Here is a 57,671-nt window from a genome sequence, read left to right as displayed (position 1 = left end):
GCCAGTGAAGGAAACGGCGAATACATTAACGGAGAAAATACCGAAGAAGCAGTTACGTTCATAAAAGAGCAATTGGACAGAATAGATAAAACGGAATTTGAAGCCAAACAATTTGCCGAATACAAAGATCAGTTCCAATGGTTTTTGGGAGCGGGACTTTTATTCTTATTTTTAGACGTTTTTGTATTGGACAGAAAAACAAAGTGGCTGAAAAAATTGAATCTTTTTAATGAGCGATAAATAAAGGGATATGAAGAGGATAATATGCATCATTATGTTGATCGGGTATCTTGGCCATGCCCAAGTGGTAGATAAGAAAACCCAGAAATCTATTAAAAAAGCAACCACTTATACCTGGGAAGGCAATAAGAAATTGGATGAAAATGATTTTGTGAATGCCGAGGCCAGTTATCGAAAGGCAATTTCCGAAAATACCAATAACAGTATTGCCCCTTATAATTTGGGCAATGCTTATTATAAGAACGAAACGTATAGCGAGGCATTTGGCAGGTATAAACAAGCTGCCGAGAACGCCACCGACAAAGCGGACAAACACAGGGCCTACCACAATATGGGAAATGTGTTTATGAAGAACAGGGAATATCAGAAAGCAGTAGATGGATATAAGGAAGCCTTGCGGAACGACCCTACTGATGAAGAGACCCGTTACAACTTAGCGCTGGCCAAGGAAATGCTAAAAAAACAACAGGAAGAGCAGCAAAACGACCAGAATAAAGACGAGCAAGACCAAAAAGACAAGAAGGATCAGGAGGATCAGGAGGATCAAAACCAAGACAAAAAGGAAGGCGAGCAAGACCAAGAGGACAATAAAGATAAAGAAGAAGAAAAAGGCGATCAGGGCGAAGAAGAGAAAGAGGACAATAAGGAAGGGGATGGTGATAAAAAAGACGAAAAGGAAAAACAACCGGAAAAGGGCGACCAACAAGAGCAACAGCAACCAAGGCCAAACCAATTATCCCCACAGCAAGTGAAAAATTTGCTAGACGCCATGCAGAATGAAGAGAAGAAGGTTCAGGAAAAAATAGATGCCCAAAATATAAAAGGCCCAAAAGTTAAAAACGAAAAAGATTGGTAATAACAGTGCAGTTAAAAAGATACATATCGCTTGTAGTAGTATTGTTCATGGCCATTACCCTCAATGCCCAGAACGATGATGAATCGGTGACTTTTGAAATGGAGCTCAGCAAGGACAAACTGGGCATCAACGAAAGACTTCGGGTAGACTTTACCATGAACAAGGATGGTGACAACTTTAATCCCCCTGACTTTAATGGGTTTAGAGTACTTATGGGACCTTCGCAATCCATTAGCTCCTCTTGGATCAATGGCGTGAGAAGCTTTTCCAAAACGTATAGTTATACCTTGGCTCCAACAGCAAGGGGCAAGTTCACGATTTCCCAAGCCACTATAGTCATTAAGGGCACCACCTATAAATCCCTTCCCAAAGAGGTAGAAGTAACCGCTTCAGTAGAGCGACCGGACGGAGAAAGGACGGTGGATGACGTAGCTGATGAAAGTTTACATTTGGTTGCAGAGATCTCCAAAACCAGCCCTTATTTAAATGAGGCTGTTACTGTTGTTTACAAGCTTTATGCCAGCCCAACCATAGATGTCACCAATTTCAGGGCTCTGGACAACCCCAAGTACAACAACTTTTGGAGCCAGGACATTCCGGTAACCAAATACAACATTGAGAACGCCACCTACGACGGAAAACCGTATAGATCGGTAATCCTAAAGCGAGTAGTGTTATATCCACAAAAAACCGGAGAACTGGAGCTAGAACCCCTGTCTTTGGACGTTAGCTTACAGGTACCTACCAACAAACGTGATTTTTTTGGAGGAAGAATATTGGCACAGACCAACAAGACAGTTTCCGCAGGTAAAAAAACCTTAACCGTAAAACCACTCCCTACAGAAGGCAAACCCGCAGATTTTAGTGGTGCCGTGGGGGAATTCGACTTTTTTGTAACACCGAGTAAAACCCATTTGAATGCTTCGGAGTCCCTTCAGGCAGTAGTCAGTATTAATGGAAAAGGAAACCTAAAACTATTTGAAATTCCCAAATTAAACCTCCCGAATTCCTTGGAGGTCTATGATCCAGAATATAGTGAAAGCGTACGCACCAACCTTTCGGGAATGGAGGGAAAAGTAATGAACAGCTATACAGTAGTGCCTACTTTTAGGGGAAAATACCCCATTCCCAGCATATCGTTCAGTTATTTTAATCCCAATACAAAGAAATATCACACCCTTAGTTCCAAGGAAGTTATGATCAACGTATTGGAGGGCCCTACAAGTGGTGCAGTAACCACACAAGGATTAAACAGCAACAACAAACAGCTTGTTGTAACAACAGCAGACCAATTTGTCTTTAATAAATTACATTCCAATTTATCAACTATTAGCACCAATCATTTTTTCGGTTCAACCACCTTTTTTATGTGGTGGCTACTTCCTTTGGCACTGATACCTCTAGCCATCATTTTTGGTAAAAAACGGGAAGCCATCGCCAGTGATGTAGAAGGCAATAAGATTAAAAGGGCCAATAAACTGGCCAAAAAGTATCTTTCAGCGGCCAAAAAGGCTCTTGGGTCCAAAGATTCCTTTTATGTAGCACTGGAGAAGGCACTGCACAATTACTTAAAGGCAAAACTTAAGATAGAGACTTCAGAGTTTAGCAAGGACAAGATCGCTACTATTTTACAAGAAAAAAATGCAGAGGAAACAACGAAAAATGGATTTATCGGACTACTAGAAAATTGCGAAATGGCAAGATACAGTCCGTTTTCCGAGGTACAAATGCAACAAGATTACAATAAGGCCAGTGAGGTTATTTCACAATTGGATAAACAAATTTAAGTTATGGTACGTTTATTAACTGTTCTTTTCTTTACCATAAGTGCTTTGGGATACGCCCAGAACCAACAACTTTTTGAGGAAGCCACCACTTTTTATAATGACGGGGAATATCAGAAGGCGGCGGACAACTATCTTAAAATATTGGATAATGGGGAGCATTCCGCTGCCTTGTATTTTAATCTTGGAAACACTTATTACAAACTAAACGACATTGCACCCAGTATCTATTATTACGAAAAAGCCTTGTTGTTAAAGCCCTACGACCAAGATATTTTAAACAACCTGAACTTTGCCAGGAATATGACCTTGGATGCCATTGAGCCACTCCCCCAATCTGCGGTCACCAAATTGATCAATAAGGTTACCAGCTTCCTTACCTTTGACCAATGGGCCTATATTGCGGTGGTGTTCATGATATTATTTGTGGGTTTCTATATTAGTTTTTACTATTTCAGATTTTCTACCCAAAAGCGTATCGCTTTTATCAGTAGCCTTGTTTTTCTGGTGTTCACGTTATGTGCCGCCGCCCTTGCCTACGTACAGTACGATAAATTCAAAACTGATCGACCTGCTGTCGTATTTGCGGAACAAGCCCCTATTAATTCCGAACCCAACAACAGGAGTCAGCTTATATTTAATTTGCATGCGGGCACTAAAGTCAAGGTAGTTGACCAATTGAACGATTGGAAAAAGATTGAAATAGCAGATGGGAAAACCGGATGGTTATTGGCCAATGATATAAAAGAACTCAAAGATTTCTAAACTCCTTTAGTTCCTGTATACTATCCCTACTCCCTAATTAGCACCTTTAATACTTTATGATAAGGGTATCAACAAACCTTTGTAGATAGTTAAGAAAAGGCGATTCAATAGTCTTTCAGCCACACTATAGCCCAGCATCACCAGTGAAATAGGAATAGATTCTTAATTTTCATCAAAAAAAACCGATGAAAATGCAAAAATTCCTGTTATTTTATAATTATCTTTCCCCGCGGAAATAGTAATCAAAAAAAAACAATTACAGCTATTACTACATCCCACTTAATCATTAAGCAGCGTACTAAATACTACAGATGGATAGCCTAGATAAAGTTTTCAAAAACAACGAACAGTGGATAAAGGATAAAATGGAAGTCAATCCAAACTTTTTTCAGGATCTGGGGAAAGGCCAAAATCCAGAGATACTTTATATTGGATGTTCGGATAGTAGGGTTACCGCCGAGGAACTTATGGGATTTGGTCCCGGGGAGGTCTTTGTGCATCGCAACATTGCCAACATGGTCATCAGTATAGATCTAAACGTCATGTCTGTGGTAAATTATGCGGTAGACCATTTAAAAGTAAAGCACATTGTTGTTTGCGGACACTATTCATGTGGTGGTGTAAAAGCAGCCATGCAATCTGCCGATATGGGAATTTTAAATCCTTGGCTACGTAATATAAGGGATGTTTATAGGCAACACAGAAGCCAATTGAATGCCATTGAGGACGAAAATAAGAAATATGACCGATTGGTAGAGCTCAATGTACAAGAACAGTGTATTAACCTTATAAAGACTGCTGCAGTTCAAAGAGCCGTTAGGGATCGTGAACTAATTGTACATGGTTGGGTTTTCGATATAAACACGGGAAAACTGGTAGACCTTGAAATAGATTTTAAAGGTATTCTAAACAATATCATGGAAATCTATCGCTTGGATTAATTTCCGTCCTATTATTACAAAGTAGGAATTACTTAAAAGCCCATTCTTCACAATAAAACGGACCAACATGTTTATTTCAACAAAATCTGTTCGTCCCTTGGTATAAAAGTTTTAAATTTGCGGCTCAATTTTTGGTGGAAATCCAAGCCATAAAAGTACCATGATAAATCAGATAAGGGAACATATATTGGAAGTAGAGAAATTTACTTCCACCGATAAGGAAGCCATTGAGACTTTCAGAATTAAATATTTGGGAAAAAAGGGATTGTTCAATCATTTTTTTTCAGACTTTAAAAACGTTCCCAACGAACAGAAAAAGGAGTTCGGGCAAATCGTAAATCAACTTAAGACCGTTGCCACCGAGAAGGTAAATACCTTAAAACAAGCTTTGGAAAATGAAAAAGTTCTCCATGGAGTTTACGGCGACCTTACTAGACCTGGAGAACCCCTAAACCTCGGTTCCAGGCATCCAATTTCCATCGTTAAAAATCAGATAATCGAGATCTTTTCCAGAATTGGGTTCAACGTATCTGAAGGTCCTGAAATTGAGGACGATTGGCATAACTTTACGGCCTTGAACCTTCCAGAATACCACCCAGCAAGGGATATGCAGGATACGTTTTTTATTCAGACCGACCCAGATATTTTATTGCGGACCCACACCTCTTCGGTTCAGGTAAGGTATATGGAAAACAACAAGCCGCCGATCAGGACTATATCTCCAGGAAGGGTATATAGGAATGAAGCTATTTCGGCTAGATCTCATTGTTTCTTTCATCAAGTAGAAGGACTCTATATAGACAAAGATGTCTCTTTTGCAGATCTAAAACAGACCTTACAATTCTTTACCACGGAACTTTTCGGAAAATCAAAAATCCGGTTACGCCCCTCCTATTTCCCATTTACTGAACCTAGTGCAGAGGTAGATGTTTATTGGGGCCTAGAAACAGAAACCGATTATAAAATGACCAAAGGTACTGGCTGGTTAGAAATAATGGGATGTGGTATGGTAGATCCCAATGTCCTTACCAATTGCGGGATCGATGCCAATGAGTATTCGGGATTCGCTTTCGGTATGGGGATAGACCGTATTGCATTGCTCTTGCACCAGATTTCGGATATTAGACTCCTGAGTGAAAACGACCTTAGATTCTTGGAGCAATTTAAAAGCGCTCTTTAATTGTATTTCAGTCGGTTTAATGATCCATTATAGCTTCGTGTAAACAAAAAAGTTATCTAAAGTGAAAAAGGATATAGAAATTCCCCTTGTAAAAGACGTACATCTGGCAGCAGTTCATGAGTGGAACGAGGAATTCTTGGAAAAAAATTGGAATACCTATATTATAAATAATAGGGACACTCCTATTGAAACTGTAATTGCAGTATCAACAGGATATAAAGGAGACCAAAAAACCTCTACAATGAGACATGGTCTAGGCGATATACCCGCAAAAAGTTCTAAAAGAATAGAAGTATTACAAGAAGAGATACTAGCTTTTACCAACGAATTTTTTGTGACTTATTTCGCCGATAATAAACTGTATGAAAAACGGTTTGTGTTTGAGAAAAACTCAATCAAAGAAGATAATTTTATAACCCTTCCCGTTATGGAGCTCGATGGCGTCATGGCCAGATAATTCGCAATCGTGAATTAAGATCATCTAATTTATTTAACTTAAAATTAACGCTTCCTTGGTTCGCATTATTCAGAACCAATCCTATGTTTGCTAAACTAATTTATATTTTAAAGATTTGGGATCTGACCTACAAAGAAATCAGCTTATAGAAGAACTAGGGGTATATTTTGAAAATAACAAAATACTATCGCCTCTTGCCGCAAGAATATTCTCTATGATGATTCTTACCGATCAAGAGGGCATATCATTTGATGAATTTGTTGAAGGTCTTGATGCCAGCAAAAGCTCAATTTCCACTAACTTACAGCTACTGCAAGCCTCTGGGCGAATCGTATACTTTACCAAGCCTGGAGAGCGAAAACGCTATTTCAAGGTTTCCCCAAACGACATTCTGGATCAGTTGGAAAAGAAAATAGAGCAGTGGGAAACAGAAAAAAAAATGCACTTGAAGGTCTACGAATTCAAGAAAAATATGCTAAAAAATAGTGAGGTCCATCATGAGGATATGCCGGGACTTCATTACACAAAAACGTATGCCAAGTTCGTAGGTGATTTCATACAGAACCTAAAACAACTCCAAGAAAATTTAAAAAATACTGCTAACCTTAATTCCCTATGAAAAGATTCCTATTAATTCCCGTTGCCCTTACCATTACCCTTTTTATTGGTTGTGGAGAAAAGGCTCCTTCCGGGCAAGCTACATCAGCAACCCCTTACCCAACCATAAAAGTTGAAAAAAGAACTGTGGATAATTTCACCAAATTTCCAGCAAGTATAGAGGGGCTGGTAAATAGTAAGGTCCGCGCAAAGGTAGCTGGATATATCCAAGAGGTATTGGTAGATGCAGGGCAACAAGTAAGAAAAGGACAGTTGCTCTTCACCTTGGAGACCCAATCCTTATCCCAAGATGCAGGTGCCGCTAAGGCACGGATAAATTCCGCGCAGGTAGAAGTAGATAAATTACGCCCCTTGGTAGAAAAAAATATTATCAGCAGCGTACAATTGGCAACGGCAAATGCAAATCTAGAGCAAGCCAAAAGCAATTACCAAAGTATAGTGGCTAACATAGATTACGCCCAAATAAAAAGTCCAGTAAACGGTGTAGTAGGATCAATACCCTTTAGAAAAGGAAATTTGATAAGCGCCCAAGATGCAGTTCCATTGACCACAATATCTAGTATAGAGCAGGTATATGCCTTTTTCTCTATGAACGAAAAGGACCTTTTGGGATTCCTAAGGGAGGTTGAGGGTAATTCTATGAATGAAAAGGCACAAAACATGCCAGAGGTGCAATTGATTCTAGCAGATGGATCGGTTTATGAACATAAAGGAAAAATAGAAACGATTAGTGGCGAGGTTAACCCAAATACAGGCACAGTTAGTTTCAGGGCTACCTTTCCCAATCCAAAAGGCCTATTGCGAAACGGGAGTAGTGGTAGCATTATCCTTCCGAACAAAATGAAGGACGTTCTAGTGGTTCCAACACTATCTACCTACGAACAACAAGGAAATAATTTTGTATATCTGGTTCAAGGGGACACCTTGGTACCGAAATCGATTACAGTAAAGGCGGCCGTAAATGGCCTATCTGTAATTGAGGGATTAGAAGAAGGAGTACAGTTATTGGCTAACGGGCTTGGGAAAGCAAGACCAGGGCTACAAATTATACCACAGCCCACAAGTTTGGATAGTATTTTAAATTCTTACAATTCTGTTTTTAAATAAATCAGCATGCTAAAAACATTTATAGAAAGACCCGTACTTTCCACCGTTATCTCCATAATCCTATTGCTATTGGGTGGTTTGGGACTTGCCACTTTACCGGTGACACAGTACCCAGATATTGCCCCTCCTACCGTACAAGTATCGGCAAGTTACCCTGGGGCAAATGCAGAAACCATATTGGAGAGTGTTATCGTCCCAATAGAAGAACAGATCAATGGGGTTGAGGGCATGACCTATATAACCTCAACTGCCAGTAACACAGGAAGCGCTAGTATTACGGTGTACTTTGAACAAGGTATAGATCCCGATATAGCAGCTGTAAACGTACAGAACCGAGTAGCCCGGGCTAATGCCCTGCTACCCGCCGAAGTTATCCGATCTGGGGTAATCACCCAAAAAAGACAAAGTTCGGCCCTATTGTATGCTGCATTGTACTCTACAAATCCAGATTTTGATGATACGTTTATTCAAAACTACCTCAATATCAATATAAAACCAGAGATACAGCGTGTAAATGGGGTGGGAGATGTAAATGTTTTCGGGTCCAAGGATTACGCCATGAGAATATGGTTGGATCCAGTAAAGCTGACTTCATACAATTTAACCGTAACCGATGTAATACAAGCCATCGGAGAACAAAGCCTAGAAGCTGCCGCAGGGTCGTTAGGTCAAAATTCAGGGGAAGCCTTTGAATATGTCATCAAATACAAAGGGCGATATAAAACCGCCGTAGAGTATCAGGGTATCATTATAAAATCTTTGGGAAATGGCCAGTTTTTAAAACTTAGCGACGTGGCCAAAGTGGAATTGGATGCCTTCTCGTACACGTCCATAGGTCGCGCAAGGGGCTATCCCGGAATCAGTTTTGGAGTTTTTCAGACCCCGGGCTCCAATGCACAGCAAATCATAGAGAAAATCTATGATAAAATGGAGGAATTAAAAGAAGACTTCCCACAAGGGGTGGACTATATGGTGAATTATGACACCAATAAATTCCTAACGGCATCCATGGACAAGGTAAAGGTAACCCTTATAGAGGCCTTTTTATTGGTATTCCTAGTGGTATTCCTTTTCCTTCAAGATTTTAAATCGACCTTAATTCCCGCAATTGCAGTTCCGGTATCTATTGTGGGTACCTTCTTCTTCCTCAATCTTTTAGGGTACTCCTTAAACCTATTAACCCTTTTCGCACTTCTTTTGGCGATCGGAATTGTGGTGGATGATGCCATTGTGGTGGTAGAGGCGGTACATGCAAAATTAGAGGATGGATATACCTCCGCAAGGAAGGCTTCCTTAAGTGCAATGAGCGAAATTAGTGGGGCCATAGTTTCTATTACCTTGGTAATGGCGGCAGTTTTTATCCCCATAACATTTATCCAAGGACCTTCTGGGGTCTTCTATGAACAGTTTGGGGTCACCTTACTGATCGCAATCCTTATATCAGCCGTTAACGCCCTAACCTTAAGTCCGGCGCTATGTGCCATTTTCCTAAAACCGCCAAAAAAGAAAGGGGAAAAGAAAAAACGATTATTGACCGGATTCTATACTGCATTTAACGCAGGTTTTGAGGCCAGCTCCAAAAAATATATTAAATCCCTCAGGTTTCTGGTAAAGAACCGATGGGTAACCGTAGTAATCCTTATAGTTGCCTGTTTGGCAATTTGGTGGGCAGATAGCACCACTCCAAAAGGATTTGTCCCTGCTGAGGATAGGGGCGTTATTTTTGTAAATCTAGAACTTCCACAAGGGGCCTCTTTAGACCGTACCTTCGCTATTACAGAAGAACTTTATAAGACTATTGAATCGGTTGAGGGAATCCGTACAGCCTCTTTACAGAGTGGACGAAATTTCTTTTCAGGAGCAGGAAGTTCCTATGGTCTTGGTTTTATAATATTAGAGGATTTTGATAAGCGGAAAGGCGATGAAACTTCGGCAAATGCCATTATTCAACAACTATTTGCCAAAACGGAACATATTTCCGATGCCAAAATTCTATTCTTTACCCCGCCAAGCATTCCAGGGTTTGGGGCTTCGGACGGATTTGAGGTTCAGATTCTAGACCGTGCTTCAGGGAGTCTAAAGTCGCTAGACACCATAGCGAACAGCTTTGCAGCAGCGCTTACCCAACGTTCAGAGATTGGCTATGCCTCCAATTCTTTTAGCACCGATTTCCCGCAATTACAAATGGATATTAATATTCCAAAAGCCAAAGAAGCGGGGATAGAGATAAGTAGCATCCTAAGAACCTTACAGGGGTATATTGGTGGATTATACACTGCAGATTTCAGTCGTTTTGGCAAACAGTTTAGAGTAATGGTGCAAGCCGAGCCAGATGACCGTAAGGATATAAACAGCCTCAACAGCATGTTTGTCAGGAACAACGAAGGCAAAATGGCCCCAGTTTCGGAATTTGTAACCTTAAGTCGGGTTTATGGACCACAGACTGTAAATAGGTTTAACCTGTTCAATTCGGTAACGATCAATGGATCTGCGGCACCAGGCTTTAGTTCCGGTGATGCCATTGCTGCGGTGAACCAAGTTGCAGCACAGAATTTACCCAATAATTACGAGATTGCCTTTTCAGGAATAACCAGAGAAGAAATAGCCTCTGCTGGACAGTCGGGCCTTATATTTTTACTGAGCATAGTTTTCGTTTATTTCTTTTTATCTGCTCAATACGAAAGTTATTTATTGCCCTTTGCAGTACTACTCTCATTACCCATAGGGGTAGCTGGCGCCTATTTATCCACAAAATTCCTAGGCTTGGAAAACAATATTTATTTCCAGATCGCCTTAATAATGTTGATAGGACTACTGGCCAAAAATGCTATTCTTATTGTGGAGTTCGCAATACAGCGCAGGCGGCATGGGCTGTCTATCACTGAATCTGCAATAGATGCCGCCAGGGCTCGTCTGCGACCCATTTTAATGACTTCCTTTGCCTTTATCCTTGGACTTATGCCCTTAGTATTGGCCACGGGTGTTGGAGCCGCTGGGAACAACGCCATTGGAACCGGTGCTGTAGGAGGCATGTTGGTAGGAACCTTGATCGGAATATTTATTATCCCCGTTCTCTTTATCCTTTTCCAGTGGTTGCAAGAGAAAGTTACCGGAGTACCCACAGTAGAAACCGTTGTAGAAAAATAGTACTATATCATATGCAAAATAAATCTCTGTACAGACTGATCCTTATAGCCATTATCCCGGTAGTGATGCAATCTTGCTTTTCGGCCAAGGAATATGTTAAGCCCTCCTTGGAAAACGAAGCGCTATACCGTACCGATAATGTAATGTCGGACAGTCTTTCCCTAGGCACATTATCTTGGACCGAATTGTTCACCGACCCAATTTTAACCGAATATATCCAAAATGGACTGAACAACAATCTAGATATTAGGGTTGCATTACAAAACATAAATGCGGCCCAGGCGTATTTAAAACAAGGGAAATCTGGATATTACCCAACCTTAGATGCCATGGCAAGCTATGGTCGTTCCTCAAATTCAGAAAACGGTCCGTTTGCCGCGAATGGGAGAACTACTACCGAACAATTTGAACTGTCTGGTTTCCTATCTTGGGAGGCCGATATATGGGGGGAAATTAGAAGCAACGACAGAGCTACCCAGGCTTCTTATTTGCAATCCGTAGCAGCACACCAAGCGGTGAAAACAAATCTCATTGCCGCGATAAGTAGCACCTATTTTAGATTGCTGTCTCTAGATAAGCAGAAGGATATTATCAAAGAAACTATTGAGGCCAGAAAAAGTAGCTTGAGTACTACGGAAGCATTAAAAGATGCAGGCCTAGTTACAGAGGTGGCTGTAAAACAGACGGAGGCACAGTTGTACACTACCGAAATTATATTGATTGACATTGAAAAGAATATAAAACTATTGGAAAATACCTTCTCTATCCTGATGGGTGAGCCGGTAAATGGAGTAGTACGAGGTTCTTTGGATGAACAACAACTACAAGCAGAATTGGCAACAGGTGTCCCATCGGAATTATTGACCAATAGGCCCGATGTTTTAGAGGCGGAATACGGCTTAATCACTGCCTTTGAACTTACCAATGTAGCCAGGAGTAATTTTTTTCCTTCCCTGCGCCTAACCGCCTCGGGAGGATTCCAGAGCTTGGAGTTGGATAATTTGTTCAGTGCTAGTTCCCTATTCTCCACTTTAGCAGGATCTTTAGCCCAACCCATTTTAAACGGAAGAAAAATAAGAACCCAGTACGAGGTATCTCAGGCACAACAAGAACAAGCCTTGCTCAATTATAAGAAAACACTGCTGATCGCGGGAAAAGAAGTTTCAGATGCCCTTTATGACTATGAGGCTGAAACCAAAAAAATTGAGATGCGAAAAAAGGAATTGGCTTCTTATACCTTGGCAGAGACCTATTCTGAAGAGTTGTTGAACAACGGCTTGGCCAATTATTTGGAAGTATTGACGGCCAGACAAAATGCGCTTAGCTCCCAATTAAACTTAATTGATTCCCAATATGGACAATTAAACGCCATAGTGACCCTTTATGAAGCCCTTGGTGGGGGATGGCGATAATTTATATGCCTAGAAAGCTGCTATAGAACGGAACATTTATGAAAATTCAGAAGACGAAAAGCTGGATCACGATTTACGGAGTATTGGCGTTGTTGTTAATTGCCATATACTACTTATTGGACTTGAATGTTTTTGACCCTTGGGAACAATACCTCCCTTTTGTAAAAAAGCTAACTATAAGCTTATTCTTAATTGCGTTAATCTATCTGTTAAGCAAAATCATTGCGAAGATAATCGACACCCAGACCAATTCCGAAGGAGACCGCTATAACCTATTGCGAATTGTCCGGTTTCTTGCCATGGTATTCAGCCTTATTGTGGTAGCTTCATTTTTATTTCAAAACCTTTATGCAGCAGTTGTCAGCTTTGGGTTAATATCCTTGGTTATAGGTTTCGCCTTGCAAGCACCCATAGCTTCCTTTATCGCCTGGATTTATTTAATCTTTCGACGATCGTATTTGGTAGGGGATCGCATTCAGATAAAAGGTTTCCGTGGTGATGTGGTAGAGATAAGTTATCTGGACACTACAATTTTGGAATGCAACGGTGACTATCTCGGCAACGATCGAAAAAGTGGTCGTATAATTAGATTTCCAAATAGTTTGATATTGAAAGAGGAAATCATTAATTATTCTGGCCCCGAAGCTCCCTTTATCTGGAATGAAACTGCGATTCAAGTGGCCTATACCAGCGACCTACAATTTGTGGAAGAATGTTTATTAGAGGCTTCCATCAGAGATTTCAAGGAACGCTATCCACAGCTAGCACCCCATAAGCAAGATCAATGGGAACCTGCTGTGTATTTTAGAATAAATCGCTTTGCTTGGATGGAAGGTGTGGTATCCTATCCTGTTGAACCAGAAGACACCACTGGGCGCCGAAACCGCATACTTAAATATGCACTGCCCTTGCTGAACGAAGCTCCAGATAAAGTTAAATTCCCAGAAGGCGCATTGAGGTAATAAAAACAGTCTAATATGTATAGGCTCTCTTTTAATTAGACTGTATTATGCAATAACTCCTTTTGCTCCTAAGTTTCTATACCGTTCGTTTTTGGAAATCTTTAGAATTTTCTTCACCTGCTCATTACACACTTTTAATTTGCATTTTCAGGTTCATTTAAAAAGTTGCTCATAGGTGGAATGTAATATCCCCTTGTAATTGTAAGCTTAAAGTTTGAAGTGAAATTGCTAGCAATACCGCCAATAGAATTAAAAACTCTGCCCTGATTTTGGTATCTTAGCAAAAGGCATCAAAGAACAATACACCTCCTCAATTTATTTACATGCATGCACCGAAACCCAATCCAAAAATTCAGCAAGAACTCGTAAACAGTATCGTACATGGCTTTGGAATAATTTTCGGCATAGTCAGTATTCCTATTCTAATAGCCTTTGCCATAAAAAGTAATAATACACCAGGTGTTATCGGTGCAGCAATATATGGATTTTGCTTTTTACAACTTTTTACTTTTTCAACACTCTACCACGGATTTCAACATGCTCAGGCAAAACGCATATTCGAAATTCTGGACCACATCAGTATTTATTTCCTAATTGCTGGCACCTACACCCCCTTCCTATTAATTTATTTGAATAATGCTTTTGGCATTACATTATTATCCGTATTGTGGGGCCTAACCGCATTCGGAATTATTTTCAAAATCTTTTTTACTGGTAAATGGAACATTATTTCCACGCTTGTTTACATTGCAATGGGATGCATTATGATAGTAGGCGGGCGTACATTTTTTGAAACGATTCCTGACGGGGTATTGACCATGATCCTAATTGGGGGCGGCCTTTACCTTATGGGTGTTATCTTTTACCTGTGGGAAAAATACCCTTACAACCATGCTGTCTGGCATTTTTTTGTACTGGCAGCTGCTATTTGCCATTATGTAGCCATTTTATTGGCGGTTTAACAACGAGTATGGCTATCGCAAAGGAAGACCCTTGGCTGCCCAGCAAGGATAAATTTCTATGGCAGCCACCCCGCTGCGACCATAGGATCTAAGTAGGCAAGGCTATCTGCCAATCCACATAGTCCAAAATTTGAAATCCCCGCTCTTCCAATTGCTGTTTTGTCTCCAACACGGAAACCTTCTTCTCTTCTATTTCTTCACTAGCCACCTTCGGTTTTTTTGCAGCTTCAATACAAAAGAGCCAAACCAAACAAATAGTTTAAGGTATCCATGTTTTAAAAGGTTTTTTGCTTAATTGGGAGTTGTAATATTTGTTGATCCCAGTTACCTCTTCTCCAAGCCATTGTGGAGTTTCAAAAGCCTCGTCTTCACTTTCCAATTCTATCTCGGCAACTATCAGACCACTGTTATCCCCAAAAAATTCATCTATTTCAAAGAGGTGTTTTCCACAGGGAACCTCATATCTTATTTTCTCTATAACTCCAGGTTCGGCCAATTTCAGTAAGGCCTCAGCCTCTTCTACCGGAACAACGGTCTCCCATTCAAACCGGGTAGTTCCCAAGTCGCTTCCTATTCCCTTCACCGTCAGAAACCCAGTATCACCCTTGATTCTCACCCTTACCGTTCGCAAGGGGTCCGTATTTAAGAAGCCCTGCACAATTCTATTCGTATTGATCGATTCGTCCTTAAACACCTTAGAATTCACCAAAAACTTTCGCTCTATCTCTATCACCCTATATCCTATTATTTGTACTATTAACGCTCACTATCCCGGCCTATTCCTCAACTAATTTCTTTATCTGGTCCGATTCTATATATAGGTGCTCATAATGTGTATTGGCCAACCAGAGCATAGCCAAAGCAATACTCTCTGGTTTTACCGACCTGTATTTTTCCAACGGACCTACCAGCACCAAATTAAGGACTTTCATAAATTGTTTTCCCAACCATTCACCTACCCTTTTCTCCTCTCTTTTACCTCCGATTAACGAAGGTCGTAAAAAATGGGTTTTTGGTATCCCCAATTTTAAAACGGCATTTTCCATCTCTCCTTTTAGTCGGTTATAGGCAACCTTACTTTTAGCATTGGCCCCCAACGCGGAAACCACTAGGTAGCTATTAATTTTATTTGATTTACAGAGCTCCGCTGCAGCAACTGGAATACCGAAATCTATTTTCCGGTACATTTCTGCATCAGGCGTTTTTGCCTTTGTAGTCCCAATACAACAAAAGACCTCATCGGCATAAAAATCATTTTTATAGTTTTCCAATTGGAGTAAATCCCCAAGGTACTCCTCCAATTTTGGGTGCGGAAATCCAACGGAAGTTCTCGAGAAGAGCTTTACTTTAGTATAGCGGTCATCTGCCAATAATTTCCGTATTAAAACCCCACCAGTTAAGCCAGTGGCTCCCAGTATAATCGCAGTTTTTGATTCAGCCTTCATCATCTAATTTTACTAGGGTGTGAGTTTAATAAATAAAAATATGTACTCCCCTTTAGTTGTTATAAATTTACAATATGAAAATGGATTTGCCGCTACGAAAAATAATTCATGTGGATATGGATGCCTTCTACGCCTCCGTAGAACAACTAGATGATCCTACACTTAAAGGTAAACCAATTGCCGTGGGCGGAGCAGAAAAAAGAGGTGTTGTAGCTGCCGCAAGTTATGAAGCCAGAAAATTTGGTGTACGCAGTGCAATGAGCGGTTACCTCGCCAAAAAAAACTGTCCTGATCTAATTTTTGTTTCCCCTAGGTTTGCGAGATACAAGGAGATTTCCCTGCTTATTCGCAACATATTTTTAGAGTATACAGACTTAGTGGAACCACTTTCACTGGATGAGGCCTATTTGGATGTCACCATCAATAAAAAGGGAAATCCCTCTGCCTCCCTAATTGCATCCGAAATAAGAAAGCGAATTTTTGATGAAGTGGGATTAACGGCATCAGCAGGAATTTCCATAAATAAGTTTATTGCCAAAGTGGCCAGTGATTACCATAAACCCAACGGTCAAAAAACAGTAAACCCCGAAGAGGTAGTCCCTTTTGTAGAAGCCTTAGAAATCAGGAAATTCCACGGAGTGGGAAAAGTTACCGCAGACAAAATGTACCAGCTGGGCATATTTACCGGGAAGGACCTAAAGGAGAAATCGTTAGAATTCCTAACGGAACATTTTGGGAAAAATGGGGAATACTACTACCAAGTGGTTAGGGGTGTACACCATAGTTTGGTGAAACCAGACAGGATCCAAAAATCGGTAGGGGCAGAACGGACTTTTAGTGAAAATTTAAGCAGCGAAGTGTTTATGTTGGAACGCTTAAAACATATTGCTATTGAATTGGATCGGCGACTTAAAAAATCACATGTCGCAGGAAAGACTATTACTCTGAAAATAAAATACAGCGATTTTACTTTACATACAAGAAGCAAAACAATGCCGTATTTTATAGCAGATCAACACTTGATCTTGGAATTGGCAAAAGAGCTGCTTTATCAGGAAAAAATGGAGAATTCAGTGCGATTACTCGGAATTTCCTTATCCAATCTCAACACGGGGAAGACTACTGCATTGGTAGAAAAATTGCTTTCCGTACAATTGAAATTCGATTTGTAAAAAGGCAAAAAAAAACCTGCCAGATTTTTAAAATCTGGCAGGTTTAACTTTAAAAGTATATTGAGATTATTTCGTGAAATTTTCACTCCCAATTTCAGATACCCTAAGGGTATTCACCATTCCTTTTGACTTAATAGGCATAGCGGCCAAACTGATCAACATATCGCCAACTTTCAAAAATCCCTTTTCACAGGCAATTTTGTTTACATCCTCAATGGTTTCATCGGTGGATACAAACTTATCATAATAGAAAGCCTTTACTCCCCAAAGTAGGTTAAGCTGCGTAAGGATTCTTTTGTTAGAAGTAAATACCAAGATATGCGCTTTTGGTCTCCAAGCAGAAATTTGGAAAGCGGTATACCCACTATTGGTCAAGGTTGAAATAGCCTTGGCCTTAATTTCATTGGCCATATTAGCCGCATGAAAGCAAATGGATTTAGTAATATATCTATTGGTCCTGATGTGCGGATGTTCATGAGGGACTTTAATAAGGTCCGAGTTTTCAACACTCACAAGGATACTTGCCATTTTTTCAATTACCTGAACTGGGTAGTTACCCACCGAAGTCTCTCCGGAAAGCATCACTGCATCTGCCCCATCCATTACAGAGTTGGCCACGTCATTAACCTCCGCCCTAGTAGGAGTAAGGCTAGTAATCATAGTTTCCATCATCTGTGTGGCAATAATCACAGGGATCCTTGCTTTTTTGGCACGTAGCACCAACTGCTTTTGAATAAGCGGAACTTCCTGAGCAGGAACCTCCACACCCAAATCTCCTCGTGCTACCATCAACCCATCACAATACGCCACAATTTTGTCGATGTTCTCAACTGCTTCGGGCTTTTCTATTTTGGCAATGATCGGAATTTTATATTCGGAGTGCTCCTTGATAATATTCTGCAGGTCTATTAAATCCTGACTAAATCTAACGAAGGAAAGCGCAATCCAATCCACCTTCAGTGAGACAGCGAAAATAGCATCCTTAATATCCTTCTCTGTAAGGGCGGGCAAAGAGATTTTGGTATTTGGCAAGTTTACACCCTTCTTGGATTTTAAAGGCCCACCTTGAATTACCTTGGCTTTTACCTCATCCTTTTTATTGGTGGAAATGACCTCGAACATTAATTTTCCGTCATCCAACAGAATGCGTTCCCCAGCTTTCACATCTTGAGGAAATTGGGCATAGTTCATATATACTCGCTCCGAATTCCCTTCAAAAGGTTTTCCTGTAACAAAGGTAATCTCGTCTCCTGGGGAAACGACAACCTCTTCTGCCATTACACCAACCCTTAACTTAGGGCCTTGTAAATCTGCAAGTATTGAGGTATTAATCCCCAATTCTTCATTTAATTCCCTTATCATTTGTACACGTTCCGTAACGTCGTCGTAATCGGCATGGGAAAAATTTATCCTAAAGACATCCACTCCTGCGACGATCATGTCTCTAAGAACACTCTTCTTACTTGTAGCCGGACCTAAGGTGGCTACTATTTTTGTCTTTTTTAATGTTGGCATTCTATTAAAATATTAAATTGTTCTTTGATTTCAGTTTGTTTGCATCCACGCTATAGGCGGTAATCACTTTTGGGATAGAGAGCACTGACTTTAAGATTGACTCATCTACGTCCATTTCATCATGCTCTACTTTTAAAAAATAATCTACATCCTTGTATTCCGGAATAAGACTATAGGCAGTAAATGAAGGCTGGTCCTGAAAAAGGTTGCCTTCGTTTAACTCCTCCCTCACAATACTATTATTACTAATAAGGGTATAATAGCGATCGTGTATCTCGTCTGTCCAATCAAAAAAGGGAAACGTTCTAATTGATGAAATTTCCAAATCCTTTACGGCCCTTTTCAATTTTATCTTCAAGTAAGAATTAAGTGCGTATACAAGAGAATAATCCTCTATACTAGAGTGTAAAGCGATTAAGGTAAAATGTTCATCATAAATATCTTCCGAAATTTTGTATATCGCTGCCATACTTTCCGTGAAAGTCGTAAATATAGGATTAATAAAGAAACGAGCCTAGTCTAGGGAACCTATAAAAACATCTTGTCCCAACGAAAACGTTGGAGTGCCTTGTATTTTTATCCTAAGATTCCTTCATTTTGTCCTGCAATGCAAAGTAAGCTCTTTTCGAAGCTCTTTCCTCGGCTTTTTTCTTCGAGGTAGCCCTTGCCTTTGCAACAATCTTATCTGCAATGGTCAACTTTACGGCAAAATGCTTTACAGTATCATTGCCAGTATCCTCATAAACATCAAAGTTAAAGGATTTTTTTTGCTTTTGGCACCATTCGATTACTAGACTTTTGTAACTGATTACTTTTCCTTCCAACTGCTCAATATCTACATAAGGCGCAATCACCTTTTCTGAGATAAATTTATCACAATATTTATATCCTCTGTCCAAGTAAATAGCCCCTACCAACGCCTCGAAAACATTTCCGTGGATATTGTCTCCAAAACGCGATTTTGGTATTTTGCTTTCCACGTAATCTATAAGACGTAGATCTTTCCCCAATTCGTTAAGATGCTCCCTACTTACGATCTTGGATCTCATTTTGGTAAGGTAACCCTCATCTCCACCTGGCACTTTATTGTACAAATGTTTAGAAATAATGGCTCCCAACATGGCATCTCCCAAAAATTCCAATCGCTCATAGTTCATGGGATTTCCCTCCTTATCTTTCCTATTGGCAGATCGGTGAACGAAGGCTTTCTGGAATATTTCAAGGTTTTTAGGCTTAAAACCCAAGATTTTCTTCATTCCCAAAAAAAAATCCCCATCCTTTTTAGAATGGGAATTAAATAAATTGGAAGGAAAGTTCATAACTGGATGACTTAACTAATTTTTTTAAAGATCACACAAGCATTATGCCCGCCAAATCCGAAGGTATTGCTCAAAGCAACATTAACCACTCTCTTCTGCGCTTTGTTAAGCGTGAGGTTTAACTTTGGATCTATATTCTCATCTACCGTACTGTGGTTTATTGTTGGTGGCACCAGACTGTGCTCCATCGCCAATATTGAAGCGATGGCCTCTATTGCCCCCGCAGCACCCAACAAATGTCCTGTCATGGATTTTGTTGAATTAATGTTAATATTGGGCGCATGCTCGCCAAAAACCTTTGAGATGGCCTTTAATTCTGCTACATCCCCTAAAGGAGTAGAAGTACCGTGAGTGTTAATGGCATCTACATCCTCCGGCTTTAATCCGGCATCTTTAAGACAATTCTGCATAACGCGAATTACTCCAATTCCCTCAGGATGTGGTGCGGTCATATGATACGCATCACTGGATAATCCTCCACCGGCTACTTCGGCATATATCTTAGCACCCCTTGCTTTGGCGTGTTCGTATTCTTCTAATATTAGCGCACCAGCTCCTTCACCTAAAACAAAACCGTCTCTTGTTGCATCAAAAGGTCTGGATGCTGTTTCGGGATCTTCATTTCTTGTTGAAAGTGCGTGCATTGCTCCAAAACCACCCATGCCCGCAATGGTCACAGCTGCTTCACTACCTCCTGTTACCACTACATCACAATACCCTAAACGTATTGTGTTCAGTGCATCTATAATAGCATTGGCCGAAGAGGCACAGGCAGAGACCGTGGTATAATTAGGCCCCATAAATCCATACTTAATGGAAATATTACCAGGTGCAATATCAGCAATCATTTTTGGGATAAAGAAGGGATTAAACCTTGGCGTTCCGTCACCTGCTGCAAAATTTAAAACTTCATTTTGAAAAGTTTCCAATCCGCCAATTCCGGCTCCCCAGATCACCCCAGTTCTAAATTTATCTATCTTGTCCAGATCAAGACCAGAATCCAAAATAGCCTCATCAGAGGATATAAGGGCATATTGCGCAAATCTGTCCAACTTACGACCCTCTTTTCTGTCAAAATAATCTTCTGAATTATAATTTTTTAGCTCGCAAGCAAATTTTACCTTAAATTTCTCAGTATCGTAATAGGTTATAGGAGCGGAACCACTTTTGCCGCTCTTAAGCCCCTCCCAATACTCTTTTATATTGTTGCCTATGGGCGTTAAAGCTCCAAGGCCAGTAACTACAACTCGCTTTAATTGCATTGAACCAAATTTTTGTTTAACCTAATAAGTTGTGCGTAAATTAAAAAAAATTATCCATGCAGCGTCTTTACCACATGGATAATTTTTAAACTTGTTCAAGAAATCATAAAATTACTTGGCTGCTTCTATATAACTTATAGCTTGACCAACTGTAGCAATGTTTTCCGCTTGATCGTCTGGAATTTGGATATCAAATTCCTTTTCAAATTCCATTATCAACTCAACAGTATCCAATGAATCTGCGCCTAAGTCGTTGGTAAAGCTAGCTTCGGTTACCACTTCGTTCTCGTCAACACCTAACTTATCTACGATGATAGCTTTTACTCTTGATGCAATGTCTGACATAATAATATCGGTTTTAAAAATTTAAATTGTTGGCAAAAATAAAAAACTTTAGTTTAATAACACCATTTGTCGTTAAAATGTGACTAATTTAATAAAATTTAATTCAAGAGTACTATTTTAGCCTAAATTTATTTTCCTATTCAACCCCAAAACATCAAATGAAAAAAATTGTACTATTTGCTTCCGGCTCCGGATCCAATGTTGAAAATATTATTCATTTTTTTAAGGGAAATCCCGAAGTCAGTATTAAGTGCGTACTTTCCAACAACAAGGAAGCCAAAGTTTTTGAACGCTGTAACAGATTAGAGGTTAGCGCACTATACTTTAACAGACATTCGTTTTACCAGTCGGATTGTATCCTGGAACTTCTTAAATCCCTTAACCCAGACCTAATCGTTCTGGCCGGATTTTTATGGAAAATCCCAGATAACCTTATCCAAAATTTTCCTGACAAAATAGTGAATATCCATCCCGCTCTATTGCCAAAATATGGAGGCAAGGGAATGTATGGGATGCACGTCCATAAATCAGTAAAGGAAAACAATGAGCCCGAAACTGGCATTACCATACATTTTGTAAACGAAAATTATGACGAAGGCGCCATTATCGCTCAGAAAAAAGTGACATTGGAATTAGGGGACACTCCAGAAACCATAGCAGAAAAGGTGCATCAGCTAGAATATGAATATTTCCCTAAGGTGATCCAACAAGTATTAATGGGACAGTAATGGCCAAAAACGACAAGTTCTATACGGTATGGAAGGGACTAAAACCCGGAATTCATCAAAACTGGAAGGATTGCAAGGCCGCCATTGCAAATTTTAAGGGAGCTCAATATAAATCGTTTCCCACTTTTGAAGCGGCAAAAAAAGCCTTTAATGGCAATTATGACGATTATAAAGGCAAAAAGAGCAATGCCTCCGTCCTGACCAAAGATCAATTAATTAAAATTGGGACCCCAAATTTCAATTCCATCTCCGTAGATGCAGCATCTAGTGGTAATCCTGGTATTATGGAATACCGCGGGGTAGATACCAAGACCAAAAAGGAACTATTTAGGCAAGGCCCCTTTAAGCAAGGCACCAATAATATAGGGGAATTTTTGGCCCTTGTTCACGGACTAGCCTATCTAAAACAGCATAACAGCAATAGGATTATTTACACCGATTCTAGAACAGCGATGAGCTGGGTGCGCAAAAAGAAATGCAACTCCAAACTAACAGAATCTCCTAAAAACAAAGATGTTTACGACTTGGTAAGGCGGGCAGAAAATTGGCTAAAAACCAACACCTACAGCACCGTCATCGTTAAATGGGAAACCAAAGCCTGGGGAGAGATTCCCGCCGATTTTGGAAGGAAATGAGAATGTACTTAATTTTTAAAATTTGATTTCCTATGCTATGGGATTAGCATTTCAATATCCTATCTTTGCACAAATTTTAAAACTTAATGGGCAAACTATTAATTGTAGGCACGGTAGCCTTTGATGCTATTGAAACCCCTTTTGGGAAAACTGATAAAATTTTGGGAGGAGCAGCAACCTATATTGGACTGGCAGCTTCCCAGTTTAAATTGAAATCGGCTATTGTTTCTGTAGTTGGCGAAGATTTTCCACAAGAATATTTAGACCTACTAACCGATAAGAATATCGACATCTCCGGTCTACAAGTAATAAAAGGCGGAAAAACCTTTTTTTGGAGCGGTAAATATCGCAACGACCTAAATTCTAGGGATACTCTATCTACCGAATTGAACGTTCTTGCCGATTTTGAACCCATAGTTCCCGAACATTTTAAGGACGCAGATGTGGTAATGTTGGGGAATTTACACCCCAGCACCCAGCTAAGTGTAATTAATCAAATGCAAGAACGACCAAAGCTAATAGTATTGGACACTATGAACTTTTGGATGGACAATGCATTGGATGAACTAATGGAAGTAATTAAACACATAGATGTAATTACCATAAACGATGAGGAGGCCAGACAGCTTACCAATGAATATTCTTTGGTAAAGGCTGCTGAAAAAATCCAACAAATGGGGCCAAAATTTGTCGTTATTAAAAAAGGGGAGCACGGCGCCTTGTTATTCCACAAATCCAAGGTATTCTCTGCCCCTGCACTTCCTTTGAAAGAGGTGTTTGACCCTACTGGTGCGGGAGATACATTTGCAGGTGGCTTTGCAGGTTACTTGGCGGAATCCAAAAACATCAGTTTTAGCAACTTAAAACGTGCAGTAATTCACGGTTCCAACTTGGCCTCCTTCTGTGTGGAAAAATTTGGGACCGAACGAATGAAGAAATTAGATAAAAAAGAAGTAAACAACAGGTTACTCCAATTTAGGGAGTTAACCCAGTTTGATATCGAATTACAATAAATATATGCCTTGATTTTTCAGGGCATTTTTAATTTTAGATAAGAAAAATGAGTGACGCCATTAAACACGAATGTGGTATTTCCCTAATTAGGTTGTTAAAGCCATTGGAATATTATAAAGAAAAGTACGGAACTGCCTTTTACGGGGTAAACAAGATGTACTTAATGATGGAAAAGCAACATAACCGAGGACAGGATGGGGCTGGATTTGCCAGTATAAAACTGGACATGGAAGTGGGTGAAAGATACATGAGTAGGGTAAGGTCCATAGACCAACAGCCCATTCAGGATATTTTTGCCCAAATCAACGCCCGTATCAATTCCACTTTAAAGGAACATCCGGAATACGTGGATGATGTGGCCAAACAAAAGAAACACATTCCCTATATAGGCGAATTGCTTTTGGGGCATGTGCGCTACGGTACCTTTGGGAAAAATAGCATAGAGAATGTACATCCGTTCCTAAGACAGAACAATTGGATGCACCGGAATCTTATAGTTGCAGGAAACTTTAACATGACCAACGTTAACGAGCTTTTTGACAACCTGATCCAGATTGGCCAACATCCGAAGGAAAAAGCAGATACTGTTACGGTGATGGAAAAAATAGGTCACTTTTTGGACGATGCAGTAGCAAAACTTTACAAGGAGGTAAAAAAGGAAGGGTTTAATAAAAGAGAAGCTTCACCCCTAATTGCCGAACGGTTAAATGTTGGCAAAATTCTAAAGAGAGCAGCAAAGAACTTTGACGGAGGCTATGCTATGGCAGGATTATTGGGCCACGGGGATTCCTTTGTTCTAAGAGATCCAGCAGGAATTAGGCCCGTTTATTATTATATGGACGATGAAGTAGCCGTGGTAGCCTCTGAGCGACCCGCTATTCAGACCGTTTTTAATGTGAGTTTTGAGGACGTAAAAGAACTAGACCCAGGCCACGCCATTATCATTAAAAAAAATGGTAGCGTTAAGATCAAGAAAATTGTAGAACCTACAGAAAGAAAAGCCTGTTCCTTTGAACGCATTTATTTCTCTAGGGGAAGTGACAAGGAAATATACCAAGAAAGAAAGGAGTTAGGAAAATTACTTTTCCCCTTGATTCTTAAATCTATTGATGAAGATATAAAAAACACGGTATTCTCCTATATTCCCAATACTGCGGAAACCTCCTTCTTTGGGATGGTAATCGCGGCGCAGAACTACATGAACAAAAAGAAAGAGGAGCAAATTCTTTCTATTGGTAGAAAAATTACGGCAGAGGAATTACATTCCATCCTAGAAGTGCGACCACGAATAGAGAAGGTCGCCATTAAAGACGCAAAGTTAAGAACGTTCATCACTCAGGACAGCAGTAGGGACGACCTAGTTGCCCACGTTTATGACATCTCTTATGGTTCAGTAAAGAAGGGCGACAACCTGGTAATCATAGACGATAGTATTGTAAGGGGAACTACCTTAAAAAAGAGCATCCTAGGGATTTTGGACCGTTTATCACCCAAGAAAATTGTTGTAGTCTCTTCTGCACCACAGATCCGCTATCCCGATTGCTATGGTATAGACATGGCTAAATTGGAAGATTTCATTGCATTTAAAGCTGCATTGGCCCTACACGAGGAAAGAAACACCATGCAAGTGGCAGAAGATATCTATCATAAATGTATTAAACAGGTAAATAATGACGATAAAGAGATCATAAATTATGTGACGGAATTTTACTCCCCATTTACAAATGAGGAAATATCGGATAAAATTGGACAATTATTGAGTCCGCCTGAAATCAAAGCCGAAGTGCATATCATTTACCAAACCATAGAAAATCTGCACCAAGCATGTCCCAAGAATTTAGGGGACTGGTATTTTACCGGTGATTACCCAACCCCTGGGGGTAATAGAGTAGTAAACAGGGCGTTCATTAATTTTTACGAAGGTAAAAACGAAAGGGCTTATTAACATAAAATTATCTTAATGCTAACAAAAAAGGTATTTCATCGATAAAAGACACTTTTTGACGTGTTTATAGCTGGAATAGCACTGAGCACCACTAACTTGGCATTGCCATAGCATAAGTAGGTTAAGTTCATGGTAAGATTTGGGGCAAAAAAGGTGGAGATTTCTCCGCCTTTTTTATTGGCCAAAATTTAGCTTCTTTACAGCCAAATTCCATTTGTCGAAAAATTGTACCACTTTATCTGAAATGACGTATTTCAACCTTTTAAAAAGACATTCATCCAATACCTTTTCCCAATCTAAATAGTTACCTTAATTTCGAAGGACCATAGCATAAGTAGGTTAAGTTCATGGTAAGATTTGGGGTAAAAGGCAGAGCTAAGCTCTGCCTTTTTATTTTTAGTACTAGTGCACCACTGCAAGGCCTAATGAAAAGGTATTTCAAATAATACTGCTCTATTTTAACACAAAGCTTAGCAGTTCTCTTAAAACCTGCCTATTACAGAGTCCGAATTCCTATAAAATTTCCCAAAATATTTTTGTTATTTCTCCCAATACCACTATTTTAGTCGCGCCATAGCATAAGTAGGTTAAGTTTATGGTAAGATTTGGGATGAAAAGGGTGGAGTTTCTCCACCCTTTTCTATTATGTAGCCACAAAAAAGTCCCGCCTTAAATGATTAAGACGGGACTTTTAAATCTCTACTCCCCAATATAACATAACTATGTCAGCCTAGGGCAATAGTATTGATTACTTATTTTTTCCGTAAGCAGCGGCAACTTTTTCCCAATTAACTACATTGAAAAAGGCATTTATGTAATCGGGTCTTCTATTCTGATAGTTCAAGTAATAAGCATGCTCCCATACATCCAAGCCCAAAATTGGGAATCCACCACAGCCAGTTTCCGGCATAAGGGGATTGTCTTGGTTTGGTGTAGAACATATTTCCAATTTACCACCTTTGTGAACACACAACCAAGCCCAACCAGATCCAAATCTAGTTCCTGCTGCTTTAGAAAAAGCATCCTTAAAAGACTCGAAAGATCCGAAACTAGATTTTATAGCCTCGCCTAATTCCCCAACAGGCTCGCCGCCTCCGTCTGGGGACATGATATCCCAAAATAATGAATGGTTGTAAAATCCACCACCGTTGTTTCTTACTGCAGCATTGGACATATCCATATTTTTCAATAAATCCAAAATGGATTTATCAGCCATATCTGTACCTTCAATGGCATTGTTCAAATTGGTGGTATACCCATTGTGGTGCTTGGTGTGGTGAATCTCCATTGTTCTAGCATCAATATGTGGTTCTAGTGCGTCATACGCATAAGGTAACTTCGGTAATTCAAAAGCCATAATTGTATTGTTTTTAAGTTAAAAAATGTTCTTTCCCAAAATTAAGGATTTATGTAAGAATTTCAGCTAATTATTTGTTAAGAACTATTGATTATTGCTTAATTTGCGGCTAAAACAACGTGCAAGAGGCTCCTTACAAAATATATAACGCATCTGCCGGCTCCGGAAAGACCTATACCCTTGCCAAAGAATACCTTAAAATCATCCTATCCACCGATTTTAATAAGAGCTACCGAAATATTTTAGCCATAACGTTTACCAACAAAGCGGTAAATGAAATGAAGCAGCGTATTTTGGGAAGTCTTTTTGATTTTGGCAAGAAAAATGAAACTATCGAACCCCCTGCTATGTTGTTGGACATATCTAAAGAGTTAGGAGTTGCAATCCCCACACTACAAAACAGGTCTAGGCAAGCCCTTAAGGAAATTTTGCACAATTATGCCTTTTTTGATGTTTCTACCATCGATAAATTTACCCACCGCCTTATAAGAGCATTTGCCAAGGACTTAAAGTTGCCTCAAAATTTTGAGGTGGTGCTAGACACCGATCTCTTATTGGATGAGGCTATTGCCAAGCTGATTAATAAGGCAGGTAGTAATAGGGAGCTTACCAAGGTTTTGGTGGACTTTGCCCTAGAAAAAATTGACGATGACAAAAGTTGGGATATCGCTATTGACCTTCACAAGGTTGGAAAATTGCTCTTCAATGAAAATCATACCCCCCACCTTATAAAATTGGAGGGAAAAAAGATCGATGATTTTCTCCGCCTAAGATCGACCTTGATCCAAAACACAAAGGCCTTAGAGCAAGTTATCACGGAAGACGCCAACAGTATCCTTAGTATTCTGGATGAAAACGGCTTGGAATTCAACAACTTTAAGTCGAGCTACTTTCCGAAATTCATTCAAAAAATAGCTTCGGGCGATTTAAAAATGGATTTTAATGCGGGATGGAAGCAGAATTTTAGCACAGACCCCTTGTATACCAAAACATGTCTACAAGGAATAAAGGACATATTGGACGGACTCCATTCCCAGTTCAATACCTATTTTCAGCAGATTAAAGAAAACCACAGCGCTATGTCATTGATGCGGAATGCGTACAACAATCTGGTGCCCTTAACCGTATTGAACGCCATTCAACAAGAATTAAAAGATTTAGAACTGGAACGGGACTTGCTACCAATATCCTCTTTTAACAGTCTTATATCCAACGAGATAAAAGATCAACCTGCGCCGTTTATCTATGAACGTATTGGGGAGAAATACAGACATTATTTTATAGATGAATTTCAGGACACTTCCCAAATGCAATGGAACAATCTTACTCCGCTGATAGGAAACGCCTTGGAAAGTGAGGATGATTTGGGGAAAATTGGTTCCCTAATGCTAGTAGGGGATGCCAAACAAGCTATTTACCGCTGGAGGGGAGGAAAGGCCGAACAATTCCTTAATCTCATCAACTTAAATGAAAATCCGTTCGTATTTTCACCTTCAACAACAAACCTTCCTGCCAACTACAGAAGTCATGTAGAGGTCATTAAATTCAATAATGATTTCTTTACGATTACCAGTCCGTTTTTGGAAAACAGCACTTACAATAACTTGTTTTTAGAAGGGAACCAACAAACCTACAACAACAAAAAGGGTGGAATGGTCCAACTTTCCTTTATAGAAGGCGATGATGATCTGGACGAGGGGGAAGTGTATTGCAAAGGCGTATTAAATACCTTGGAGCAAATTCTGGAAAAAAAATATTCCCTAAGAGACATCTGCATCCTTACCCGGAAAAAAAAGCAAGGCATCTTATTGGCAGATTTTTTAATGCAGCGCAATATTCCCATAATTTCATCTGAAACCCTGTTACTGAATAGCAATCCCAAGGTCCGGTTTTTAATAGACCTTCTTCGTTTCAGTCTTCAGCCTATGGATTTGGAAATTTGCTTTGGAATTATAGCCTTTCTTTTTAAGGGAGAAAAGAATTTACACAGTCATATTAACAACCACCTCACGGATGTTGCTAAATTATTATGGGACAATTACGGATTTAATATTGAAACTTTAAAACAATCCTCTGTTTATGATGGCTTTGAACAAGCAATCAAGAAATTTGATCTAGCAGAAGCTTCAGATGCCTATATTACCTACCTGTTAGATGTTGTGCAGGAGGTAGAACAGAATGATGGTGCCAATAGCCAGGTGTTTTTAACTCATTGGGAAAAAAAGAAAAAATCGCTGAGTATCACCGCTCCCGAAAATGTGGATGCCGTGCAAATCATGACCATCCATAAATCTAAAGGTCTAGAGTTTCCCATAGTAATCTTTCCATTTGCCAATTCCTACATTTATGAAGAAATTGATCCCAAGTTGTGGATGCCCGTTCCTGAAGAATCTTTTAATGGCTTCCCAGAACTATTGATCAACAAGAATCAAGAAGTACTTACTTATGGTGGTACGGCAGAAACCATATATAACCAGGAACAGCACAAACTGGAGCTGGACGCCTTTAATCTTTTGTATGTAGCGTTAACCAGAGCCGAAAAAGGCCTCTATATTATCACTAAAAAAGATCTTACCCAGAAAGGAGAGCACAAAACAAAATATTATTCAGGATTGTTTATCCACTACCTTAAGGAAAAGGGACTTTGGGAAGAAAGCAAGTTGCTGTATCAGTTTGGGGATTTGGAAATGGCAGGAAACAACTTAAAATTAACTGATCCCCAAGAAAACATTCCGTACCTATATAGTTGTAAGGACCGTCCAGAATTTCGTATTTTGACTACCTCCGGAGCATTATGGGACACCGACAGGGAAAGCGCCATAAATAAAGGGAATCTCGTGCACTTGGTTATGGGGCTGATAAAAACCAAGGAAGATATCGGGAATGCCATTAGAGGCGCCATAAAAAATGGAGATCTTCCCGAGGGAGACCGAATAGAAATAGTGAAGAAGGTCTCTGCAATAGTAGAACACCCAGACCTGATAAAATACTATAGCGGTGACCAAACAGTCATGAACGAACAGGATATACTTACCAAAAGCGGAAAGATCCTACGCCCAGACCGTATCGTATTGAACAACATTAGGGCCACTATTATAGATTACAAGACTGGGAAGAAAAATACAGCATACCACCAGCAACTATACGCCTATGCAGATGCGTTGGAGGCAATGGGTTATGAAATAGAGAAGAAAATAATTGTTTATATCAACGAGGATATTATATTAGACTTTATTTAATAATAATTATGTACGGAAATATCAAATTACACTTACAGAAAGAATTGGCCGCCATTAAGGAAGCGGGACTTTACAAAGAGGAAAGAATTATTACCTCCCCTCAAGACGCGGTAATCAAAATATCTACTGGGCAGGAGGTAATCAACTTTTGTGCAAACAACTATTTGGGACTTTCGTCCCACCCAGAGGTTATTCAGGCGGCAAAGGACACTTTAGACTCCCATGGATTTGGAATGTCGTCCGTGCGTTTTATTTGTGGTACTCAGGACATCCATAAAACATTGGAAAAAAAGATATCGGAATTCTACGGCACCGAGGACACAATATTATACGCCGCAGCCTTTGATGCCAATGGCGGAGTCTTTGAACCTTTATTAGGCCCAGAGGATGCCATCATTTCGGACTCACTAAACCATGCCTCCATAATAGATGGTGTGCGCTTGTGTAAGGCAAAACGTTACCGATATGCCAACAGTGATATGGCGGATTTGGAAATGCAATTAAAACAGGCCAATGCAGATAATGCCCGATTTAAATTGATCGTGACCGACGGGGTATTTTCTATGGATGGCCTAGTAGCTCCCTTGGATGAAATCTGTGTTCTGGCAGAACAATACGACGCCATGGTAATGATAGATGAATGCCATGCAACAGGCTTTATCGGTCCAACAGGCAAAGGAACTTTGGAAGAAAAGAATGTAATGGGGAGGATAGATATCATTACAGGAACTTTGGGCAAGGCAATGGGAGGAGCTATGGGCGGATACACCACCGGAAAACAAGAGATTATTGATCTATTAAGACAACGCTCTAGGCCTTATTTATTTTCCAACTCCTTGGCCCCTGCAATAGTAGGCGCCTCCATCAAGGTTTTTGAAATGCTGGAAAAAGATACCACCCTAAGGGATAAATTGGAGCAAAATACTAAATACTTTAAGGAAGGGATAAAGAAAGCTGGTTTCGACATCATAGATGGTGACTCTGCAATTGTCCCTGTAATGCTCTACGACGCCAAATTATCTCAACAGATGGCCGAAATGCTGTTGGAAAAAGGGATATATGTAATTGGTTTCTTTTTTCCCGTAGTCCCTAAAGGAAAAGCAAGAATACGTGTGCAACTGTCTGCTGCGCATAGTATTGAGCACCTTAATCATGCGATAAAGGCGTTCACTGAAGTGGGAAAAACCTTAAAAATAATTTAATTGAGGCTATTCTCCTATTAATAGCGTTAAAAATTTTAAGATAATGATTTTGTTAATAATATTTAACAACTTACATTTGTGGTCAATAAACACTTAAATAAACTTAAAAAATCGAACATGAAACATCTTAGCAAATTATTGGTTGTTGCCTTACTTATCGTAGGTACTAACAACGTACAAGCGCAAGACGAGAATAACCCATGGCAAGTAAGTTTCGGAGCAAACGCAATTGACGTTTACCCTACTGAAGATTACAGTAGCTTTGGGAATGAATTCTTTAATGCAACAGACCATTGGAATATGCTTCCGTCTATTTCTTATGTTGGAGTATCAAAGTATGTAGGTAGTGGTTTTTCTATTGGCGCAAGAGGTTCCTTGAACCGTATCGATAAATTAGGAGATACAAGTGTTGACGATTTGTCTCACTACGCTGTTGATGGTACCATAAAATATAACTTCTTAAATAGCACCGTAATTGATCCTTTCGTTGAAATAGGTGGTGGTTATACTTGGATTGATGAAATAGGTGCTGGTACTGTAAATGGTGGTGTTGGAGTTAATGTTTGGTTCACCGAGAACATCGGTTTAACTTTACAAACTTCTTACAAGCACGCTTTCGAAGATTATTTAACTAAGCATTTCCAACATATGGCTGGTATAGCTATTAAATTTGGTGGTACTGACACTGATGGTGACGGTATATACGACAAAGATGATGCTTGTCCTGAGGTTGCTGGTTTAGAAGCATTCAACGGTTGTCCAGATTCTGACGGTGACGGTATTGAGGATAGCAAAGATGCTTGTCCTAACGAAGCTGGTCCAAAAGAATTGAACGGATGTCCTGATTCTGACGGTGACGGTGTTGCTGACAAAGATGATGCTTGTCCAAACGAAGCTGGTCTTGCTGCTTTAGCTGGTTGTCCTGATGCTGATGGTGACGGTGTTGCCGATAAGGATGATGAGTGTCCTAATGAAGCTGGTCCTGCTGCAAACAAAGGTTGTCCATGGGCTGATGCTGACGGAGACGGCGTATTAGACAAAGATGATAAATGTCCAAATGTTGCTGGAACTGTAGCTAACCAAGGTTGTCCTGAGGTTACTGAAGAAGTTCAGAAGCAATTGAACGAATTTGCTAAAACAATCTTATTTGATACTGGGAAATCTTCTATCAAAGCAGAATCTACTTCTGTAATGGTTGACATTATCACTATACTTAAAGAGTACCCTACTGCTAAATTTACAGTAGAAGGCCATACTGACAGTGTAGGTAGCAACTCTTTAAACCAAAAACTTTCTGAGTCTAGAGCGCTTTCAGTTAAAACGTTCTTGGTAGAGAAAGGAATCGAAGAATTCAGATTATCTGCAATCGGTTACGGTGAGGATAAGCCAATAGCTACCAACAATACCTCTAAAGGTAGAGCACAAAACAGAAGAGTTGAAATTAACTTGGTAAAGTAATCACCAGTTATTTTTAATACTATATTTAAAAGCTCCGCAATCGCGGAGCTTTTTTTATGGAATATATTTAAACGCCAATTAGTTCCAAATAGATCTTTACTCAACACAAAGTTTCTCTATAATATTAAGCCAGCTACAACAATGTTAAATGCATACTATACCCTATATTTAACCTGTATATTAATTGCCAAAAAAAACCATTTGTGAAAAGTTTTCTTCAGCAGCTTGTAGACCATCTATTAAGCACTTACCCCTCCTTGGATGAGTTAATATTGGTACTCCCCAGTAAAAGGGCCGGGACTGTTCTGCGGACCACCTTGGCAACAACCTCCAACAAAACTCTTTTTGCACCTAAAATCTATAGTATAGAAAGCTTTGTAGAGCATATCTCCGAGTTGGAAACAGCTAGTAGTCCAGAACAATTATTCACTTTGTACAAGGCTTACTCATCCATTACTACGGAGCAAAAGGATAATTTTTCAACTTTTGCCAAATGGGGCCAGACCTTACTTCAAGATTTTAATGAAATTGATCGCTATTTAATAGATACAAAGGATATTTTCTCTTATTTGGCTGATATACAGGAGATAAACCATTGGTCGCTTCAAAAGGATAAATCAGAAATTATATCCAATTATATTCAGTTTTGGAATCAGTTAAATCCACTGTACAACACCTTTAACCAATTGCTAAAAGCCAAAAACCTAGGTCATCAGGGACTTATATACCGAACGGCCTGTGAGCAATTGCCCCGATACCTCGAGAACAACAGCAATAAAACCCATATTTTTGTTGGTTTTAATGCCCTCAATACAGCTGAATCTTTTATTATACAAGAGATCCTAGCAAAAACTAAGGCAGAGATTTTCTGGGATAGCGACCCCTATTTCATTAACGACCCCATCCATGATGCGGGGTACTTTATAAGGCAACACCAAAAGACCTGGCCTTGGCTAAAGAACAAACCCCTAAAAGGCATTACCAATCACTATTCCGATAAAAAGGATATTAAGATCATTGGGGTACCCAAAAATGTTTCTCAAACCAAATATGTAGGCAACCTATTATTGCAAATACAGCAGGAAAATCCAGATACCCTTAAAAACACTGCCATAATACTGGGAGATGAAAACCTTTTAAACCCACTCTTAAACTCAATTCCCCAAGAAATTGAAACCGTAAATATTACCATGGGTTACCCTTTAACAAGTACGCCCTTGGCAAGCTTGTTCTCCCAATATCTTGACCTTCAAATTAAAAAGGATGCACAAGGTTGGTATTTCCAACAAATATTGGACTTTCTTTCACATCCTTATATTCAAATACTCTTTACGAACAACAAAAAAAACCACGCCACTATACTGATAGATACCATAAAAAATAACAACTGGGCTTTTGTGAACCCCAAAAATCTAAAGTCAGATTCTCCTGAAATAGACACCCTTTTAAAGTTAATTTTCTTGGAAAACAAACCTAATGGGTCCGACTTCCTAGTCAATTGCCAAAAGATTGTACTACAGCTAAAAGATTCGTTTTTATTGTCCAAAGACACCCTTGGCTTAGAATATCTCTACAAATTTTATTCGCTCTTTAACCAACTTCAGGAAATGGTGGAAGAATATGCCTTTATAAATGACCTAAGGTCTATGGAAAGTTTGTACACAGAACTTCTTAGAAAGGAGACCTTGGATTTCCAAGGAGAGCCCTTGGAAGGATTACAGATTATGGGAATGTTAGAAAGTAGGGCGTTAGACTTTGAAACTATTATCTTAACCTCTGTCAATGAAGGCATACTCCCATCGGGAAAATCGAACAATTCTTTTATTCCATTCGACCTAAAAAAGTATTACAAACTTCCCACTTACAAGGAGAAGGACGCTGTATATACCTACCATTTTTATCGACTTTTACAAAGGGCAAAAAATATATACCTAGTGTATAATACCGAACCCGACGTGTTAGAAGGTGGGGAAAAAAGTAGGTTATTGACTCAGCTCCTTACCGACGAAAATAAAATACCTGATATTACAGAGATCATTGCCGCTTCAGAGATACGCCCCACCCTTAAAACCTTACAATCCATCAACAAGGACAGCGCTCTTATGGAGTTGCTTAAGAACCATGCAACTAAAGGCTTTTCCCCCACTTCATTGAGCAACTACATTCGGAATCCGATAGATTTCTATAAAAGGAATCTTCTGGGGATAGACGATGTTATGGAAGTAGAAGAAACTGTTGCCAGCAATACCTTTGGAACCATTGTGCACGATAGCTTGGAAGATCTTTACAAGCCTTATCTGAACCAGATTCTAGATCAAACTATGATCCAGACCATGAAAGGGCAGGTAAAAGCCACCGTCTTACACCATTTTGCAAAAAGTTTTGCTGAAGGCGATATCTCCAGAGGAAAAAATCTAATAGCATATCAAGTCGTACTTAGGTATATCAGCAATTTTTTAACACTAGAATTGGAGGCGATAAAACAACATAAGATCCGAATTTTAGGAATTGAAGAAAAGCTGAGCATACACCTATCCGTCCCCGGTGTGGAATTTCCGGTTAGTTTGAAGGGTAAGCTGGACCGAATTGATGAAAAGGATGGAATACTAAGAATTATAGATTACAAAACTGGGAGAGTGACCCAACCTCAGGTAGAAATAGTGGACTGGGATACCATTGTAGCGGACTATGATTATAGCAAGGCCTTTCAGCTCCTCTGTTACGCACTTATGTATAACGACACTAAGCCGATCCAAATCATAGAGGCAGGTATAATTTCCTTTAAGAATTTAAATTCTGGGGTACTGAGTTTTGCTACAAAGGAAAAAAAGGGCAGCAGAACCAAGGATAACAAAATTACCCAAGAAACTATTGCCCTTTTTACCACTGTATTAAATAAACTGATATCTGAAATCTGTAATCCAGAAATTCCCTTAATAGAAAAAGAGGTATAACCTATTTTTTGTCAGGTCGGGTTGGCCTTACCTCAATTTTACTGGGCAAGGTCCTAGGATTCATGCGCAAGAGATCCAAAACCAGATCACCTATATCCTCAGGTTGAATTTTCCATGCGTCTTTCGCCTCAGGTTCGTTCCCGTTAAAATGGGTCGCCACGGATCCAGGCATAATGGTAGAAACTTTAATATCGTATTGTCTTAAATCTAACATAGCCGCCTGGGTAAACCCTACTACACCAAACTTACTGGCATTGTATCCAGCTCCATTGGCAAAGAAATTGGTTCCTGCCAAACTCGCTAGGGTGATATAGTACCCTTTACTCTGTTTTAAAGCGCTTACGGAAGCTTTTAAGGTATGAAAAACACCATTGAGATTGGTGTTGATCATCTGATGCCAATGTTCGTCAGAAATCTCATCTATGGGTGCAAAATGTCCAACTCCTGCATTGGCGAGCACCACATCTAAACTTCCCCACTCAGCAATTATCTGGGATATCGCAGTATGCTCATCTTCAAGCTTAGTGACATCTGACGCTATCGCCAACACATTTTCTTTAGACCCCAATTGCTTGGCAGCTGCCCTTACCGATTCAAGATTCCTGCCACTTATCGCGACCTTCATCCCTGCTTGTAACAGCTTTTGGGCCACTCCGTACCCAATCCCTTTTGATCCACCTGTTATATAGGCTATTTTACCTTTTAATTCCATTTGTTTGTTTTAGCTCAAGATAAAATTATAAGTCAGTAAGACGAAAAATAAGTCGTTATAATTTTCTTAAATGATCAGCACCGTTTTAAGAATTCTTTCTGGTAAAAATATGATGTTGGGTGGCCGTGAAATAATCCCTAAAGATCTGATTAAGTTGATTATTTTCTCGGCTAGCCGAAACGCCTAAGTAAGGATAAATTTCAATAATGGAATTGGTTAGGGTTTGAACGGAGCCTACAGCCTCAGAATGGATGTGTTGCAAAAAACCCTCAGCATACGAATTTTGATCCGTAATAGTAGTTTCAATGGCCTGGGCAAAGGAGATCATTTTCATATTGGCCTGCTGAAGGCGCATTTCAAAAGTAGCCAACTGTTCCTTGGTTATAAGCCCACTAGCACCCTCAAGAAAATGCGCAGCCATTCCAATATAATTGGCCCATAGGGTTAAATCGGCAAAAGCAGAAAATGGAATTTTAAAGATCGGATAATCTAGGTTCACCTGATTGTAAACAAAGCTGTATTTTTCATCAACCACAACCTCTTTTACATCAAAGGAATGCGTCACAGATGCCTTTAAACCCATGGTATTCCAATTCTCCAAAATTTCTACCTCATTTTTAGGGAGTAGAAAAGAGCGAATCATGGGTGAGCCATCCTTATTGCGTAATTCCTCCCCATGCTCCAAAATCTTTGCGTTCAGCGTAAAATGAGTAAGATAGGATGCTCCGGTGGCGTAATGCCATCTCCCAGAAATAGTATAGAAATCACCCTGTTTTACTGCAGTTCCAAACACTCCGCCGCTACCGCCAAAGCATACTGGGGTTTCCGTAGCGCCAAAAATTTCACGGGCCACCTGAGGCTGCAGATTTCCAACAAAAAAATTGGCACCACTGCACAGGGTTACAGTCCACCCCAAACTTCCGTCTATCTTTGCCAAGGACTGTAGTAGCCCCAATCCTTCCACGAGAGTCATTTGCAATCCGCCTAAGTTTTTTGGAACCCAAAGATTCCAAAGATTTTCCTTTTGGATCCAATTTAAAATTTCCGGAGGGAACTGATCTGCATTAAAGCAGAGCGCCCTAAGCTGCTCTATATTCTTCTTGTCTTTCATTTCTAACAATTGTTCGCCATTTTAAATACCCTGAAGTTCCAACCAAAAATAGAAATATGGTTAAGCCTGCATAAATGTAAAGGCCTTTATAAAAAAGCAGGGGAATGGAGATGATATTACTTATATTGAGATAGATCCAGTTCTCTAATTTTCGTTTGGCCATTAGCCACATTCCTGCCCAGGCAAATGCAACTACAATGGCATCCCAAAAGGGAACATCCGAATTGGTATGGTACCTCAACCAATAGGCCATCAAAAGAAAACAGCCCAATACGATCCAGAGGGCCTTTACATGTTCCCCTGTGTTGGAAATGGAAATCGGGCTTACTTCTTTTTGCTTTCCAAATTTCCAATACACCCAGCCGTAAATACTCATTACAAAATAATATAGACTCAATAGTATATCTGCATAGAGCTTGGAGTGATACAGTACATATATCCCCAGTATAATGGCCACTATTCCAAATAAATAATTGTGAACATTGTTATTCCTTGCTAGTAGTACCTGTACAATTCCGAAAGCCGTGCCCAATGCTTCCAACCAAGTAAGTTGTGTAAAAAAATCCTCAATCATTGTTCTTTTTTTGTGCAATGAAACGGGACGATGAACCAAGAGAAGAATTACAGATTTACAAATCCATAATTAGAAATCCCTACGCCGGCATTATCCGGATCAGGTACAGAGTTTTGGTACTCTTGGGTATCATCTCAGCCTACTACAATTTGCAAGCACCCCATTAAGGCAGCAAAGCTATGATTATTCTGAGGATAAATTAAGAAGGATGTGCGAAAAATTATATAAAAACACAAAACCGTTTACTTCAATATTGAAATTTTCATTCATAAATTAAATTCTAATACTATCTTTAGCTCCTTATTAAAATCCTTGAAATCAATTTTATGAAGAACATTATTGCTAAACGTATTGTACCCTTGTCCATAATTACAATATTGGCATTATTCAGCACCCAATGCAAACAGAATTCCAAAAACAAAGTGCAACCCCCAATAAATGAAACGGCAATAGTAATTCCCGATGGATTTTCTATTGAAGTAATCGCCAAAGATTTAGGAAACCTAAGACATATGACGGTTTCCAAAAATGGAGATATTTACATTAATAGGGCTACCCTAAAAGATGAAAAGGGAATTGTACTATTAAAAGACACGGACCAGGACGGGACTATTGACGACAAAATAGCGTTTAGTGATTTTCCAGGGACCGGAATACTGATAAAAAACGGTTATCTATACACCTCCTCCAATTCTGCGATTTACCGTTACAAATTAAACGAGAAAGAAGAAATTATTGATATTGATAATCCCGAAAAGATAGTGGACGGAATGGCGGACAAAGGCATAGACAATGCCAAATCTTTTGTGATGGATGACCAATCCAATATTTATGTAACCATAGGCTCTTGGAACGATTCCTGTCGCGAAGAAGGTTCTGGCAAGGGTATAATGCCCTGTACTATCCTAGATTCCGCTGGCGGAATTTGGCAATTTAATGCCAACAAGCTAAATCAGTCCTTGGCAGATGGAAAACGATATGCCACCGGAATTAAAAATGCCGTGGCCACAGCTTGGAATTTTAAGACCAACTCCCTGTTTGCAGCGGTCCATGGTCGCGGAGCTTTTCATGATTATTACCCTGAGCATTATACCCCAAAGCACAGTGCGGAACTGCCTGCTGAAGTACTATATGAATTGCATGAAGGCGATGATGCCGGTTGGCCCTACGTCTATTATGATCAGTTTAAGAAACAGAAAATGCTCGCCCCGGAATACGGTGGTGACGGAGAAAAAACGGCAGGCGAAGAAGCCATAGATCCTGTTATGGCGTTTCCAGCACATTTGGCACCCAACGACCTTTTGTTTTATACTGGAACCATGTTCCCCGAAAAATATAGAAATGGCGCCTTTATTGCCTTTCACGGGCAATCTCCTGAACTAAAAAAAGGATACTTTGTGGCCTTTGCCCCTTTTAAAGATGGGAAGCCGGTAGGCGACTGGGAGATATTCGCCGACAACTTCGCCGGAATAGATTTGGCCAACCCCAGCGGCCCTATAAAATACAGACCCTGTGGTTTGGCCCAAGGTCCCAACGGGGAGCTTTACGTAACGGAAGACCTCAACGGAACCGTTTTTAAAATCACGCATTAAGCGCAACAACAATACAAATCAAAAAAGGCTTCCAAGAAATTGGAAGCCTTTTTGTTTGATTAGCTGAGATTCATAGTTATACTAGTCCCAAATGCTCAGCTTTTAGTACTCCAAATGGAACTTTCAAAATTAACATTTTTAAAAACCTGCAATTCTAAAAAGAATTACTAGTTTCGCAGATTAATATTTTTTAGAAAAGGTTGCCCACTTTTGTAGGCATTAAAAGGGAATCTGGTGAAAATCCAGAACTGTCCCGCAGCTGTAAGCTTTTTGTTGAAACCCAATTATGGTCACTTTCTTTTTAGATGGGAAGGCCGGGTGGATGAAGCAAGTCAGAACACCTGCCATTTCTTATAATTCTTTAAGGCTTTCGGGGATTGAAGCTTGGATTAGTTATATAAACTCTTTTATAATAAGGGACTGTTTATCTTTCTTCTTCTTCCTCGTATGACCATTATGATCATGAGGAAGTATTGTAAATACATATATATTCTAGTTTTTGGACTGTTACTCTGTCCAATTGTTCTTTTTGCTCAAAAGAAGGATACTTTGGTCCCTATTAAATTAAATGAAGTAATCCTAATTCACCACAAAAATAGGCACGAAGCTCACAATTCCCCAGCTCCAGTTCAATCCCTCTCAGGAGAAAAATTAAAGAAACTCAACAGTCTAACCGTCGCTGATGCGTTAAGGTATTTTAGTGGAGTTCAATTAAAAGATTATGGAGGTATTGGGGGTATAAAAACTGTTAATGTCCGAAGTATGGGCTCCCAACATACGGGTGTTTTTTACGATGGAATTCAGTTAGGTAATGCACAGAACGGCCAAGTAGACCTCGGAAAATTTTCTCTCGAAAACATGGAGCAAGTAAGCCTCTATCAGGGACAACGTAGCGAAATGCTCCAATCCGCAAAATCCTATGCTTCAGCAAATACCATCTATCTCAAAACAAAAAGTCCAAAATTTACAAACGGGCAGCATTATCATCTAGCAACAGGAATCCGCACGGGTTCATTTGGCCTATTAAATCCATCACTGAGTGTAAATTATAAGATAAACAAATCGGTTTCAGCCCGTTTGAGCACAGAAATGGTAAACGCCCATGGCAAGTATAAATTTCAGTACTCCAATGGGATTTATGATACTATTGCAGTTAGAAACAATGCCGACATCTCCTCGTTTCGCGTGGAAGCTTCATTACATGGACAACATAAAAATGAAGATACCTGGAACCTAAAGTATTACCATTACAATTCTGAAAGAGGCTTGCCAGGAGCCATAGTGGCCAATAGATTTAAACGTCCACAAAGATTGTGGGATAGAAATAACTTTTTACAGGCGGACTACAAGCATAGATTTGGTCCTCAATACGCTGTTAAAGTTCGAGGTAAATACACTGAAGATTTCTCCAGGTATTTGGATCCTGAAATTGTGACTACAAAAGGATTTCTTGATAATAAATATGACCAGCAAGAATATTACCTGTCCTTGGTTAATACCTATAAAATAAAACCGTTTTGGACTTTGAGTATTGCTACTGATTTTCAACATAACACCATGCAGGCCAATCTGTACCGATTTGCCTATCCGAAAAGAAGTTCTCTGCTCAACGTCTTGGCTTCTAATTTAGATTTAGACAGGTTCAATCTACAGCTTAGCCTATTAAGTACCAGTATTTATGAATCGGTTAAGTATTATGAATCCGCAGATGATTTTCAGAAATATTCACCGTCCCTTCTAATTAATTTTCAACCTTTTGCTTCTCCCGACTTCAGAATTCGTGGGTTTTATAAGAATATTTTTAGAATGCCCACTTTCAATGACTTGTACTACACCTTTGTGGGCAATACATTTTTGGATCCCGAATATACTGACCAAATTAATTTGGGATTTTCCTGGCAGAAAGAATTTGGTAAAACGTTTTTTAACATAACCAGCGACATCTATAAAATCTGGATTACCGATAAAATAGTGGCAGTTCCAGGCACTAATCTTTTTAGATGGACGATGTTTAATCTTGGGGAAGTAGAAACAAATGGGATAGAAACCAAAATTACTAATTCAGGAAAATTTAGTGCTACTATTAATTATACAACAATCCTTACCTATACTTTTCAGGAATCTATAGATGTAACACCCGGCGGAAGCAGCTTTGGACAACAAATCCCTTATGTTCCCATACATAGTGGCGGGGTAAGCATGATGGTCGATTATAAAGATATCGCTCTCAATTACAGTTTTATTTATACGGGTGAACGCTATAGCCAAAAAGCCAACATCCCTTCCAACTATTTACAACCGTGGTATACGCATGATATGTCGATCAATTACGCTATTCCATTTGTTTTTAAAAACCCTTTAAAGCTAGGGTTCGAACTCAATAATATTTTAGACCAGCAATACGCTGTCATAAAGAATTTCCCGATGCCCGGCAGGTCATTTCGTCTTAGCCTCAATTATGAATTTTAATGTAAAAAAATGATAAAAAAACTTTGTTTATTACTGGTGATTTTCTTCGGAATATATTCTTGCCAGACCGATGATCCCATTGTGGAAGACGATATTCAACATCCTGGAGAAAGCGGGACAGACCACCCCCTAGGTGCAGTGAAAGGCTTTTATCTACTGAATGAAGGAAATATGTCTATGAATAAAGCCTCGCTAGATTATATGGACTACGAAACAGGGGCGTATAAAAGAAATATATTCAGTAAAGCCAATCCAAACTTGGTAGGTGGACTAGGAGATGTTGGGAATTCAATGGGAATATATGGCTCAAAACTTTATGTCGTTGTCAATGCGTCTAACAAAGTTGAAGTGCTCAATATAGATACGGGTGCCCGTATTAAACAAATTGACATAGATAATGGTAGGCACATCACTTTTTACAACGGAAAAGCTTATTTAAGTAGTTATTTAGGGAGCATAGGTGATCCCAATGCCCCCAAGGGTATTGTGGCCGAAATTGATACCACCAGTCTGAAAATTACGCGTCGTGTTGAAGTTGGCAGACAACCGGAAGAACTTGCGGCGTATAACGGTAAAATTTACGTTGCAAACTCTGGAGGATACAGTCCCCCAGATTATGAATCTACTATTTCTGTAATTGATATCAATAATTTTACCGAAACCAAGCGTATAGACGTGGCAGTAAACCTTCATCGCTTAAACATAGATAGCGAAGGAGACTTATATGTGACTTCGAGGGGTGATTATTATGAGATTCCTTCAAAGTTATTTGTAATCGACACCAAAACTGAAGCTGTTAAAAAAAGTTTCGATATCGGGGTGAGCGATTTAACCATTCATAATGATATCGCCTATATGTACAGTACAGCGTTCAGCTATATTTCTGGAGATTATACTATTTCATACCGGATGCTGGACACTAGAACAGAAACTTTTCTGGAGACAACTTTTATTCCTGAAAATTACAGAGATCTTATTGAAATGCCGTATGGCATAGCAGTTCATCCCGAAACAGGGGACGTTTTAATCACAGACGCCAAAGATTACGTTACGCCAGGCACTCTCTATTGTTTTACTCCAGATGGAGGTCTTAAATGGTCTGTTGAAACGGGTGATATACCCGCACATATTGCTTTTAAACACGAATAATATAAATCTTAAATAATAAAAAATGAAAACAAATTACAACAAACTAATCGCGGCCTTTTTTGGTGTTGCTTTTTTAATGACGTCGTGTTCTAAAAATGACAAAATGGACCTTATAGAGCCTGAAGTTGCGATGTCTATTCAAGACAAAGAGCTTGAACTTAGTGTTGGAGAGCATACAACATTCTCAACAACAAATAAAAATAATTCAGTTTATGCCGAAACATGGTCTTTGGGAGATAGTATTGTGGCTAATTCTAATACGTATGTTTTTGAACCTACAAATTCAGGAGACTATATCCTTTCCTATGCAGCTTCTAATGAGGCCGGTACGTTTAATTATGAATACACCATAAAGGTTAACGCTAAATTAAGGCCTATAACTGACGCCAGTATTGCCTTTGTGTCTGATCTTTTAGAGTATAAGCCAGCTCCCGGTCAGTTTATCAATAAAAAACCAGGGAACTTAGAAAGTGCTGAAGGAATTATTGGAGGCCGTGGCTTAGTGAGCTTGGGAGGCTGGGGAGGCTCTGCAAGTTATGCTTTTGATCACACCGTAATTAATCAAGAAGATAAAAATGATCTAATTATCTATGGCAATGCCATGCCAACTTTCTCTGAACCTGGAGTTGTTTATGTAATGCAAGACGATAATGGCAATGGATTGCCAGATGACATTTGGTATGAAATTAAAGGGAGTGCGCATGCTTTAGAAGGCACAGACAGAGCTTATAAGATCACCTATTTTAAACCAGAAACGGCTGAAGAAGATGTTGCATGGGAGGATAGCAAAGGGAACACTGGTTTTATTGCGAAAAACACATTTCATAAGCAAGCATATTATCCAGAGTGGATTATAGAAGACTCCTATTCAATTTCTGGAACTTTATTGTCAGATAGCAATATCGATATGAGTAATCCTTCTTATATCACCAGTAAGCCATTTGAATACGGTTATGCTGATAATACCAGCGGTGGAGACCAAATAGATTTGGCCGATGCAATAGATGAAAAGGGTAATGCCGTTTATTTAAGTGGAATTGATTTTATAAAGATTCAAACAGGGGTACAGGTCAATATGGGCTGGCTGGGAGAATTGTCGACCGAAATTACTGGTGTTGCTGATTTAAGTCTACTTGAAAAATAATCATCTAAAATAAATTAAAATGAAGCATAATTTTTATTCTTTTAAATTCCTAATAAGTATTGTTTTTGCGAGCCTAATAATTGGATGTAGCACGGATGATGAGTTGGGTATAAATCCGCCTTCAATTGATGGCGCACAACATTTACAAGATACCATAACCATGGGCGAACACCTTTTGTTGAGCCCTAAATTAAGTAATTCTAAGAATTCTATTTTTGAATGGATCGTAGACGGAGAAATAGTTAGCAACGATTCAACATATATTTTTACTCCTGAAGCGCGGGGAACAAATCAAATAAGTCTTGAGGTGAAAAATGAAGGGGGTGAAGCTTCCCTAACGTACGACATTCACACCTGGGGAGCTTTTGAACACGGGTTTTACCTGATTAATGAAGGCTGGTTTGGGCATGGTACTGGGACGGTAGGCTTTTACCGCTATGACACCCAAAAAATAGAAGACAGTGTTTTTGTGAAAACAAATCCGACTAAAGATTTATATCCGTTAAATTCGACCTTAGGGTTTGGAACCGTGTTTAATGAAAAGTTATATCTGGTTAGTAAGTCAGGAGGTCCTGTTGTGGTTTCTGATGCTTATTCCCTATTAGAAGAACAAAGAATTCCATCTCAATCAGGAAATAATTGGCGAGCATTCTTAGGGATTTCAGAGACCAAAGGGTTGTTAAGTTCTAGCAATGGAATTCACAAAATAGATCTTGAAACCCTTGCAATTGAAGGTACTATACCCGGAATTTCAGGGCAGATCGGAGATATGACAAAAGCGGGTGACTACATATTTGTTTTATCCCAAAGAGAAGGTGCAATTATTCTAAATGCCTCAAATTATGAAGTAGTAAAACGTATTCCCGGAATGGCTGTAGGTTTTGCAAAAACTCAAGACAATACTATTTGGGTAGCAGGGGGCACTAAATTGGTTAAAATTAATCCTAGTACGCTTGAAATTGAAGAAATAGAGCTAGGGTTTAAAGCGAACAGTAGTTGGGGAGCATGGCATCCCGCTTCCATAACTGCCAGTGCTAACGCTGTATTTATAGCTAAAAACGGATCCTTTAGTGGGGGAAATGAAATTTATCGCTATAAAGATGAACTCGTTTCATTAAAAGAACCATTTATCAAACTGCCGGATACTGAGGTGCTCTATGGTACTGGACTTGGATTTAATCCTGATACAGGCCAATTGATAGTTCGAACTGTACGCGACGGCTGGGGAGAAAACTTCAGCTATAATAAACTTCATTTTTACAATGCGGATTCTGGTAACCTAGAAAAGACCAATAGTTATGAGGGTTATTATTTCCCAGCAGCTCCAGTGTTTCATTAAAACTTAACATCTCAATCAGAGAGAAAACCGCTCCGTTGGTTATATTATGTATAGGAGCTTCAATTTGGAAATTGAAGCTCCTATTTTTTGTTAAAACCATAATAAATTACGATTTGGTTTTCAGAATTTTAATCCCTAAAAATTGTCTCCTTCTTAATACCAAGTTTATTCATCCTGGCAAACAAGGTTTTTGCATTCATATCAAGGATGCCGGCAGCTCCATTTACACCACTTACTTTCCCTTTGGTGTGCTTCAAAATAGTGATGATATGCTGCCTTTGAACCTCCTCGAAGGTTAGAAGTTCCGTCTCATTGATAGTTCTTGATTCTGTAGGCATCCAACTCCCCGTATTTAATGTTGTACCACTTTCTACGATAACAGCGCGCTCAATTAAATTCTCTAACTCTCTAATATTTCCTGGAAAATTATAGGCTATTAGAGCATCCACTGTTTTTTTAGCCAATCGTTTAAAGGATTTCCCTGCTTTGGATGAATATTTCTCTAGAAAGAATTGCGCAAGTAGGGGAATATCTTCTTTCCGATCTCGAAGTGGAATATTGTATATTGGAAATACATTCAATCTATAATAAAGGTCTTCTCTAAAAGTACCCTCTTTTATCATTTCCTCAAGTTTTCGGTTTGTAGCAGCAATAACTCGTACATCTACTTTAATGGTTTTTGAACCACCTAATTCGTCAAATTCACCTTCTTGTAAAACACGCAATAATTTAGATTGTAAATCTATTGGCATCTCACCAATTTCATCAAGAAAAATAGTCCCCCCATCTGCCAAGGTAAATTTACCAAGCTTGTCTACTACGGCACCTGTAAAAGCCCCTTTTTTATGACCAAACAATTCGCTCTCGATAAGTTCTTTCGGCAAAGTGGCACAATTAACTTTTATGAGTGGTCTATTTTTTCGTAGACTATTGGTATGCAACGCAATTGCTAATAATTCTTTGCCTGTTCCAGATTCTCCTGTAATTAAAACCGTAGTGTCTGTTGGTGCTACCAGATTTACTTGTTCTAGTACTTTTGCATAAACCTCACTCCTACAAACAATGTTATCGGCATTTATTTTATGACTTATTTCTTCTTGCAAATATTCGTTTTCAATTTCAAGGCGATCTTTTAATGATTTAATTTCCTCTAAAGCCTCATACAGCTTTAGATCACGCTTTTTTCGATCCGTAACATTTCTAATTACTGCACAATTATAATCTTCATTATTAAAACGTAAATGATTGGCGGTAATATCTACAGGAAATTTTGTGCCGTCTTTTCGGACAACCAACCACTCAAAACGCAAAGAACCTTTCTCTACAATTTCATTGAAATGCGAAGCCCACCACTCTTTCGTTACCGATGGGTCTATATCATAAATAGTGGCATTATCTAGCTCCTTTTTTCTATAGCCTAATTGTTTTATGACCGATTCACTATAATGAAAGAATTCACCTTTTCTATTTAATACATAAATTAAATCCTCTGCATTATCGATTACTGCCTTATATAAATGAAGCGCGTTTTCTTTGCGTTGTTGTTCCGTTACATCTTGATAAACACCTAGTATTTTGTAGACCATATCGCCTTTTAAAACAGGTTTTGCTACTGCTCTGATAAATCTAGAGGGATTTTCATTTGTTTCCAATACTACATCATAAGAAGCGGCCTTTCTCATAACACCACGTAAAAGACTTTTTACTTTTTCGCTATCCTTAAAACTATGGATTATATTTGCTGGGGCCAGCGCTTCAGTACCCTGTGCATCAAATATTTTTAATGCCTCTGTGGTCGTTATTAACGAACCATCTTGTAAGTTTAATTTCCAACCCCCAACATTAGCAATGGTTTCCGTCTTATCTAATAGATTTTTATAAAAGCTAGAGTCCGTAATATCATTTACAATAGCACATATTAAATTTTTTCTATTATTTGAGAAAAATTGAGCATAAACCTCAACTTCATAAAACTTCCCTCCTCTATTCTTGTGAGTAGCTTTAAAGTAATGTGTGCGGTCAGATTTTACTAGGTCCCAATGGTCCCTCCAGCTTTCTTTAGTTGCCGTGGTATTAATATCAAAGATGGAAAGCTTTAGTATTTCCGACTTTTTATAACCTACACGATTACAAAATTTTGTATTGGCATATACAATAGCTCCTTCTTGGTTCATCCACATGACTTCATAAGGCAAGGTCTCAACTAACCATTCTTTTACTTCCGACTCTGGTATCATCCCTTAAATTTTTTTTAAACACCCTCTCAAAATACAAATATATTTCTCATATAATAGAAATTTCTTATAAAATAGAATAAAAAATTACCAAAATAATATACAATAGCCTGAATTTAAGCAATTTATGAGTTTGGCATGAGATTAGCGTATTAAATACCAAACGAATCCATTAAGAAACGTAAAGGCTTTTTAATAAAAGCAGTTGCAGGAAGTGCAATTACGTTAAAAGGAGGTTCAGTATATAATATTTCAACAAAAAAAAGTGAAAAAATATGAAAACAGTACTTCACAAATCAGACACAAGAGGAAATGCAGATCACGGTTGGCTAAAATCTAGACACACCTTCAGTTTTGCAAATTACCAGGACCCAGAAAGGATGAATTTCGGAGTATTACGAGTACTTAACGATGATACCGTTTCAGAAAGTAGAGGTTTTGGAACGCATCCTCATAGAGATATGGAAATTGTTTCTATTCCCCTAGAAGGCGATTTAAAACATCAAGATAATATGGGGAATGAAACCATAATTAGATCAGGAGACATTCAAGTCATGAGTGCTGGTACAGGAGTAATGCATTCTGAATACAACAACAACCCGGACAAGCCGGTAAAGTTTTTACAGATTTGGGTGATTCCAAACAAACAAAATGTTGAACCACGTTACGACCAGATAACACTAAACACAGCAGACCGGAAAAACAAACTACAACAGGTGTTATCACCTAATACAGATGATGCAGGGATCTGGGCACACCAAAACGCTTGGTTTAATATGACCAATCTAGATAAAGGCAAAGAACTTCAATACCGTTTAAACGATGCTGACAATAATGGAGTATACGCTTTTATCTTAAAAGGAGATGCCACTATAAATGGTCAAGACCTTAACGAAAGAGATGGATTTGGAGTCTGGGATACAGAAACGCTGGACATAAAAGCAGACAGCGATACTGAAATCTTATTGATGGAAGTTCCAATGAATATGTAAACAATTAATTATAACCATTTTTGGCCATAGATTATGCCAACAATGTTTGCCACTATCAAAATAAATCAAATATTAATTTTTAAACAAGAAAAAAAATGGAAACACAAGTAAAAACAAAATGGAATATTGATACAGCACATTCTGAAATTAGCTTTAAAGTAAAGCACATGATGATTTCTACAGTAACTGGTCATTTTGAAGATTTTAATGCAACAGTTGAAACTGAATCAGAAAATTTCGTCGATGCAGACTTCAGCTTCACAGCAAAAACAGGATCCATCAATACAAAAAATAAAGATAGGGACGCACATTTAAAGTCAGATGATTTTTTCAACGCAGAGAAATTTCCTGAAATGACATTCAAGTCTAAATCTTATGACGGTAGCACACTAACAGGAGATTTAACCATTAGAGATGTCACCAAAGAAATTGAATTAAATGTAGATTTCAATGGTATTGCCGTAGACCCTTATGGACAAACAAAAGCAGGATTTGAAGCTACTGGGAGCATTAACAGGAAGAATTTCAATCTTACTTGGAGCGCAGTAACTGAAGCAGGTAGTATTGTGGTTAGCGATACTGTAAAACTAATTATCGACTTACAATTTATTAAGGCATAATTAAGAAGAATGAATACGTTTAATTGGGATTGGATTTATTATTAATCCAATCCCAATTTTTTTTCAAACACTAGCAGCCTAAATACTTGACCTTTTATCGAGCTGATCTAAAAGGAATAATAACTACAAAAACTAACATGGAAATTGACCGTGTGGCATGTTCTGGTCCGACAAACTTAATGGATATCCATCCCTATATTAAAAGTAAGAATGCCAAGGTAGGTCTTGAATTGGATTAGTTGGCATTTTGGCCATTTTCCACTAATGATAAAATAGGTAATCTAGCCTTGATGTTGGATCCCCTTCCATGAACGGTTTATTAGAAATCAACTAGGTGCTATTGCCAGATATCAAGTCAATAAATTTATTAATTTTGAATTAAATCTAATATCATTTTTCCTGGGGCACTCTTACAACAAAGTAAACAAGGCGACACATTGTACCAATTTGTATTTACATCAGTAATAAATTTCTAATCCCTATATTATGGATATAACAATAAAAGAAAGAGACAACAAAGGCTTTGCAATGGCCAGAGAGGATAACAAAAGAGCTGGGATTATGACCTATTCCATTGCAAGCGAAGAACTCATCATTATAGACCATACAGAAGTTGAACCCGAATTTAAAGGAAAAGACATCGGGAAGCAGTTACTTTATAAGATTGTAGAAATGGCACGAGAAAGAAACATCAAGATTTTACCTTTATGTCCATTTGCTAATGCAATGTTCAAAAAGCTTGAAGATATGCGTGATGTTTTGAAATAGTGTGAATAAAAAATAAAAATATGTCAAACACCCAATTAATTATAGAAGAACGCGCTGCCGATATCGGCAATTTTATGGTTGGACGTTTGTTACCGTTTAGGCAAAAACGGGCTGTGGGTCCCTTTAGCTTTATAGACCATATGGGGCCAGCTAAAATGAGCAAAAAAGAAAACTTAGATGTTGCGCCACATCCGCATATTGGATTATCTACACTAACCTATCTCTTTGAAGGATCCATCCAGCATAAAGACAGCCTAGGCTCAGATGTTGAGATTAAACCAGGGGCGGTGAATTGGATGACTGCAGGTAAAGGGGTGGTCCATTCCGAAAGAACGCCTGAATATTTACGAAATACTGAAAAAACTTTACACGGCTTGCAGATATGGGTGGCATTACCCAAGCATTTAGAACAAATGGAGCCCACCTTTGAGCATATTGCAGAAGAAGACATTCCTCATTGGAGCGAACAAGGGGCGCAATTTAAATTGATAGCTGGTAAAGCTTTTGACAGAACATCCCCTGTTCCTGTGCATAGTGAACTGTATTTTATAGAAATAAAAAGTACCGATAAACAACAGATCACAATTGGCGAAGACCTGTATGGTGAAAGCGCCTTGTATATCTTAAATGGCAGCATTAATGCCGACGGCTACAATTACGGTCCTAAACAAATATTAGTCGCCAAAGATAGTACCTTGTGCTCCTTTGAAATGGAACCAGAAACAACAGTCTATATTTTTGGAGGAATTCCTTTTGAGGAAGAACGCTACATCCATTGGAATTTCGTGAATTCCGATAAGGAAATCATTGAACAAGCCAAAAAGGATTGGGAAAATCAAAACCTGAAAGCTTTTCCAAAAGTAATTGGCGATGAAAACGACTATGTACCGCTTCCTAAACCACGCAGGTTATGACAACAGGAAGACTGGAAGCCTTTAGTGATGGTGTACTAGCCATCATCATAACCATTATGGTGTTGGGGATGAGTGCACCAGAAGGCTATACATTTGAAGCCTTAAAACCAATACTCCCGGTTTTCCTTACTTATGTTTTAAGCTTTATATATGTTGGAATTTATTGGAACAACCATCACCATCTATTGCAAGCGGTCAATAAGGTAAATGGAAAAATCTTATGGGCTAACCTAAATTTGCTGTTTTGGCTTTCACTTTTTCCGTTTGCAACAGATTGGATGGGAAAAAACCATTTTGAAGATAACCCGACTGCCATCTATGGCGCGGTGTTGTTTATGGCTGCCATAGCGTTTAAAATTATGGTCTATTGTGTTATACAGAATGAGGGCGAAAACTCCAACGTTGGAAAGGTTTATAGCAAGGATAAAAGAATGAATATTTCGCTTTTCTTGTATTTAGCAGGTATTGTGGTCTCATTTTTTCTTCCTATATTAAGTCTAGTAATATATTTAGGCGTCGCCCTTATGTGGATTGTACCCGACCCAAGAATAGAAAAAACACTAAAAGAGTAGACTATGGATACTAAGGAATATTCAAACGGAGAAATCACCATTTTATGGAAGGCTGAAAAATGTATTCACTCGGGAATATGTGTTAAAACATTGCCCAAGGTTTACAATCCGAAAGACCGGCCTTGGATAAAACCTGAAAATGCAACTTCGGAAGAATTAATTGCCCAAGTGTCTAAATGTCCTTCAGGAGCTTTAAGTATAAAATAACTAAACTTTGATAAAAGGTGGGTCAAACGTAAAACTTGGGGAGAATCTTTATCTTTGACAACAAAGAGATTAGATCTTGGATATAGAATTAGTGCGGTATTTGTTGCCAGAAGGCGTATTGGATTACTTTGAAATTGTAGGCCATAAATCATCAGAAGGTAAGATTCATTTTTACTTAGAAGAAAAGAACGTGCTCCCCAAAGAGCACCAATCAGAAATAGCCCAGTCCAAAGGCTTCCTGCCAGAGGTAACAGTTGAGGACTTCCCCTTAAGAGGTAAATCGGTACTGCTCCATATAAAGCGTAGGCGCTGGACTCTTATGGATACGGGAAAGATCATAAAAAGAGATTGGAATTTAATAGCTAAAGGCACTCGGATAACCAGCGAGTTTGCCTCTTTTTTAAAAGGTATCGCTTGACACCCATGCCGTAAGCGCTAAACGGTTTGGCGACTATTATAAAATTAATGGCAAAACCCTACAGTATCACTACAAAAACCATCTTAGCGACTTCAAGGATTGGCCACAAAAGAAACATTCACAAGATTGGTTGCTCTTTGGAAAAAATTTAGGTTACTATTTAAGTTTGGATGAAACCTCTTTGTCCAACGGTGAACTCTATACGATTTTAACCAATAAAGGAGCTAACGGAAAGAAAGGTTGTATAGTGGCCATTATCAAGGGAACTAAAGCGGATGACGTCATCAATGTACTTGATAAAATCCCTGTGGAAAGACGAAATATGGTCAAAGAAGTTACTGTCGATATGGCCGGAAATATGAATTTGATCGCTAAAAAATGTTTTCCTAAAACAGAAATCGTGACCGATAGATTTCATGTCCAAAAACTAGCCTCAGAAGCCGTCCAGGAAGAACGTATCCGATTAAGATGGGAAGTTATAGAAGTGGAAAACAAAGCCATTGAGGAAGCTCGGAAAACAGAAAAAACATATAGACCAGAACTTCTCACTAACGGAGATACCCATAGACAGTTGCTGGCCAGAAGTCGATATCTGTTATTTAAATCAAAGACCAAATGGACTGTGGGACAAATAGAAAGAGCGGAAGTATTATTTCAACTATACCCAAGTATTGAAAAAGCTTATAAGTTGGCCCAAGCATTATGCTTTATCTATGAAAACAATACGAACAAGGATGTAGCAAGACTAAAATTGGCACATTGGTATAACGAAGTAGAAAACTCAAACTTTAAGTCGTTCAATACCATAGCAAGGTCTATACAAATGCATTACAAACCGATTTTGAACTATTTTAATAATAGGAGTACCAATGCTTCTGCGGAATCTTTTAATGCAAAAATTAAAGAGTTCAGGGCAATGTTCAGAGGGGTAAGAGATGTTAGGTTTTTCTTGTTTAGACTAACTAAATTATATGCCTAATTTATGGCACTCCCCAAAAATATTGCTTGATCCTAAAAGGTTTTCTAAAGCAAAAAAATTGAGTGCAAATAAAAAAGGTTCCAAAAGTTAAAACTCTTGAAACCCTTATATTTTCTGGTGGAGAATACCGGAGTCGAACCGGTGACCTCTTGCCTGCCAGGCAAGCGCTCTAGCCAGCTGAGCTAATCCCCCTTTTAGAACGTTGCAAAGGAAATACTTTTTATCGCATTATCAAAATACAATTTCAGCTATTTCAAATATATTTAATCCTTTTTAACACTTAACACCAAAACTGGTACAAGTGAGTAGAATTCCGACTTCCAAATGGTGTTATTTTCCCATAATTTCTTAAAAACCTCTCTTATTTTACTAATAACGAATAGCTGGTCGGGATGATTGGCCCCAAAACACAGCAATATTACCATTGTAGACGGCCATTTTTTTTGTCCACATTTGACATTTACCCCTTGCTATGGTCGACTTTAAATATTCTTTGACCAGCTCATTTAGCCGCTGCTTTCCTTTGCCTAAAGAATTGTGTACCGGGGCTATTAGCACACCTCAATCACACAAATTTACCAATTTATTTCAGTCGTGATATCAACTGCATATTGCAATGTTATATCCTCATTTTCGGAAGCACCTATGCGAACTAGAATACTCTTCATTGATTATTATACCATTTCAAGATATCCCTCCTATGGAAACCGAGATATTTCCGAAAATATTCTTGTATCACAAAGGCCGACAATTAAACATGAATACTATAAATTTACAATTTCAATAAACCCCTCATAATCATGATTCAATTGGCAAAGAAATCGGAAATTCCCGAAATTCTTAAACTCACCGCAGCCTGTGCACAAAATATGGTGGAACAGGGTATATACCAATGGAACGAAAGCTATCCCTCCCTTCAAGCATTTGAGAGGGATATTGAAAGGGGAGAACTCTATTTGTTGCAAGGGGACCAAGATATCGTAGGCATCATTGTTATTTCATCCTATATGGATATGGAGTATTTTTCAATTCCATGGTTAACCCCAAACCACAATAATAGGTATATCCATCGCTTGGCCGTACATCCAAAACACCAAAAGAAAGGTTATGGAAAAATTCTGATGGATTTCGCCGAGGAATATGCCGCAAATCAGGGTTCAGTATCGGTGCGATTGGATACTTTTAGTCAAAACACACGAAATAACACCTTCTATAAATCCCGGGGCTACCAAAAAGTGGGTAGTATTTTTTTTCCAAAACAAAGTGAACACCCTTTTATTTGTTACGAATTAAAATTATAAAAGTCATTTTCCATTGAATACCGTCATAAATTTCAAATCGATCAATAAACTTGCCATTCCCGCTACCATCGCTGGGATTGCGGAACCCTTATTGTCTATTACGGATACCGCTATTGTAGGCAATATCCCGGAACACGGGTTGGAGTCGCTTGCAGCTGCAGGTATAGTGGGCTCGTTTTTATCTATGCTCATTTGGATCCTTGGACAGACTAGAAGTGCCATTTCGGCCATTATTTCACAATATTTAGGCGCAGGAAAATTGGATAAAGTGCAATCCCTTCCCGCACAAGCTATTTTTTTAAATATTGTAATGAGCCTTATTATCCTCTTGTCTACTATATTTATTGTAGAGGAAATATTCGTGTTGTTAAACGCGAAGGGAAAAATTTTGGAATTATGTATTTCGTACTATTCCATCCGGGTTTGGGGCTTTCCATTGACCCTGTTTGTGTTTGCTGTAATGGGAATATTTCGCGGTTTGCAAAACACCTATTACCCCATGTTAATTGCCATTACAGGTGCGGTTTTAAATATTGTCCTCGATGTGATATTGGTCTATGGCATTGAAGGTTATATTTCCCCACTATATTTGGAAGGTGCTGCCTGGGCCAGCCTTATTGCTCAAGGGGTCATGGCTATAATGGCCTTTATTCTATTGGTGACTAAAACGGATATCAGTTTGACCCTTAAATTCCCGTTGCACCCAGAATTAGGGCGATTGGTGGTTATGAGCCTAAATTTATTTGTGCGAGCATTGGCCCTTAACATAGCGATGATACTTGCCGTTAGGGAGGCCACAGACTTGGGTGATAAATATATTGGCGCCCACACCATAGCGATAAACCTATGGTTATTTTCAGCCTTTTTTATTGATGGATATGGGGCTGCAGGGAATATATTGGGTGGAAAACTTCTAGGGGCCAACAATTATGACGGATTATGGATTTTAGCTCAAAAAATAATGAAATACGGCTTTATAGTCAGTTTGGCCCTCATGGCCCTGGGCTTTATTTTTTACTATCCCATAGGCCGAATTTTTTCGAATGATTTTACAGTATTAGAAACTTTCTACTCCATATTCTTTATTCTGATCCTCTCTTTACCCATGAATATGGTCGCTTTTGTTTTTGACGGATTATTCAAAGGTTTGGGCGAAATGAAATACCTCAGAAACATTTTACTGATTGCAACCTTCCTAGGGTTTATTCCCATATTGTTCCTTAGCATGTATTTAGGCTGGGGTTTATACGGTATTTGGATTGCCTTTACCTTATGGATGTTTATTCGCGGTGGGGCCTTGGTCTGGAAATTTCGAAGAAAGTTTCGTCCCCTACTACAAAACGTTTAATTTTGGATGATAAATAAATGGAAACCCCAGCAATTGGCAGTGATGTTATTTTTATCCTAACACCATGTTGAACCAACACTTAGGGATTTCACTCTATTCAATATATTATGGGAACAACTAGAACAAACGGGAGTTTATACACCAACATAGTCAACGGAATTGCTACCGTAGAATTTGGGCATCCTGCCAGTAATTCATTTGTACTTGAGCTATTGGAAAGAGTAACTTCTGCTATTGATCAATTATCACTAAATCCAGAGGTCACCGTAATCATATTAAAATCGGAAGGCGATGGTACTTTTTGCGCAGGGGCTTCGTTTGATCAATTAACACAGGTAAGTACTATAGCGGAAGGACAGGTGTTTTTTAGTGGCTTTGCCCACTTAATCAATGCCATGAGATGCTGTAAAAAGGTAATTGTAGGTAGGATACAGGGAAAAACTGTAGGTGGCGGCCTTGGTATTATTTCGGCCTGCGATTATGTTTTTGCAACCGAAGCTGCCGCAATACGATTATCGGAACTTACTATAGGAATTGCCCCCTTGGTAATTGCACCTGCGGTTCAACGCAAAATAGGGGTTGCTGCATTGTCCGAACTTTCTCTAGCACCAACCGAATGGAAGAATGCTTACTGGGCACAGGAAAAAGGACTCTTCTCCAAAGTATTTAATACCATAGCTTCTATGGACAAAGAGCTACAAATATTTACGGAAAATTTGGCCAAATACAACCCTGAAGCACTTCAAGAATGGCGAAAAGTACTATGGGAAGGCACTAGTAATTGGGAGAGCCTGTTGATTAACCGCGCAGAAATAACCGGGAGATTAGCACTTTCCGAACACACCAAAACCACTCTAAAAAAATTCAAGAAATAATATAGATTATGAAATGAGCATGACCGAATATTGGTCGCAAATACCAATGAAGAAATATGAACCTGACTGTCGTCAGGCAAGTTTACCTGCCGCAGGTAGGTTTACATCCCTGTACTGATTGCAGTCGAAGTACGACCGTTAAAAAACAATAAATACCTACATATGAAAAAATTCCGCTTGGAGTTAAAATGGGCCATTAGATTCGTCCTTGCGAGCTTAGCTTGGATGATTTTGGAAAAAACCGTGGGTTTACACGATGTCCATATTGCGAAACACCCCATTTACACCAACCTATTTGCCATTGTTGCCATAGTAATTTACGTACTTGCACT

The 57,671-nt window shown here is 39.0% G+C and carries 51 protein-coding genes, 1 tRNA gene and 2 riboswitches (2 of these 54 running past the window's edge); of the genes, 39 read left to right on the top strand and 13 right to left on the bottom strand.

The genetic code is table 11. The features are described 5' to 3' along the window. The 13 genes from KCTC52924_RS07370 to KCTC52924_RS07310 form a co-directional block, all read left to right on the top strand. Window positions 1–240, top strand: the 3' end of a protein-coding gene (locus KCTC52924_RS07370; RefSeq protein WP_251806080.1) for a VWA domain-containing protein. 798 nt of this gene lie to the left of the window's left edge; 240 of the gene's 1,038 nt are visible here — the last part of the coding sequence; its start codon lies off the left edge, out of view; the stop codon is at window positions 238–240. 10 nt (window positions 241–250) lie between these two features. Beyond that, window positions 251–1,096 carry a tetratricopeptide repeat protein gene (locus KCTC52924_RS07365; protein ID WP_251806079.1) on the top strand — a complete coding sequence of 282 codons (846 nt, stop codon included), beginning with the start codon at window positions 251–253 and terminating at the stop codon, window positions 1,094–1,096. Between the two features lie 47 nt (window positions 1,097–1,143). Beyond that, window positions 1,144–2,883: a BatD family protein gene (locus KCTC52924_RS07360; RefSeq protein ID WP_251806455.1), complete on the top strand. Its 1,740-nt coding sequence runs from the start codon at window positions 1,144–1,146 to the stop codon at window positions 2,881–2,883. 3 nt (window positions 2,884–2,886) lie between these two features. Beyond that, a complete protein-coding gene (locus KCTC52924_RS07355) occupies window positions 2,887–3,645 on the top strand; it encodes an SH3 domain-containing protein (protein WP_251806078.1) in 759 nt (252 codons plus the stop codon). 311 nt (window positions 3,646–3,956) lie between these two features. Next, on the top strand, window positions 3,957–4,586 hold the full coding sequence (locus KCTC52924_RS07350; protein ID WP_251806077.1) for a carbonic anhydrase: 630 nt from the start codon (window positions 3,957–3,959) through the stop codon (window positions 4,584–4,586). A gap of 160 nt (window positions 4,587–4,746) precedes the next feature. Next, the gene (gene pheS / locus KCTC52924_RS07345; protein WP_251806076.1) at window positions 4,747–5,766 is read left to right on the top strand and encodes a phenylalanine--tRNA ligase subunit alpha; all 1,020 of its coding nucleotides are present in this window, start codon (window positions 4,747–4,749) and stop codon (window positions 5,764–5,766) included. A 61-nt stretch (window positions 5,767–5,827) separates the two neighbouring features. Next, window positions 5,828–6,223, top strand: a complete 396-nt coding sequence (locus KCTC52924_RS07340) for a hypothetical protein (RefSeq protein WP_251806075.1) — start codon at window positions 5,828–5,830, stop codon at window positions 6,221–6,223. Window positions 6,224–6,338: 115 nt separating this feature from the next. Next, entirely contained in the window at window positions 6,339–6,842 is a 504-nt protein-coding gene (locus tag KCTC52924_RS07335; RefSeq protein ID WP_251806074.1) for a GbsR/MarR family transcriptional regulator, read from the top strand. Further along, entirely contained in the window at window positions 6,839–7,948 is a 1,110-nt protein-coding gene (locus tag KCTC52924_RS07330; RefSeq protein WP_251806073.1) for an efflux RND transporter periplasmic adaptor subunit, read from the top strand. The genes KCTC52924_RS07335 and KCTC52924_RS07330 overlap by 4 nt, the downstream gene beginning before the upstream one ends. 6 nt (window positions 7,949–7,954) lie before the next feature. Beyond that, window positions 7,955–11,095, top strand: a complete 3,141-nt coding sequence (locus tag KCTC52924_RS07325) for an efflux RND transporter permease subunit (protein ID WP_251806072.1) — start codon at window positions 7,955–7,957, stop codon at window positions 11,093–11,095. A gap of 11 nt (window positions 11,096–11,106) precedes the next feature. Beyond that, window positions 11,107–12,507: an efflux transporter outer membrane subunit gene (locus tag KCTC52924_RS07320; protein WP_251806071.1), complete on the top strand. Its 1,401-nt coding sequence runs from the start codon at window positions 11,107–11,109 to the stop codon at window positions 12,505–12,507. Window positions 12,508–12,545: 38 nt separating this feature from the next. After that, entirely contained in the window at window positions 12,546–13,469 is a 924-nt protein-coding gene (locus KCTC52924_RS07315) for a mechanosensitive ion channel family protein (RefSeq protein ID WP_251806070.1), read from the top strand. Between the two features lie 323 nt (window positions 13,470–13,792). Further along, complete coding sequence (locus KCTC52924_RS07310) at window positions 13,793–14,431, top strand: hemolysin III family protein (protein WP_251806069.1); 639 nt, start codon at window positions 13,793–13,795, stop codon at window positions 14,429–14,431. A gap of 259 nt (window positions 14,432–14,690) precedes the next feature. Here the strand turns inward: KCTC52924_RS07310 and KCTC52924_RS07305 are convergent, their stop codons facing one another. Further along, the gene (locus tag KCTC52924_RS07305; RefSeq protein ID WP_251806068.1) at window positions 14,691–15,164 is read right to left on the bottom strand and encodes a CYTH domain-containing protein; all 474 of its coding nucleotides are present in this window, start codon (window positions 15,162–15,164) and stop codon (window positions 14,691–14,693) included. 43 nt (window positions 15,165–15,207) lie between these two features. After that, window positions 15,208–15,876: an NAD(P)H-binding protein gene (locus KCTC52924_RS07300; protein ID WP_251806454.1), complete on the bottom strand. Its 669-nt coding sequence runs from the start codon at window positions 15,874–15,876 to the stop codon at window positions 15,208–15,210. A 74-nt stretch (window positions 15,877–15,950) separates the two neighbouring features. Here KCTC52924_RS07300 and dinB point away from each other — a divergent pair, with 74 nt between their 5' ends. Further along, entirely contained in the window at window positions 15,951–17,048 is a 1,098-nt protein-coding gene (gene dinB, locus KCTC52924_RS07295) for a DNA polymerase IV (RefSeq protein ID WP_251806067.1), read from the top strand. A gap of 66 nt (window positions 17,049–17,114) precedes the next feature. Here the strand turns inward: dinB and pyk are convergent, their stop codons facing one another. From pyk to KCTC52924_RS07270, 5 genes are all read right to left on the bottom strand, one after another. Continuing rightward, window positions 17,115–18,563, bottom strand: coding sequence for a pyruvate kinase (gene pyk, locus KCTC52924_RS07290; protein ID WP_251806066.1), 1,449 nt, complete (start codon window positions 18,561–18,563; stop codon window positions 17,115–17,117). Between the two features lie 4 nt (window positions 18,564–18,567). Then, entirely contained in the window at window positions 18,568–19,032 is a 465-nt protein-coding gene (locus KCTC52924_RS07285) for an IPExxxVDY family protein (RefSeq protein ID WP_251806065.1), read from the bottom strand. A 112-nt stretch (window positions 19,033–19,144) separates the two neighbouring features. Continuing rightward, the gene (gene rnc, locus KCTC52924_RS07280) at window positions 19,145–19,882 is read right to left on the bottom strand and encodes a ribonuclease III (RefSeq protein WP_251806064.1); all 738 of its coding nucleotides are present in this window, start codon (window positions 19,880–19,882) and stop codon (window positions 19,145–19,147) included. Between the two features lie 11 nt (window positions 19,883–19,893). Then, complete coding sequence (gene fabF / locus KCTC52924_RS07275; protein ID WP_251806063.1) at window positions 19,894–21,144, bottom strand: beta-ketoacyl-ACP synthase II; 1,251 nt, start codon at window positions 21,142–21,144, stop codon at window positions 19,894–19,896. 111 nt (window positions 21,145–21,255) lie between these two features. After that, entirely contained in the window at window positions 21,256–21,489 is a 234-nt protein-coding gene (locus KCTC52924_RS07270) for an acyl carrier protein (RefSeq protein WP_007647141.1), read from the bottom strand. Window positions 21,490–21,647: 158 nt separating this feature from the next. On the opposite strand from KCTC52924_RS07270, the gene purN reads away from it, so the two are divergent. The 4 genes from purN to KCTC52924_RS07250 all read left to right on the top strand — a co-directional run bounded on the left by purN (window position 21,648) and on the right by KCTC52924_RS07250 (window position 25,811). Next, the gene (gene purN / locus KCTC52924_RS07265; RefSeq protein ID WP_251806062.1) at window positions 21,648–22,217 is read left to right on the top strand and encodes a phosphoribosylglycinamide formyltransferase; all 570 of its coding nucleotides are present in this window, start codon (window positions 21,648–21,650) and stop codon (window positions 22,215–22,217) included. Beyond that, window positions 22,217–22,852, top strand: a complete 636-nt coding sequence (locus KCTC52924_RS07260; protein ID WP_251806061.1) for a viroplasmin family protein — start codon at window positions 22,217–22,219, stop codon at window positions 22,850–22,852. Before purN ends, KCTC52924_RS07260 begins: the two co-directional genes overlap by 1 nt. An 86-nt stretch (window positions 22,853–22,938) precedes the next feature. Beyond that, window positions 22,939–23,865, top strand: a complete 927-nt coding sequence (locus KCTC52924_RS07255; RefSeq protein WP_251806060.1) for a PfkB family carbohydrate kinase — start codon at window positions 22,939–22,941, stop codon at window positions 23,863–23,865. 47 nt (window positions 23,866–23,912) lie between these two features. Beyond that, the gene (locus KCTC52924_RS07250) at window positions 23,913–25,811 is read left to right on the top strand and encodes an amidophosphoribosyltransferase (protein WP_251806059.1); all 1,899 of its coding nucleotides are present in this window, start codon (window positions 23,913–23,915) and stop codon (window positions 25,809–25,811) included. A 748-nt stretch (window positions 25,812–26,559) separates the two neighbouring features. On the opposite strand, the gene KCTC52924_RS07245 is transcribed toward KCTC52924_RS07250, so the two are convergent. After that, complete coding sequence (locus tag KCTC52924_RS07245) at window positions 26,560–27,168, bottom strand: superoxide dismutase (protein ID WP_251806058.1); 609 nt, start codon at window positions 27,166–27,168, stop codon at window positions 26,560–26,562. A 119-nt stretch (window positions 27,169–27,287) separates the two neighbouring features. Here KCTC52924_RS07245 and KCTC52924_RS07240 point away from each other — a divergent pair, with 119 nt between their 5' ends. The 4 genes from KCTC52924_RS07240 to KCTC52924_RS07225 all read left to right on the top strand — a co-directional run bounded on the left by KCTC52924_RS07240 (window position 27,288) and on the right by KCTC52924_RS07225 (window position 36,021). After that, window positions 27,288–30,407, top strand: a complete 3,120-nt coding sequence (locus tag KCTC52924_RS07240; protein WP_251806057.1) for a UvrD-helicase domain-containing protein — start codon at window positions 27,288–27,290, stop codon at window positions 30,405–30,407. A gap of 8 nt (window positions 30,408–30,415) precedes the next feature. Next, the gene (kbl, locus tag KCTC52924_RS07235; RefSeq protein ID WP_251806056.1) at window positions 30,416–31,609 is read left to right on the top strand and encodes a glycine C-acetyltransferase; all 1,194 of its coding nucleotides are present in this window, start codon (window positions 30,416–30,418) and stop codon (window positions 31,607–31,609) included. Between the two features lie 117 nt (window positions 31,610–31,726). After that, a complete protein-coding gene (locus KCTC52924_RS07230; RefSeq protein WP_251806055.1) occupies window positions 31,727–33,067 on the top strand; it encodes an OmpA family protein in 1,341 nt (446 codons plus the stop codon). Window positions 33,068–33,270: 203 nt separating this feature from the next. Beyond that, the gene (locus tag KCTC52924_RS07225; RefSeq protein WP_251806054.1) at window positions 33,271–36,021 is read left to right on the top strand and encodes a PD-(D/E)XK nuclease family protein; all 2,751 of its coding nucleotides are present in this window, start codon (window positions 33,271–33,273) and stop codon (window positions 36,019–36,021) included. Window position 36,022: 1 nt separating this feature from the next. Here KCTC52924_RS07225 and KCTC52924_RS07220 read toward each other — a convergent pair whose 3' ends face one another. The 3 genes from KCTC52924_RS07220 to pnuC all read right to left on the bottom strand — a co-directional run bounded on the left by KCTC52924_RS07220 (window position 36,023) and on the right by pnuC (window position 38,418). Further along, window positions 36,023–36,733 carry an SDR family oxidoreductase gene (locus KCTC52924_RS07220; RefSeq protein ID WP_251806053.1) on the bottom strand — a complete coding sequence of 237 codons (711 nt, stop codon included), beginning with the start codon at window positions 36,731–36,733 and terminating at the stop codon, window positions 36,023–36,025. Window positions 36,734–36,818: 85 nt separating this feature from the next. Next, window positions 36,819–37,844 carry an acyl-CoA dehydrogenase gene (locus KCTC52924_RS07215; protein ID WP_251806052.1) on the bottom strand — a complete coding sequence of 342 codons (1,026 nt, stop codon included), beginning with the start codon at window positions 37,842–37,844 and terminating at the stop codon, window positions 36,819–36,821. After that, window positions 37,813–38,418: a nicotinamide riboside transporter PnuC gene (gene pnuC / locus KCTC52924_RS07210; protein ID WP_251806051.1), complete on the bottom strand. Its 606-nt coding sequence runs from the start codon at window positions 38,416–38,418 to the stop codon at window positions 37,813–37,815. Before pnuC ends, KCTC52924_RS07215 begins: the two co-directional genes overlap by 32 nt. Window positions 38,419–38,477: 59 nt before the next feature. Continuing rightward, window positions 38,478–38,590, bottom strand: a riboswitch (TPP riboswitch). A 154-nt stretch (window positions 38,591–38,744) separates the two neighbouring features. Between pnuC and KCTC52924_RS07205 the strand changes: the two genes are divergently transcribed. From KCTC52924_RS07205 to KCTC52924_RS07185, 5 genes are all read left to right on the top strand, one after another. Next, window positions 38,745–40,010: a sorbosone dehydrogenase family protein gene (locus tag KCTC52924_RS07205; RefSeq protein ID WP_251806050.1), complete on the top strand. Its 1,266-nt coding sequence runs from the start codon at window positions 38,745–38,747 to the stop codon at window positions 40,008–40,010. A gap of 180 nt (window positions 40,011–40,190) precedes the next feature. After that, window positions 40,191–40,374, top strand: a riboswitch (cobalamin riboswitch). A 98-nt stretch (window positions 40,375–40,472) separates the two neighbouring features. Beyond that, window positions 40,473–42,479, top strand: a complete 2,007-nt coding sequence (locus KCTC52924_RS07200; RefSeq protein ID WP_251806049.1) for a TonB-dependent siderophore receptor — start codon at window positions 40,473–40,475, stop codon at window positions 42,477–42,479. A 9-nt stretch (window positions 42,480–42,488) separates the two neighbouring features. Continuing rightward, on the top strand, window positions 42,489–43,628 hold the full coding sequence (locus tag KCTC52924_RS07195; RefSeq protein ID WP_251806048.1) for a YncE family protein: 1,140 nt from the start codon (window positions 42,489–42,491) through the stop codon (window positions 43,626–43,628). Window positions 43,629–43,650: 22 nt separating this feature from the next. Beyond that, window positions 43,651–44,772 (top strand): hypothetical protein, encoded by a 1,122-nt coding sequence (locus KCTC52924_RS07190; RefSeq protein ID WP_251806047.1) that lies wholly within the window; start codon window positions 43,651–43,653, stop codon window positions 44,770–44,772. Window positions 44,773–44,791: 19 nt separating this feature from the next. Further along, complete coding sequence (locus KCTC52924_RS07185; RefSeq protein WP_251806046.1) at window positions 44,792–46,111, top strand: DUF5074 domain-containing protein; 1,320 nt, start codon at window positions 44,792–44,794, stop codon at window positions 46,109–46,111. A gap of 128 nt (window positions 46,112–46,239) precedes the next feature. On the opposite strand, the gene KCTC52924_RS07180 is transcribed toward KCTC52924_RS07185, so the two are convergent. After that, window positions 46,240–48,348, bottom strand: coding sequence for a sigma 54-interacting transcriptional regulator (locus KCTC52924_RS07180; protein WP_251806045.1), 2,109 nt, complete (start codon window positions 48,346–48,348; stop codon window positions 46,240–46,242). A 272-nt stretch (window positions 48,349–48,620) separates the two neighbouring features. Here KCTC52924_RS07180 and KCTC52924_RS07175 point away from each other — a divergent pair, with 272 nt between their 5' ends. The 8 genes from KCTC52924_RS07175 to KCTC52924_RS07140 all read left to right on the top strand — a co-directional run bounded on the left by KCTC52924_RS07175 (window position 48,621) and on the right by KCTC52924_RS07140 (window position 53,815). Next, complete coding sequence (locus tag KCTC52924_RS07175; RefSeq protein WP_251806044.1) at window positions 48,621–49,337, top strand: pirin family protein; 717 nt, start codon at window positions 48,621–48,623, stop codon at window positions 49,335–49,337. 95 nt (window positions 49,338–49,432) lie between these two features. Further along, entirely contained in the window at window positions 49,433–49,957 is a 525-nt protein-coding gene (locus tag KCTC52924_RS07170; protein ID WP_251806043.1) for a YceI family protein, read from the top strand. 486 nt (window positions 49,958–50,443) lie between these two features. Further along, window positions 50,444–50,725 carry a GNAT family N-acetyltransferase gene (locus KCTC52924_RS07165; RefSeq protein WP_251806042.1) on the top strand — a complete coding sequence of 94 codons (282 nt, stop codon included), beginning with the start codon at window positions 50,444–50,446 and terminating at the stop codon, window positions 50,723–50,725. Window positions 50,726–50,745: 20 nt separating this feature from the next. After that, entirely contained in the window at window positions 50,746–51,639 is an 894-nt protein-coding gene (locus tag KCTC52924_RS07160; protein WP_251806041.1) for a pirin family protein, read from the top strand. Further along, complete coding sequence (locus KCTC52924_RS07155; protein WP_251806040.1) at window positions 51,636–52,211, top strand: TMEM175 family protein; 576 nt, start codon at window positions 51,636–51,638, stop codon at window positions 52,209–52,211. Before KCTC52924_RS07160 ends, KCTC52924_RS07155 begins: the two co-directional genes overlap by 4 nt. Window positions 52,212–52,214: 3 nt before the next feature. After that, window positions 52,215–52,418: a (4Fe-4S)-binding protein gene (locus KCTC52924_RS07150; protein ID WP_251806039.1), complete on the top strand. Its 204-nt coding sequence runs from the start codon at window positions 52,215–52,217 to the stop codon at window positions 52,416–52,418. A gap of 76 nt (window positions 52,419–52,494) precedes the next feature. Further along, the gene (locus KCTC52924_RS07145) at window positions 52,495–52,836 is read left to right on the top strand and encodes a transposase (protein WP_370671490.1); all 342 of its coding nucleotides are present in this window, start codon (window positions 52,495–52,497) and stop codon (window positions 52,834–52,836) included. 43 nt (window positions 52,837–52,879) lie between these two features. Continuing rightward, the gene (locus KCTC52924_RS07140; protein WP_370671544.1) at window positions 52,880–53,815 is read left to right on the top strand and encodes a transposase; all 936 of its coding nucleotides are present in this window, start codon (window positions 52,880–52,882) and stop codon (window positions 53,813–53,815) included. 115 nt (window positions 53,816–53,930) lie between these two features. On the opposite strand, the gene KCTC52924_RS07135 is transcribed toward KCTC52924_RS07140, so the two are convergent. Beyond that, window positions 53,931–54,007: transfer RNA gene (locus tag KCTC52924_RS07135), tRNA-Ala, on the bottom strand. A 608-nt stretch (window positions 54,008–54,615) separates the two neighbouring features. On the opposite strand from KCTC52924_RS07135, the gene KCTC52924_RS07130 reads away from it, so the two are divergent. The 4 genes from KCTC52924_RS07130 to KCTC52924_RS07115 all read left to right on the top strand — a co-directional run. Then, complete coding sequence (locus tag KCTC52924_RS07130; RefSeq protein ID WP_251807196.1) at window positions 54,616–55,116, top strand: GNAT family N-acetyltransferase; 501 nt, start codon at window positions 54,616–54,618, stop codon at window positions 55,114–55,116. A 13-nt stretch (window positions 55,117–55,129) separates the two neighbouring features. Further along, complete coding sequence (locus KCTC52924_RS07125) at window positions 55,130–56,464, top strand: MATE family efflux transporter (protein ID WP_251807198.1); 1,335 nt, start codon at window positions 55,130–55,132, stop codon at window positions 56,462–56,464. Window positions 56,465–56,571: 107 nt separating this feature from the next. Further along, complete coding sequence (locus KCTC52924_RS07120) at window positions 56,572–57,339, top strand: enoyl-CoA hydratase/isomerase family protein (protein ID WP_251807200.1); 768 nt, start codon at window positions 56,572–56,574, stop codon at window positions 57,337–57,339. A 162-nt stretch (window positions 57,340–57,501) separates the two neighbouring features. Continuing rightward, window positions 57,502–57,671, top strand: the start of a protein-coding gene (locus tag KCTC52924_RS07115; RefSeq protein WP_251807202.1) for a DUF4199 domain-containing protein. Its footprint extends 307 nt past the window's final position; 170 of the gene's 477 nt are visible here — the first part of the coding sequence; it begins with the start codon at window positions 57,502–57,504; the stop codon falls past the right edge of the window.

The organism is Arenibacter antarcticus (assembly GCF_041320605.1).
Taxonomy (GTDB): domain Bacteria; phylum Bacteroidota; class Bacteroidia; order Flavobacteriales; family Flavobacteriaceae; genus Arenibacter; species Arenibacter antarcticus.
This window is presented reverse-complemented; position numbering and strand designations above follow the sequence as displayed.

What these genes read in the sequence shown, in the direction of transcription:
- KCTC52924_RS07365 (WP_251806079.1), top strand. Translation starts at nt 251, where the DNA reads ATGAAGAGGATAATATGCATCATTATGTTGATCGGGTATCTTGGCCAT.
- KCTC52924_RS07360 (WP_251806455.1), top strand. Translation starts at nt 1,144, where the DNA reads ATGGCCATTACCCTCAATGCCCAGAACGATGATGAATCGGTGACTTTT.
- KCTC52924_RS07355 (WP_251806078.1), top strand. Translation starts at nt 2,887, where the DNA reads ATGGTACGTTTATTAACTGTTCTTTTCTTTACCATAAGTGCTTTGGGA.
- KCTC52924_RS07350 (WP_251806077.1), top strand. Translation starts at nt 3,957, where the DNA reads ATGGATAGCCTAGATAAAGTTTTCAAAAACAACGAACAGTGGATAAAG.
- pheS (WP_251806076.1), top strand. Translation starts at nt 4,747, where the DNA reads ATGATAAATCAGATAAGGGAACATATATTGGAAGTAGAGAAATTTACT.
- KCTC52924_RS07330 (WP_251806073.1), top strand. Translation starts at nt 6,839, where the DNA reads ATGAAAAGATTCCTATTAATTCCCGTTGCCCTTACCATTACCCTTTTT.
- KCTC52924_RS07325 (WP_251806072.1), top strand. Translation starts at nt 7,955, where the DNA reads ATGCTAAAAACATTTATAGAAAGACCCGTACTTTCCACCGTTATCTCC.
- KCTC52924_RS07320 (WP_251806071.1), top strand. Translation starts at nt 11,107, where the DNA reads ATGCAAAATAAATCTCTGTACAGACTGATCCTTATAGCCATTATCCCG.
- KCTC52924_RS07315 (WP_251806070.1), top strand. Translation starts at nt 12,546, where the DNA reads ATGAAAATTCAGAAGACGAAAAGCTGGATCACGATTTACGGAGTATTG.
- KCTC52924_RS07310 (WP_251806069.1), top strand. Translation starts at nt 13,793, where the DNA reads ATGCATGCACCGAAACCCAATCCAAAAATTCAGCAAGAACTCGTAAAC.
- KCTC52924_RS07300 (WP_251806454.1), bottom strand. Translation starts at nt 15,876, where the DNA reads ATGAAGGCTGAATCAAAAACTGCGATTATACTGGGAGCCACTGGCTTA.
- dinB (WP_251806067.1), top strand. Translation starts at nt 15,951, where the DNA reads ATGAAAATGGATTTGCCGCTACGAAAAATAATTCATGTGGATATGGAT.
- pyk (WP_251806066.1), bottom strand. Translation starts at nt 18,563, where the DNA reads ATGCCAACATTAAAAAAGACAAAAATAGTAGCCACCTTAGGTCCGGCT.
- KCTC52924_RS07285 (WP_251806065.1), bottom strand. Translation starts at nt 19,032, where the DNA reads ATGGCAGCGATATACAAAATTTCGGAAGATATTTATGATGAACATTTT.
- rnc (WP_251806064.1), bottom strand. Translation starts at nt 19,882, where the DNA reads ATGAACTTTCCTTCCAATTTATTTAATTCCCATTCTAAAAAGGATGGG.
- fabF (WP_251806063.1), bottom strand. Translation starts at nt 21,144, where the DNA reads ATGCAATTAAAGCGAGTTGTAGTTACTGGCCTTGGAGCTTTAACGCCC.
- KCTC52924_RS07270 (WP_007647141.1), bottom strand. Translation starts at nt 21,489, where the DNA reads ATGTCAGACATTGCATCAAGAGTAAAAGCTATCATCGTAGATAAGTTA.
- purN (WP_251806062.1), top strand. Translation starts at nt 21,648, where the DNA reads ATGAAAAAAATTGTACTATTTGCTTCCGGCTCCGGATCCAATGTTGAA.
- KCTC52924_RS07260 (WP_251806061.1), top strand. Translation starts at nt 22,217, where the DNA reads ATGGCCAAAAACGACAAGTTCTATACGGTATGGAAGGGACTAAAACCC.
- KCTC52924_RS07255 (WP_251806060.1), top strand. Translation starts at nt 22,939, where the DNA reads ATGGGCAAACTATTAATTGTAGGCACGGTAGCCTTTGATGCTATTGAA.
- KCTC52924_RS07250 (WP_251806059.1), top strand. Translation starts at nt 23,913, where the DNA reads ATGAGTGACGCCATTAAACACGAATGTGGTATTTCCCTAATTAGGTTG.
- KCTC52924_RS07245 (WP_251806058.1), bottom strand. Translation starts at nt 27,168, where the DNA reads ATGGCTTTTGAATTACCGAAGTTACCTTATGCGTATGACGCACTAGAA.
- kbl (WP_251806056.1), top strand. Translation starts at nt 30,416, where the DNA reads ATGTACGGAAATATCAAATTACACTTACAGAAAGAATTGGCCGCCATT.
- KCTC52924_RS07230 (WP_251806055.1), top strand. Translation starts at nt 31,727, where the DNA reads ATGAAACATCTTAGCAAATTATTGGTTGTTGCCTTACTTATCGTAGGT.
- KCTC52924_RS07220 (WP_251806053.1), bottom strand. Translation starts at nt 36,733, where the DNA reads ATGGAATTAAAAGGTAAAATAGCCTATATAACAGGTGGATCAAAAGGG.
- KCTC52924_RS07215 (WP_251806052.1), bottom strand. Translation starts at nt 37,844, where the DNA reads ATGAAAGACAAGAAGAATATAGAGCAGCTTAGGGCGCTCTGCTTTAAT.
- pnuC (WP_251806051.1), bottom strand. Translation starts at nt 38,418, where the DNA reads ATGATTGAGGATTTTTTTACACAACTTACTTGGTTGGAAGCATTGGGC.
- KCTC52924_RS07205 (WP_251806050.1), top strand. Translation starts at nt 38,745, where the DNA reads ATGAAGAACATTATTGCTAAACGTATTGTACCCTTGTCCATAATTACA.
- KCTC52924_RS07200 (WP_251806049.1), top strand. Translation starts at nt 40,473, where the DNA reads ATGAGGAAGTATTGTAAATACATATATATTCTAGTTTTTGGACTGTTA.
- KCTC52924_RS07195 (WP_251806048.1), top strand. Translation starts at nt 42,489, where the DNA reads ATGATAAAAAAACTTTGTTTATTACTGGTGATTTTCTTCGGAATATAT.
- KCTC52924_RS07190 (WP_251806047.1), top strand. Translation starts at nt 43,651, where the DNA reads ATGAAAACAAATTACAACAAACTAATCGCGGCCTTTTTTGGTGTTGCT.
- KCTC52924_RS07185 (WP_251806046.1), top strand. Translation starts at nt 44,792, where the DNA reads ATGAAGCATAATTTTTATTCTTTTAAATTCCTAATAAGTATTGTTTTT.
- KCTC52924_RS07180 (WP_251806045.1), bottom strand. Translation starts at nt 48,348, where the DNA reads ATGATACCAGAGTCGGAAGTAAAAGAATGGTTAGTTGAGACCTTGCCT.
- KCTC52924_RS07175 (WP_251806044.1), top strand. Translation starts at nt 48,621, where the DNA reads ATGAAAACAGTACTTCACAAATCAGACACAAGAGGAAATGCAGATCAC.
- KCTC52924_RS07170 (WP_251806043.1), top strand. Translation starts at nt 49,433, where the DNA reads ATGGAAACACAAGTAAAAACAAAATGGAATATTGATACAGCACATTCT.
- KCTC52924_RS07165 (WP_251806042.1), top strand. Translation starts at nt 50,444, where the DNA reads ATGGATATAACAATAAAAGAAAGAGACAACAAAGGCTTTGCAATGGCC.
- KCTC52924_RS07160 (WP_251806041.1), top strand. Translation starts at nt 50,746, where the DNA reads ATGTCAAACACCCAATTAATTATAGAAGAACGCGCTGCCGATATCGGC.
- KCTC52924_RS07155 (WP_251806040.1), top strand. Translation starts at nt 51,636, where the DNA reads ATGACAACAGGAAGACTGGAAGCCTTTAGTGATGGTGTACTAGCCATC.
- KCTC52924_RS07150 (WP_251806039.1), top strand. Translation starts at nt 52,215, where the DNA reads ATGGATACTAAGGAATATTCAAACGGAGAAATCACCATTTTATGGAAG.
- KCTC52924_RS07130 (WP_251807196.1), top strand. Translation starts at nt 54,616, where the DNA reads ATGATTCAATTGGCAAAGAAATCGGAAATTCCCGAAATTCTTAAACTC.
- KCTC52924_RS07120 (WP_251807200.1), top strand. Translation starts at nt 56,572, where the DNA reads ATGGGAACAACTAGAACAAACGGGAGTTTATACACCAACATAGTCAAC.